The sequence below is a fragment of the Mycobacteroides chelonae genome (genome assembly GCF_016767715.1).
Classification (GTDB): Bacteria; Actinomycetota; Actinomycetes; order Mycobacteriales; family Mycobacteriaceae; genus Mycobacterium; species Mycobacterium gwanakae.
The window spans coordinates 4,791,260-4,848,930 of record NZ_CP050145.1 but is presented as its reverse complement, the minus strand read 5'-3'; the positions used below and the strand labels follow the sequence as shown (position 1 = coordinate 4,848,930).

Genomic DNA, 57,671 nt, shown 5'->3' with positions numbered 1-57,671 from the left:
TTTTGATTGCATTCGGATTGGCGGTCGCTGAGTTTGCAGGAAGCGGCAGTCTGTCCGTCGGTATCGACGTGGAGGCGCACGGACGCCACGAGGAATTGGCTGATTTGGGGGGAGCCGCCGGTCGCAGTGTCGATCTTTCGCGCACGGTCGGGTGGTTCACCGCGAAGTATCCGGCCTCGCTGGCATTGGGCGGGTTGCGCTGGGCCCAGGTGGTGGACGGTGACGCCGCGCTGGGGGCGGTGATCAAAGACGCGAAGGAGCAGCTACATAGCCATCCGTCCGGCGTGATCTACGGTCTGCTGCGCTACCTCAACACCGATGTCGACCTCGAAATGCCCGACCCCGTCGTAGCATTCAACTATCTGGGCCGCCTCGGCGGAGCCGCGGGTGACGCGTGGCGAATCTGTTCCGAGGGCCGGTCGGTGACACGCATTGCCGGGATGGTGCCAACTTCACTTGGGCATAGTGTTGAGCTCAATGCCGCTACCGTCGACACGGATACCGGCCCGCGCCTGCACGCCGACTGGACGTGGGCACTCTCGGTGCTTGATCACACACAAGTCGGCAGGCTCAGCCAACTGTGGTTCGACGCGCTGGCCGGCATCTGTACGCATGTGCGCCGGGGCGGAGGCGGACTAACCCCCTCGGATATCGCTCCTGCCGCGCTGAGTCAGCGGCAGATCGACGAGCTGAGCCAGCAGCACCGCATCGCCGACGTATTGCCGCTCACCGCTTTACAACAGGGGCTGCTCTTTCATGCCTGCGCGGCACAGGGGTCCGACGATGTCTACGCGATGCAGCTGAGCATCGTCATGAACGGGGCACTCGATGCGGAGCGTCTCCGCGACGCCGTTCGCACCGTGATCGGACGACATCCGCATCTGGCGGCCAGTTTCTGCCAACAGTTCGAGCACCCAGTGCAGGTGATTCCCCTCGACCCCGAAGTGCCTTGGCGATACCTCGAACTCGTCAACGAACACGGCGCCGACTTTGATGTCGACGGGCAGATTCGGCAGATCTGTGCCGCCGAACGCACCGCAGTCTGTGACCTCACGAACCAGTCGGCTGTCCGGGCCGCGCTCATCCGCATCGCCGATAACCGGCACCGTTTTGTCCTGACCGCCCACCACATCGTGCTCGACGGCTGGTCGATGCCGATCCTCATGCGGGAGATCTTCGCCAGCCTCGCTGGGCAACGGCTGCCCGCGTCCACGCCGTACCGCAGCTTTGTCACCTGGTTGACCGAGCGCAATCGCGTGAGTGCCCAGACGGCGTGGGGTGTGGTGCTGGCCGGTCTTGACACCCCCACACTGGTCTGCCCGAGCAGCCGAGACACATTGAGACGCAGAGGTGTTGAATCCTTCCGGCTGCCGGAAGACACCACGCGAGCGCTCGGTGATCTGGCGCGCTCGCATCACACCACCGCCAACACCGTGCTCCAGGGCGCGTGGGCGTTGCTCCTGAGTTCAATGACCGGCCAGCACGACGTGGCGTTCGGTACCACGGTCTCCGGACGACCGGCCGAGGTCGCGGGTGCGGAATCGATGGTGGGCCTGCTGATCAACACGGTGCCCGTGCGCGCGACCCTTACGCCGACTGCTACCACGTCAGACCTCTTGCACCAACTGCAGAATTCTCATAACGACACCCTTGAGCATCAGCACCTGGCACTGAGCGATATCCATCGCATCACCGGCCAGGACGTGCTGTTCGACACCCTGTTGGTGTTCGAGAACTATCCGATCGACGCCACCGGGTCGCTGAGCGTCGACGGTTTGTCTATTACTGAATTCGACTTCCGCGAATCCAACCATTACCCGCTTGCCGTGCAGGCACTGCCGGGCCGCGAGCTTGGCCTTCGTGTTGAATACGACACCGGCAGTTTCGACCTCGCCGCCGTGGAAGCGTTGGTCGAGCGGCTGAAATTGGTACTAGCGGTGATGATTGCCGAGCCAGGACGGGCGTTGTCATCGATCAGTCTTCTGGACGAGGCCGCGCACGCACGCCTCGACTGCTGGAGCAACCGGGCAGACCTGGTGAAACGTGGAGACCCAAAGCCCATTCCGACGTTGTTCACGGAGCAGGTCACCCGCACCCCCGATGCGGTAGCGGTGACCTTCGACGGCCGGTCGATGACGTATCGAGAACTGGACGAGGCCGCCAACCGGCTTGCGCACGCCCTGGCGGCCCAGGGGGCGCGCCCGGGCGAGATTGTGGCGCTGATGTTCTCCCGCTCTGCGGAGGCCATCGTGGCGATTTTGGCAGTGTTGAAAACTGGCGCGGCGTATGTTCCGATCGATCCGGCATTACCGGTGTCCCGCATTGAGTTCATGGTGGCCGATGCCACACCGATCCTGGGGGTTACCGCCGCGAGGCAGCGGCACCGGCTGGACAGGCTTGGACTTACCGTAGTCGAGATCGGTGATGTGGTGGACACCGATGACGGGCCCAGTGCCGAGCTGGCGGGCCCTGCCGCCGAAGACATCGCCTACCTCATCTACACCTCGGGAACCACCGGTGTCCCCAAAGGTGTTGCCATACCGCATCGCAACGTACCCGGACTGTTCGGATCGCTGGGTGTCAACGTCCGGTCAGAGCCGGGACAGGTATGGGCTCAGTGGCATTCCTACAGCTTCGATGTCTCGGTGTGGGAGATCTTCGGTGCACTGCTGCATGGATCGCGGCTGCTGGTGGTGCCCGAACCGGTCGCCGCATCGCCCGAAGACCTGCACGACTTGCTTGTCGCCGAAGAGGTCACGGTGTTGAGCCAGACCCCGTCGGCGGCGGGCATGATCTCTCCACAGGACCTGGACTCGACAGCGCTGGTGGTGGCGGGAGAGGCTTGTCCGCCGGAGCTGGTGGAACGCTGGGCTCCTGGGCGCGTGATGATCAACGCCTACGGCCCGACCGAGGCCACGGTGTACGCGTCGCTGAGCGAACCGCTCACCACGGGGCCTGCGGTGCCGATCGGCGCCCCGGCATCGGGTGCGGCGCTGTTCGTGCTGGATGGGTGGTTGCATCCGGTGGCGCCGGGGGCGGTCGGTGAGTTGTATGTCGCGGGCCGCGGTGTGGGCCTGGGCTACTGGCGCCGTTCAGGTTTGACGTCTTCTCGATTTGTTGCCTGCCCGTTCGGGGAGCCCGGTGCGCGCATGTATCGGACCGGAGATCTGGTGCGGTGGAATGCGGATGGGCAGCTGCACTACCTGGGGCGCGCTGACGAGCAGGTCAAGATTCGCGGATATCGCATCGAACTCGGTGAAGTCCAGGCGGCACTGGCGGTACTCGACGGAGTGTCTCAGGCCGCGGTCATCGCTCGGGAGGATGAACCCGGACAGAAGCGTCTGGTCGGGTACATCACCGGTACCGCCGACCCACGCCAGATACGGGCATTGCTGGCCGAGCGGCTGCCGAGCTACATGGTGCCGACCGCTGTAGTGGCGATAGATGCGGTGCCGCTGACAGTCAACGGCAAGCTTGATCGCCGTGCGCTGCCGGTACCGGAATACCTCGATAGCGATCACTATCGGGCACCCGCGAGCCCGGTCGAGGAGATCCTGACCGACGCCTTCGCTCGTGCCCTGGGACTCGAGCGCGTTGGCGTTGACGACTCATTCTTTGACCTCGGCGGCGATTCGCTGTCCGCGATGCGTCTGATTAGCGCGATCAACAAGTCGCTGAACGCCGGTATCGCCGTGCGCGACTTGTTCGATGCGCCGACGGCTGCGCAGTTGTCCGGTCGCATTGGTGGGGAAGAGGCGCGGCTGGAGCCGTTGGTGGCAGTCGAGCGGCCCGCTACGGTTCCGTTGTCCTTCGCCCAATCGCGGCTGTGGTTCCTGGATCAGTTGCAGGGACCGTCCCCGGTCTACAACATGACGGCTGCGTTCCGGCTGGACGGAGCACTCGATGTCGTCGCGTTGGGTGCGGCGCTGGCCGATGTGGTGGGGCGTCACGAGAGCTTGCGCACCGTGTTCGCCGCGCCCGGTGGGATCCCTCGCCAAGTGGTGAGGGATTCGGGCAGTGCTGATTTCGGCTGGCAGATCGTCGACGCGACAGACTGGACCGTCGCTCAGCTTCAGCAGGCCATGGACGCGGCGTCGCGCCATGCTTTTGATCTCGCCACCGAGATTCCCTTGCGGGCCACGCTTTTCCGCATTGCCGAGGAAAGGCATGTACTCGCTGCGGTGGTGCACCACATCGCTGCCGATGGCTGGTCGATCACCCCGCTAGTCGCCGACCTGGGGGCGGCCTATACCGCGCGGTGCCTGGGACGGGCTCCGGATTGGACTGATCTGTCGGTGCAGTATGCCGATTACACCCTGTGGCAGCGTAGGCAATTCGGGGATCTTGAGGACGGCGACAGCCGCATCGCGGGGCAGCTCGCCTACTGGCAAGGGGCGTTGACCGGGATGCCCGAACGCATCGCCCTGCCCACAGACCGGCCGTACCCACTGGTGGCCGAGCACCACGGGGCGACCATCGCAGTCGACTGGCCCGTGGAGTTGCAGCAGCAGGTTGCGCGGGTGGCCCGTGAACACAACGCGACCAGCTTCATGGTCGTGCAGGCGGCGCTGCTGGCGCTATTGTCCAACCTTAGCTCCAGTTCCGATGTGGCGGTGGGCTTCCCGATCGCCGGACGCCGCGATCCAGCGCTCGATGAACTGGTCGGGTTCTTCGTCAACACGTTGGTGCTGCGGGTTGACCTGACCGGCGACCCCACCGTTTCCGAGGTTCTGGCGCAGGTGCGCGCGCGCAGCCTAGCCGCCTACGAACACCAGGACGTACCGTTCGAGGTACTCGTCGAGCGACTGAACCCTACCCGGTCCCTGTCTCATCACCCGCTGATTCAGGTGGCGTTGGCCTGGCAGAACGTCGCCGGGCAAGACATCAATGATTCAGCGGCCGGCGCGGTGCTGGGCGATCTGCGTGTCACCTCAATACCGGTGGAAACACACACAGCCCGAATGGATGTGAACTTCTCACTCGCCGAACGCCGAACGAAGTCCGGCGAACCAGCGGGAATCGGTGGGACGGTCGAGTTCCGCACCGATGTGTTTGACGCCGAATCGATCACGGTGCTGGTAGCGCGGCTTCAGCGCGTGCTGACGGCTATGACGGCAGACCCGAAGATGCGGTTGTCGTCGGTGAACGTACTTGATGAGGCTGAGCACGATCGTCTTGCCGCATTGGGCAACCACGCGTCGCTGCTGAGGAACGCGGCGCGGCCGATGTCGATTCCCGAGCTTTTCCACGAGCACGTGACGCGCACTCCCGAAGCGATCGCGGTGACTCACGGCGTGAGTTCCTTGACCTACCGCGAACTCGATGATTCCGCGAATCGATTGGCCCACTTGCTGATCAAACAGGGCGTGGGCTCGGGGCAGTGCGTCGCGCTGCTGTTGAATCGGTCGGCGGAGGCCATTGTGGCGATCTTGGCCGTTCTCAAGACCGGAGCCGCGTATCTGCCGGTCGATCCCTCCGTGCCCGATGCACGGTTGGAGTTCGTGTTGGCCGACGCCGGGCCGGCGGTGGCGGTGACCACCGCCGATCTGGCTGATCGGCTGGATCGGAATGGACTGACGATCATCGATATCGACAGTCTCGATGCCGATTCCGTTGCGGCCGAGCTCTGCGGGGCGCTGCCCATGCCGGCCGCGGACGACATCGCGTATCTGATCTACACCTCGGGCACGACGGGCGTGCCCAAGGGGGTCGCGCTCAACCATCACAACGTGACGCAGCTGCTCGAGACGCTCGACGTCGGGCTGCGGCACTCCGGAGTGTGGTCTCAGGCGCATTCTCTGGCGTTCGACGTTTCGGTGTGGGAGATCTTCGGTGCGCTGCTGCGAGGCGGACAGGTTGTGGTGGTCCCGGAGGAGGTGACGAACTCACCGGAGGACTTCCATGAATTGCTGGTTCGTCAGAACGTCGGCGTGATCACTCAAACACCTTCGGCGGTAAGAGTGTTGCCACGCGAAGGTCTGGAATCAGCGGCGCTGGTGGTCGTTGGTGAAGCCTGCCCGCCGGAAGTGGTCGATCAGTGGGCACCCGGGAGGGTGATGATCAATGCCTACGGTCCCACCGAGACCACGATGTGTGTGGCGATCAGCGCACCGTTACAAGCCGGGCAGGGTGTGCCGATCGGTTCGCCCGTGCCCGGAGCCGCGCTCTTTGTGCTCGACGAATGGCTGCGTCCGGTCCCGGCCGGTGTGATCGGTGAACTGTATGTGGCCGGTGCGGGATTGGGCTACGGCTATGTGAGCCGGACCGGCTTGAGCGCGTCCCGCTTTGTGGCCTGTCCATTTGTCGGCGCGGGGACGCGGGCGCAGCGGATGTATCGCACCGGGGATTTGGTGTGCTGGGGATCGGACGGGCAGTTGCACTATCGCGGGCGGGCCGATGAGCAGGTCAAGATCCGTGGTCATCGCATCGAACTTGGCGAGGTACAGGCCGTTTTGGCGGCCCTCGGCGATGTCGGGCAGGCCGTGGTGATCGCACGCGAGGATCGGCCGGGGGACAAGCGTTTGGTGGGTTACATCACCGGCACTGCCGATCCTGGCGAGCTGCGTCAGGTGATGGCCGCCCGTCTGCCGGTCTACATGGTGCCCGCGGCGATCGTGGTCTTGGACACGATGCCGTTGACGGTCAACGGAAAGCTCGACTCGCGTGCTCTTCCGGCTCCCGATTACCTTGACCACGAACGGTATCGCGCCCCGGAGGACGCCGTCGAAGAGGTTCTCGCGGATATCTACGCTCAGGTGCTGGGCCTGGAGCGGGTCGGTGTCGACGATTCGTTCTTCGATCTGGGCGGCGACAGCATTCTGTCTATGCAGGTGGTCTCACGGGCCCGGATGGCAGGCTTGGTGTGCCGGCCGCGTGATGTCTTCGTTGAGCAGAGTGTTGCCCGGTTGGCGCGTGTTGTCGACGTGGCTACAGACACCTGCGGACCGATCGATGAAGGAGTTGGGCCGGTTCCAGCCACCCCAATCTTGCGGTGGCTGAATGATATTGACGGCCCAATCGGCGAGTTCAATCAGGCGGTACTGCTGCAGGCTCCCGCCGATGTCACCGAGACCGACGTCGTGACGGTGCTGCAGGCCTTGCTGGATCGTCATGCGGCACTGCGTATCCGCGTCGAAGACGACGGCATGTGCGGATGGTCTTTGACGGTGACCGAGCCAGGCGCGGTTCTGGCGCGAGAGTGCCTGCATGTGGCGGATGCGTTATCCGATGAGGCGTTGGTTGCGGCGCGGTCGCGGCTGAACCCGGCGGCAGGGGTCATGGTGAACGCGCTGTGGGTGGCCTCGAAGACACAATTGGTTCTGATCGTGCATCACGTCGCCGTCGATGGGGTGTCGTGGCGAATTCTTTTGGAAGATATCAATATTGCGTGGGCGCAGCACCGCGGTGGGCAGCCCGTGGCGCTGCCCCGCACGGGGACGTCGTTCCGGCGGTGGGCCGAGCTGTTGAATGTGCATGCGCGCAGTCCCGAGGTCGAGCAGCAAGCGCAGACATGGCGACGGGTGGCGCAGACGCCTGCGGTGTTACCGGTGGCACGCCCCCGGATCGACACCTACGAGAATGCCGGACAACTGTCGGTGTCGCTGGATAGCACAAGCACCAGAGCGCTTCTTGGCGAGGTTTCTTCCGCGTTTCATGCGGGGCCACAAGACATCCTGCTGATCGCACTTGGTCTGGCGGTGGCGGAATTCTCGGGTACCGGGGCCGCGCCGGTCGGCATCGACGTCGAGGGACATGGACGCCATGAGGATCTTGCCGCCGGCGTTGATCTGTCGCGCACGGTGGGGTGGTTCACAGCCAAGTATCCAGTGGCGTTGGCGTTGGGTGATCTGTCCTGGTCGCAGGTGGTGTCCGGTGATGTGTCGTTGGGTGCGGTGATCAAGGACGCCAAGGAGCAGATTCGGTCACTGCCGGATGCACTGAGCTACGGCCTGCTGCGTTACCTGAACCCAGACATCGACCTGGAGACCGCCGACCCGGCGATCGCGTTCAACTATTTGGGCCGGCTCGGCGGTACGGGCACCGAATCATCCGATGGTATGTGGCGGATCGCCGCCCAGAGCATGTCGTCGACCGGCGCCGCCGCGGCGATTCCGATGCCGTTGACCCATACCGTGGCACTCGATGCCGGCGTCCTTGACACCGGTACCGGGCCACGGCTGCAAGCCAACTGGACGTGGGCATCGTCAGTGCTCGACCATGCTCAGGCCACCCGTTTGAGCCAACTGTGGTTCGACGCTCTGGTCGGCATCTGCGCGCACGTGCGACGCGGTGGGGGTGGACTGACCCCGTCGGATATCGCGCCGGCTCTACTGAGCCAGCGGCAGCTTGATGTGCTAGAGCAGCAGTACCGCATAGCAGATGTGCTGCCATTGAGTGCATTACAGCAGGGCCTGATCTTTCACAGCGGTACGGGTGGTGGGCCCGAGGATCTGTACGTGGTGCAGTTGGACATCGCGATCAATGGCCAACTCGACCGGCATCGTCTACATGATGCGGTGCAGACAGTGGTGGCCCGCCACCCACACCTGGCAGCCAGGTTCTGCGGGCAGTTCGACCAGCCGGTGCAGATCATCCCCGTGGATCCCACCGCGGGCTGGCGATATGTCGATCTTGGTATCGACACCGAGATCGAATTCCTCGGTGCCGAAACCGAAGGGCAAGTCCAGCGGGTGTGTTCCGCTGAACGCGCCGCCGTGTGTGATTTGGCCGATCCGCCGGCCTTCCGGGTGGCCTTGATCCGCACCGCACAGGATCGGCACCGATTTGTACTCACTAATCACCACATCGTCCTCGATGGCTGGTCGTTGCCGATCTTGTTGCAGGAGATCTTCGCCAGTTATCGCGGGCACCGGTTGCCCACCGCCGCGCCGTACCGGAGCTTCATCAGCTGGCTGGCCGATCGGGATCAGGCCGCTGCGCACGCCGCGTGGGGTGAGGTGCTGTCGGGTTTCCACACACCAACCCTTGTCGCCCCGTCGCAGAAGTCCGTTCCGGGGCACCGGGGGATGCGTATGTATCGAGTGCCCGCGTATACGACCCGGGCAGTTGGAGAGTTGGCGCGATCGCAGCACACCACCGTCAACACTGTGTTGCAGGGCGCCTGGGCGCTACTGCTCACCGCGTTGACCGGCCAGCATGACGTTGCCTTCGGCACCGTGGTGTCCGGACGGCCGATCGAAGTAGCGGGCGCAGAGTCGATGGTGGGCCTGCTGATCAACACGGTACCGGTGCGTGCGGACATCGCCGCGCGGACGACCACGGTTGATCTGCTCGATCAGTTGACCCGTTCCCACGCCAAGACGCTTGAGCATCAACATCTCTCACTCAGTGAGATTCACCGAGTCGTTGGCCATGATCGACTCTTTGACACCCTGTTCGTGTTTGAGAATTACCCGGTCGACGGCGGCGCACTGTCAGGTGCTGACGGGATCAGCATCGCCGAGATCACCACCCACGAATCGACCGATTATCCGCTGACGATGCAAGCGATACCCGGTGAGGAACTGCGTCTGCGTATCGAATACGACACCGCAGTTTTCGAACCGGCTGAGATCGAAGCCCTCGCCCGCCGGATGGAGGCGGTGCTGGTAGCGATGACGGCCGAGCCAGGTCGGTCGTTGTCCGCGTTGCAGATGTTGGACAGAACCGAGCACACCCGTCTGCAGCGGTGGGGCAACCGGACCGTGCTGACCGATCTCCCCGAGTCGGGGACAGTGCCGGAGCTGTTTGCCGCTCAGGCGGGGCGTGTTCCGGAGGCGGTGGCGCTGGTATGCGGCGACCGGACCTTGACGTATAGGGAGCTGGAGGAGTCGGCGAACCGGTTGGCGCACCTGCTTATTGGTGGAGGGGTCGGCCCTGGCCAGCGGGTGGCATTGATGTTCTCGCGTTCCGCCGAGGCGGTCGTGGCGATCTTGGCAGTACTCAAGACCGGCGCGGCCTATCTGCCGATCGATCCGGCACTGCCACAGGCTCGTGTGGAGTTCATGCTGTCTGACGCTGGGCCCATCGTCGCCGTCACCGCGACGGCGTTCCTCGATCGCTTCAGTGGGCACGGCCTTGCAGTCTTCGATGTCGATGACCCGGCGGTCGCCGCCCAGCCGAGTACCCCTCTGCCGGGTCCGGCCCCGGATGACATGGCTCACATCATTTACACCTCGGGCACTACCGGACTGCCCAAAGGCGTTGCGGTTAGCCAGCGGAACGTGACTCAGCTATTCCACTCGCTGCGGATCGGGGTGCCGCTCGGGCCGGAACAGGTGTGGACGCAGTTCCACTCTTACGCGTTCGACTTCTCGGTGTGGGAGATCTGGGGAGCCCTGCTGCACGGGGGACGGCTGGTGGTGGTGCCCGAAACGGTCGCCCGCTCGCCGCAGGAGTTCCATGAGCTGCTGGTGCGCGAACAGGTGACGGTGCTGACGCAAACTCCGTCGGCGGTGTCGATGCTGCCCGTGGATGGTCTGGAGGCGGCGTCATTGGTGATCGGCGCAGAGCCTTGCCCACCTGCATTGGTGGATCGCTGGGCGCCGGGGCGGGTCATGGTCAACGTCTATGGCCCCACGGAGACCACGATGTGGTTGTGCGCCAGCGCACCCCTCTCCGCAGGAGAGGCGGCACCGCCGATCGGTTCGCCGACGGCGTGGGCGGCGTTCTTCGTGTTGGACGAATGGCTGCGACCGGTGTCTGCGGGTGTGGTCGGTGAGTTGTACCTGGCCGGTGCGGGGGTCGGCATAGGGTATTGGCGACGCTCGAGCCTCACCGCGTCGAGGTTCATGGCCTGCCCGTTCGGTGAGCCCGGAACACGCATGTACCGCACCGGCGACCTGGTGCGTTGGCGCGCCGACGGGCAGCTGGACTACCTGGGCCGCGCCGATGAGCAGGTCAAGATTCGCGGGTACCGTATCGAACTCGGTGAAATCCAGTCGGCACTGGCCGCGCTGGCGGGCGTGGAGCAGGCGGCGGTAATCGCCCGCGAGGACCGCCCCGGAGACAAGCGCCTGGTCGGTTACATCACCGGGAGCGCCGATGCGGTCACCGCACGCAACGCGTTGGCCGATCGGCTGCCGGGTTACATGGTGCCCGCCGCGGTGGTGTCCCTGGCGACATTGCCGATGACGGTCAACGGCAAGCTTGATACGCGGGCATTACCGGCACCGGATTACCAGGATGCCGAGCAATATCGGGCTCCAGCAGGGGCGGTCGAAGAGATTCTCGCCGGAATCTTCGCCCGCGTCCTCGATGTGGAACGTGTGGGAGTCGACGACTCCTTTTTTGACCTCGGCGGCGATTCGGTCTCCACCATGCGTCTGGTTGCGGCGATCAATGCCAACCTGGATACCGATCTTTCCGCGCGCGCGGTCTTCGAAGCGCCCACCGTTGCCCAGTTGGCCCCACGTATCGGTGCGGGCACGGGTCGGCTGGAGCCGTTGGTGAGGCAAGATCGTCCTTCGGTCATTCCACTCTCGTTCGCCCAAAATCGATTGTGGTTTGTCGATCAACTACAAGGCCCCTCACCGGTTTACAACATGCCGGTGGGTCTGCGGCTACATGGGTGCCTGGATACCAGTGCACTGGGTGCGGCGCTGGCAGACCTGATCGGCCGACATGAAAGCCTCCGCACACGCTTCGAGGCGCCCGATGGAGTTCCTCGGCAGGTGGTGATGCCCGCGGACGAGGCAGAGTTCGGCTGGGATGTCGTTGATGCCACGACGTGGTCGCCGAGCCGACTGGACGAGGCCGTGGCATCCGCGGCTTGTCACAGTTTTGACCTCGCCGTCGAAATTCCTTTGCGGGCTACGCTTTTCCGCGTTACCGCGGACGAGCACGTGTTGGTGGCCGTGGTACATCACATTGCTGCTGACGGATGGTCCCTCACCCCGCTGGTGCGTGATCTGAGCGTGGCGTACGCGAGCCGATGCGGCGGCGCAGTTCCCGATTGGGAGCCGATGGCGGTGCAGTATGCGGATTACACGCTGTGGCAGCGTGCGCAGCTGGGCGATTTCGACGACAGCGACAGTGCCATCGCCGCGCAGTTGTCCTATTGGGAAGACGCCCTGGCGGGTCTCCCTGATCGAGTGGCGCTGCCCACCGATCGGCCCTATCCGCCGGTAGCCGATCAGCGCGGCGCCACCGTGCTGGTCCAGTGGCCGGCCGAATTACAGCAGCAAGTGCGCGCGGCGGCGAGTGAGCACGGAGCGACCAGCTTCATGGTGATGCAGGCCGCGCTGGCCGTGCTGCTTTCCCGGATCAGCGGAACTTCCGATGTGGCCGTGGGCTTCCCGATTGCCGGACGCCGCGACCCGGCACTGGACGAGCTGGTGGGATTCTTTGTCAACAACCTGGTGCTGCGCGTCGATGTGGCCGGTGACCCCACCGTGGCAGAGTTGTTGGCGCAGGTGCGGCAGAGCAGCCTGGCAGCGTATGAGCATCAGGACGTTCCCTTCGAGGTTCTGGTGGAGCGGCTCAATCCCGTCCGGAACCTGACCCACCACCCGCTCGTGCAGGTCGCGTTGGCCTGGCAGAACCTACCGTGGCAAGACACCGGCCCTGCTGGCGGACTGCGTCTTGGTGATCTACAGGTCTCCCCGCTGACCGTGGACACCCAGACCGCCCGGATGGACCTGACGTTCTCGTTGGGAGAGCGCTGGACCCAGGCCGGTGAACCCGCAGGTATCGGCGGTGCGGTCGAATTCCGCACCGACGTGTTCGACACGTCCAGCATCGAAACACTGGTCGAACGGTGGCGGCGAGTCGTCGCGGCGATGACAGCCGATCCCGCCCAGCGACTTTCGGCCATTGATCTGCTGGACGAGCCAGAACACGCCCGTATCGACGACTGGGGCAACCGGGCGGTTTTGGCGGCCCCGGCACCGCTCCCGATGTCAATTCCGGCGTTGTTCACCGAACAGGCCATGCGCACGCCGGAGTCTGTCGCGATCAGTTTCGACGGACGCGGCATGACCTACGGGGAACTCGACGATGCCGCAAATCGGTTGGCGCACCGCCTCACCACACATGGTGTGCGACCGGGCGGATGTGTAGCGCTGCTGGCGGAGCGCTCCCCGGAAGCGATCGTTGCCATGCTGGCTGTGCTCAAGACCGGGGCCGCGTACCTGCCGATCGACGCGGCGCTGCCCGACGCGCGGATCGAGTTCATGCTCGTCGATGCTGCACCGGTCGCCGCACTGACAACAGCGGGGCTGGCCGATCGGATGGCCGGTTATGACCTAGTGGTTATGGACATCTGCGATAGCGCTGATTGCGTCGCCCCTGCCGCGGAGTCGATACGACAGGCACCCAGCCCGGACGATATCGCCTACATCATCTACACCTCGGGCACCACCGGCGTGCCGAAAGGCGTTGCGATCACGCACCACAACGTGACCCAGTTGTTAGGGACACAAGAAACCTTCCTGGCGGGCGGGGTCTGGACGCAGTGGCACTCATATGCCTTCGACGCATCGGTCGAAGAGATCTGGGGAGCGCTGCTGCACGGAGGCCGGCTGGTGGTCGTGCCGGAGCCGGTGACGCGATCACCAGAAGACCTCACCTCTTTATTGGTGGACGAACAGGTCAGCGCGTTGAGCCAGACCCCCTCGGCCGTCGCGATGCTGGCGCCCGAGTCCTTGGGATCGGTGTCTTTGTTGGTGGCCGGTGAGCCCTGCCCGGGTGAGGTGGTGGACTGCTGGGCACCTGGACGGCTGATGGTCAACGCCTATGGGCCGACCGAGACCACAATTTGTGCCTCCAGGACAGCGTCTTTGGCGGTCGGCACGGGGGCGCCCCCGATCGGTGTGCCGGTCCAGGGCGCGGCGATGTTCGTGCTGGACGGCGCGTTACGTCCGGTACCACCCGGTGTGGTCGGCGAGTTGTACATCGCTGGTCGGGGTGTGGGCGTCGGGTATGTGGGCCGGACCGGTTTGACGGCCTCACGCTTTGTGGCGTGCCCTTTTGTCGGCGCGGGAACGGCGCCGCAGCGGATGTATCGCACCGGTGATCTGGCGCGTTGGGACGGCGACGGGCAACTGCGGTACGTGGGCCGTGCCGATGAGCAGGTCAAGATTCGCGGATACCGCATCGAACTCGGCGAAATCCAGACGGTATTGGCGGGGTTGGACGGCGTCGAGCGCGCAGCGGTGATCGCACGAGAGGACCGCCCCGGAGACAAGCGTCTGGTCGGCTACGTAACCGGAACAACGAACCCTGCCAAGTTGCGCACCCAGTTGGCCGAGCAGCTACCGGCCTACATGGTTCCGGCTGCGGTAGTCGTACTCGAGACGTTGCCGATGACCACCAACGGCAAGCTCAACACCCGCGCCTTGCCCGCACCGGAGTATCACGACATCGATCGCTACCGTGCGCCCGGCACTCCTACCGAGGAGATCCTGACCGGAATTTACGCACGGGTGCTGGACGTCGAACGTGTCGGAGTCGACGACTCCTTCTTTGATCTGGGTGGGGACTCGCTGTCCGCGATGCGTCTGATCGCCGCGATCAACGCCGACTTAGATACCGCCATCTCGGTGCGTACCGTGTTCGAGGCGCCCACCGTGGCCCAATTGGCACCGCGCATCGCCGGAAAGTCGCACACCGTCTCCCCGTTGGTCGCGGTCGAGCGTCCCGCGGAGGTTCCACTGTCGTTTGCCCAGTCTCGGTTGTGGTTCCTGGACCAATTGCAAGGGCCCTCACCGGTTTACAACATGGCGACGGCTCTTCGGATCAGCGGGAATCTGGATGTCGACGCGCTGAGCGCGGCGCTGGCCGATGTGGTGGCCCGCCACGAGAGCCTGCGTACCCTGTTTCAGGCGGCAGCGGGAGTGCCGCAGCAGCGGATCCTGCCATCCGAGCACGCGCAGTTCGGCTGGCACGTCGTCGATGCCACCGGTTGGTCGGCGGGTCAACTGCAAGAGGCCATCGGTGAGGCGGCGCGCCACACATTTGACCTGGCCGCCGAAATACCATTGCGAGCACAGCTTTTCCGCATCATCGGTGACGAATATGTGCTGGCCGCAGTCGTACACCACATTGCAGCGGACGCCTGGTCGATCACGCCGCTGGTGGCCGATCTGGGAGTGGCCTACGCCAGCCGGTCCGCGGGACAGGCCCCCGGATGGGCACCCTTGGCGGTCCAGTACGTCGACTACACGCTGTGGCAGCGCACCGAACTGGGTGATCTTGATGACGGTGGCAGCCGCATAGCGACGCAGTTGGCGCACTGGCAGGAGGCGCTGTCGGGCATGCCCGAGCGCATCGAGCTGCCGACCGACAGGCCCTACCCGCCGGCTGCGGACCAGCGGGGTGACACCGTTTCCCTGGACTGGCCTGTCACGCTACAGCAGCAGATCGCCAGGGTGGCAAGGGAACACAACGCGACTAGCTTCATGGTGCTGCAGGCCGCCCTCGGGGTACTGCTGGGCAAGCTCAGTGGAAGCACTGATGTCGCCGTCGGATTCCCGATTGCGGGGCGCAGCGACCCCGCTCTCGATGAGCTGATCGGATTCTTCGTCAACACCCTGGTATTACGGGTGGACTTGACTGGTGATCCGACGGTGGCAGAGCTGCTTGCCCAGGTGCGAGGACGGAGCCTGGCTGCCTACGAAAACCAGGACGTGCCTTTCGAAGTGCTCGTCGATCGGCTCAATCCCACTCGGTCATTGACCCACCACCCGCTGGTCCAGGTGGCGCTGGGGTGGCAGAACGTCCCCGGACAAGGTGGCGGCGAGACCGGACCAGGACTGGCACTCGGTGATCTAACGGTGACCCAGATGGCGGCGGACACCCAGACCGCCCGCATGGATCTGAGCTTCTCCATGGCCGAACGCCGCACGCACACCGGTGATCCTGCCGGGATCGGCGGGACGGTGGAGTTCCGCACCGATGTGTTTGACCGGGCCAGCATCGAAACACTGATCAATCGGTTCGAACGGGTGCTGGTGGCGATGACCGCCGATGTGGATCAGCATCTGTCATCGATCGATGTGGTTGATAGTGAGGAACACGCTCGCCTTGACGTGATGGGTAACCGAGCGATGTTGTGCCGAAAGGGAAGTGCCCCGGTGTCGGTCCCCGAGTTGTTCGGCGAGCAGGTGACGCGCGCACCCGAGTCGGTCGCGATCACCGACGGCGTACGTTCGATGACATATCGGCAACTCGACAGCGCTGCAAATCTCTTGGCACACATGCTAATCACGCAGGGTGCAGGGCCTGGAGGTTGCGTTGCACTGCTGATGGAGCGATCCGCCGAAGCGATCGTCTCCATGCTGGCAGTACTGAAGTCCGGTGCGGCATATCTCGCGATCGACCCGGCGGCGCCTGCGGCCCGGATGGAGTTCATGTTGGCCGACGCGGCGCCCGTCGTCGCGATGACCACCGGCGGTCTGGCCGAGCGGTTGGACGGTCGCGGGTTGGTGGTCATCGATGTCGGCGATATGTCCGATCTCGATGACACCCTGGCGGACGACGAACTTGGTAATGCGCTGCGGGCCGCGGCTCCCGAGGACATCGCCTACCTCATCTACACCTCGGGAACCACCGGGGTACCCAAGGGTGTGGCCGTCACGCATCACAATCTGACCCACCTGGCGCGCTCGACGCCCGCCTGCCTGCCGCCCGACCAGGTGTGGACTCAGTGTCATTCCTACGCATTTGATTTCTCGGTGTGGGAGATCTGGGCCGCGTTGCTCGATGGCGCACGTCTGGTGATCGTGCCCGAGTCCGTCGTTAGTGCACCCGAGGAATTCCACGCACTGTTGGTCAGCGAGCGGGTCAACGTGCTCACCCAGACTCCCTCTGCGGCTGGGTCATTGCCGGCGGATGGGCTGGAGTCGATTGCGCTGCTTCTCGGCGGTGAGGCCTGCCCGGGTGAGGTGGTGGATCGCTGGGCACCTGGGCGGACGGTGATCAACGCCTATGGCCCCACCGAAATCACGGTGTACGCGTCGATGAGTGCACCGTTGAAAGCCGGGTCGGGTGCCGCGCCGATCGGTGCGCCCGTTGCGACCTCGGCGCTGTTCGTGCTCGACGAGTGGTTACGTCCGGTGCCGATCGGCGTGGTCGGCGAGTTGTATGTGGCCGGTGATGGTGTGGCCTGCGGCTACCTGGGCCGGCCGGGGCTGACGTCATCACGCTTTGTGGCCTGCCCATTCGGCGAGCGCGGTGCGCGTATGTACCGCACCGGCGATCTGGTGACCTGGCGTTCCGATGGACAGCTGCAGTATTTCGGGCGCGCCGATGATCAGGTGAAGATCCGCGGGTACCGCATCGAGCTCGGCGAGGTGCAGGCCGCTTTGTCCGCCCTGGCGGAGGTATCTCAGGCGGTGGCGGTCGCCCGTGAGGACCAACCAGGTATCAGGCGGCTTGTCGGCTATGTCACCGAATCGGAGAAGGGTGCGGTGGACTCGGCTGCACTCCGAAGTAGATTGGCAGACGACCTTCCCGGATACACGATCCCCAGCGCGATCGTCGTCCTGGACGCGTTGCCCTTGACGGTGAACGGCAAGCTGGACACTCGCGCGTTGCCGGTGCCGGAGTATCAGGACATCGATCGGTACCGTGCCCCGGCCGATGCGATCGAGGACACGCTGGCAGGCATCTACGCCCAAGTGCTCGGGCTCGATCGAGTTGGAGTCGATGACTCGTTCTTCGACCTGGGTGGAGACAGCATTTTGTCCATGCAGGTTGTTGCCCGGGCACGCGCGTGCGGTGTGACATGCCGCCCGCGCGACATCTTCGTGGAACAGACTGTGGCGCGGCTGGCCCAGGTCGTCGGATTGTCCAGCCACGACGTGGTCCCGGCGGACGAGGGTATCGGGCCGGTGCCCGCGACTCCGATCATGCGGTGGCTCCGTGAGGTCGAAAGGACCGGCGGCCCGATCGACCAGTTCAACCAGACGGTAGTGATCCAAGCACCACGGGGAGTCACTGAGTCCGATGTGGCGATGGTTTTGGGTGCCCTGCTTGACCGGCACGCCATGTTGCGACTACGCGTGCAGGTTGACGATGAGCAGGATTGGGCTCTTCATGTTCCCGAAAAGCCTTCATTATCAGCGCATCTGAGTTCCGTGGAGGCGTTGTCGGACGAGGCGTTGACGGCAGCTCGGTCGCGGTTGGATCCGTCTGCCGGGGAGATGGTCAGCGCGCTATGGGTGACATCCACGAACCAGCTGGTCTTGACTATTCATCATCTCTCCGTCGACGCGGTGTCCTGGCGGATTCTGCTTGAAGATCTCAACATCGCTTGGGCCCAGCATCGTCATGGGCAATCCGTCACGCTGCCGACAACGGGAACCTCCTTCGGCCGCTGGGCCGCACTGGTCGACGATCATGCGCATGCCAAGACCGTTGTGGACCAGGCCGATCGCTGGCGCCGAGTGCTGGCAACGCCGTCGGCACTGCCCTCGGTGCGGGCCGGCCTGGACACGTACGCTGCCGCTGGGCATCTCACGGAGTCACTGGATGTTGAGACGACCCGCGCGCTCCTCGGTGAGGTTCCGGCAGCGTTCCACGCCGGGGTTCAAGACATACTGCTCATCGCGTATGCGTTGGCATTGACGGAGTTCCTGGGTATCACCTTGCCGGTAGCCATCGATGTCGAGGGACATGGCCGCGTCGAGGAACTGGGGGACACCGGGCCCAACGTCGATCTGTCGCGCACTGTGGGCTGGTTCACCACCAAGTACCCGGTGGCATTGAGTGTTGCGGGGCAGGTCGGACGATCCGTGGATGGGTTGCGCTGGGAACAGATCGTGGCCGGAGATCAGGCGCTCGGGCAGGTGGTGAAGGACGCCAAGGAACAACTGCGTGCGCTGCCCGAAGGCATGACGTACGGACTGCTGCGCTACCTCAATCCGGACGTTGACCTATCCGGGTCGGATCCGACCATCGGATTCAACTACCTCGGCAGATTTGGTGCGGCCGACACCGCGCAGTCCGTGTCCACTTCAGAGCTCTGGCAGGTCTGTCCCGACGGCGCGGCGGTGTCCGCCGCGGCTGCCGCAATACCCATGCCGCTGGCTCACACGCTGGAACTCAACGCGAGCACCGTCGAAACAGATTTCGGTCCAAGTCTTTATGCCAACTGGACATGGGCTCCCTCGGCGTTGGACGACTCCCAGGTCGGCCGACTTAACCGGCTATGGTTCGACGCCTTGGCCGGGATCTGCGCACATGTGCGTGGTGGCGGCGGCGGTCTTACACCGTCCGACATCACCCCCGCCCGGCTTACCCAGCTGGAGATCGATGAGCTCGCTCGAGATCATCCGATCGCCGATGTGCTGCCGCTGACACCCCTGCAGCGGGGACTGTTGTTCCAGGCCAACGCGACTCGCGGAAACCAGGACGACGTCTATGCCATGCAACTCGATGTCACCGTGACGGGCCCGCTCGATTCTGACCGGTTACGCGAGGCGGTATGCACGGTGATCAACCGGCATCCCAACCTGGCGGCCCGCTTCGACAAACGGTTCGACGAACCGGTGCAGATCATCCCGGCAGAACCCAGTGTGCCCTGGCAGTACGTTGATATGCGCACGGAAAGAACGGATATCGACACGAGACTGCGGGAGCTGTGCGCCGCCGAACGTGTATCGGTCTGCGACCTGATCCAGCAATCCGCCTTCCGGGCGGCCTTGATTCGCCTATCCGATAACGCGCATCGATTCGTCCTGACCTACCACCACATCGTGCTCGACGGCTGGTCGCTGCCCATCCTGCTGCAGGAGATCTTCGCGAGCTACTACGGGCAGCGTCTCCCTGCTGCCGGGTCGTACCGCAGGTTCGTCACGTGGCTGGCTGATCGAGACATCGAGGGCGCGCGGCAAGCCTGGCGTGATGTGCTTGCCGGTTTTGACACCCCCGCGCTGGTCGCGCCCCGGGGCAGGACCACGCCGGGACCGCGTGCCACCGAGACGTACCGGCTGCCTGCCGAGACGACAAGGGCCGTTACCGAATTGGCGCGCTCGGAACACACCACTGTCAACACGGTGCTGCAGGCTGCGTGGGCGCAGGTGCTGATGTGGCTGACGGGCCGGCACGATGTCGCATTCGGGGTTGCGGTCTCGGGGCGATCGGCGGAGGTGGCAGGCGCAGATTCCATGGTCGGGCTATTGATCAACACCGTGCCGGTGCGGGCAACGATCACGCCCAATACCACTATTGCCGACCTGTTGGGCGATCTGCAGCGGCGGCACAGCGCCACCCTTGACCACCAGCACCTGGCTCTCAGCGAGATACACCATGCCAGCGGTCACGAGCAGTTGTTCGACACGCTGTTCGTCTACCAGAACTATCCGGTGGAGGCGGTGGCGGCATCCATGGCCGACGGGTTGGCGATCGCCGAAGTCAGTGGCCGCGAGTACAACCACTACCCGCTGACCCTGCAGGCCATGCCCGGAAGTGAACTGCTCCTGCGGGTCGAATTCGATACCGGACTGTTCGGTGTGGGCCGGGTACAGAAGATCGTCGAGAGGTTCCAGCGGGTGCTGGAGGCGATGACGGGGGAGGTACAGCAATAGTGAAGGCCGATGCCACCAGGCGCTTGTTGTCCATGGATCTGGGCGATACATATGAGCGCACAGAGTTGGATGCGTGGGGTAATCGTGCGGCGCTGGATCGCCCCGTGACCTCGGCGTCGATTCCGGAGTTGTTCGCCGAGCAGGTGGCGCGCCACCCCAGTGCGGTGGCGGCGAGTTGCGATGGCAGCCACGTGTCGTATCGCGGGCTCGACGAGGCTTCGAATCGGTTGGCATACTGGCTTGTTGCACATGGCGTGCGGCCGGGCCAGCGCGTGGCTCTGCTGTTCTCACGATCGGTCGAGGCGGTCGTGGCCATCATGGGGGTGCTGAAGGCCGGTGCGTCTTACGTGCCGATTGATCCCGCGGTGCCCGATGCGCGGCTGGAGTTCGTACTGACCGATGCATCGCCGGTGCTCGCGGTGACCACCGGCGATCTGGCGCACCGTCTGGACGGTCGCGGGTTAGTGGTCCTCGATGTGGGTGACGTGCCGGCGAACGCCGAGACCGGCGCGGTTGGCGAAGGGCCAACATCGGTGGTGCTCAGCGGCGAGGATATCGCCTACGTGATCTACACCTCGGGAACCACTGGCGTTCCGAAAGGTGTTGCCATTGCGCATCACAACGTGACCCGACTGATCCGAGCCACTGACGCCAATCTTCAGTTGTTACCGGGACAGGTTTGGTCACAGTGCCATTCGCTGGCTTTCGACTTCTCGGTATGGGAGATCTTCGGCGCTCTGCTGCATGGCGGGCGGCTCGTAGTGGTTTCGGATTCTGTGGTGCGCTCACCCGAGCAGTTCCACGACTTGCTGGTTGATGAGCAGGTCAGTGTGTTGAGTCAGACTCCGTCAGCGTTCTATGCGTTACAGACCGTGGACACGAGCAGGCCGCGGGCAAGTCAACTCGCTCCGGCGGTGGTCGTCTTCGGTGGGGAGGCTCTGGAGCCGAACCGGCTGAAGGCGTGGTTCGAGGACCATCCACGATCGCCCCGATTGATCAACATGTACGGGATCACCGAGACGACGGTGCATGCCTCGTTCCGTGAGATCACCGCCGAGGACGCCGATGGGTCGGACAGCCCGATCGGTGTACCTCTGGAGCATCTCGCATTCGCGGTTCTGGATGACTGGATGCAGCCGGTGGCGGTTGATGTGGTCGGCGAGTTGTACGTGGCCGGTGCGGCCTTGGGGTGCGGCTATCTGGGAAGGGCTCCCCTGACCGCCACCCGTTTTGTGGCCTGTCCGTTCGGAGAATCAGGCGCCAGGATGTACCGCACCGGAGACCTGGTGTGTTGGGGAGCCGATGGACAACTGCGATATCTGGGCCGTGCCGACCAGCAGGTAAAGATCCGTGGCCATCGGATCGAACTCGGTGAAATACAGTCGGTATTAACGGTTCTCGATGGCGTCGAGCAGGCCGTGGTGATCGCCCGAGAGGACCGTCCGGGCGATAGACGGTTGGTCGCCTACATCATCGGTACTGCCGACCCCGTGGAGTTGCGCGCCGCACTGGCCGACAGGTTGCCGACCTACATGGTGCCCGCCGCGGTGGTCGCGCTGCCGAGTTTCCCCTTGACCGTCAACGGAAAACTCGACAAGAACGGGCTACCGGCGCCGGAATATCACAGCGTCGATCAGTACCGAGCCCCGGTCAGTCCCACCGAGGAGATCCTGGCCGGGATCTATGCTCAGATACTGGGCCTGGACCGCGTAGGCGTCGACGATTCGTTCTTCGACCTGGGTGGTGATTCACTGCTGGCGATGCGCTTGGTCGCCGCGCTCAACCGATCCATGGATGCGGGCCTGGACGAGCGCGCGGTGTTCGACGCCCCCACGGTCGCGCAGTTGATGCTCCTGATCGGTGGGGAAGATCGTCGACTGCAGCCCTTGGTCGCTGCCGTGCGACCGGCGTCGCTGCCGCTGTCATTTGCGCAGAGCAGGCTATGGTTCATCGACCAACTGCACGGCCCTTCACCGGTGTACAACCTGGCTGTGGGGCTGCGCCTACGGGGCCCGCTGGATGCAGAGGCGCTCGGCGCAGCGTTCGTGGACGTGGTGGACCGTCACGAGAGTCTGCGCACGATGTTCCCGGCGGTGGACGGAAAACCGCAGCAGCTGGTCGTGGCGTCCGAAGAGATTGAATTCAGCTGGGATGTCGTGGACGCCGCCGAATGGCCGGCGGACCGGCTGGAGGAGTCGGTCGCGGAATCGGCGTGGCACAGTTTCGACCTTGCGACCGAGATCCCAATTAAGGCAGGGCTTTTTCGCATCGCTGACGACGAGCACGTGCTCGTGGCGGTGGTGCACCATATCGCCGCAGACGGTTGGTCGATGACGCCGTTGGTGACTGACCTGGGCGTGGCCTACGCCCGCCGATGCGTGGGGCAGGCTCCCGATTGGAAGCCGTTGGCGGTCCAATACGCCGATTACACGCTATGGCAGCGTGAACAATTGGGCGTACTCGATGACGGCGACAGCCGGATCTCCCGGCAGCTGGAGTTCTGGGAGAAAACACTGGCCGGTATGCCGGAACGTCTGATGCTGCCGACCGATCGCCCCTACCCTTTGGTCGCCGACCAACGCGGTGCCCGACTCGATGTGAACTGGCCGGCAGATCTGCAACAGCGCGTCAATCGTCTGGCGCGCGAACACAGCGCCACCAGTTTTATGGTCGTGCAGGCGGCACTTGCAGTGCTGTTCTCTAAGCTCAGCGCGAGTTCTGATGTAGCGGTGGGATTTCCGATCGCCGGACGCCGTGATCCGGCGCTGGATGAGCTGGTCGGGTTCTTCGTGAACACGCTGGTGCTGCGGGTGGAGCTCGCGGGAGATCCCAGTGTCGCTGAGGTACTGGAACAGGTACGTGCGCGCAGTTTGGGTGCTTTCGAGAACCAGGACGTGCCCTTCGAGGTACTCGTCGAGCGATTGAACCCGGCCAGATCCCTGACCCATCATCCGTTGGTGCAAGTGATGCTGGCATGGCAGAACGTGCCCGGACAGATCAGCGAGTCTCGCGGTGGACTGACGTTGGGAGATTTGCAGCTCAGCCAGGTACCGCTGGATACCCACTCGGCCCGGATGGATTTGTCGTTCTCATTGTCGGAATGCTGGAACGAATCAGGCCAGGCCGCAGGGATTTCGGGGACCGTCGAGTTTCGTACCGATGTATACGACGCCGGCAGCATCGGGACCATGATCGACCGGCTACGACGGTTGCTCGAGGCGATGACCTCCGATGCGACACGGCCACTGTCGACGATCGACGTGCTGGACGCGGCGGAGCTCGAACAGTTGGACGGCTGGGGTAACCGGGCAGAGTTGGTCAGGCCCGAGATCTCGGTATCCATCCCAGCCTTGTTCGCGCAGCAGGTCTCTCGTGTGCCAGGCGCGGTGGCGGTCTGTTTCGACGGCAGTCATATGTCATACCGCGAACTGGATGAGGCGTCGAATAGGTTGGCGCACCTGCTGGTCCAGTATGGCGTGGGCCCGGGAGAGCGGGTGGCGTTACTGTTCTCGCGGTCGGTCGAGGCAATCGTGGCGATCTTGGGAGTGCTCAAAACCGGTGCGGCCTATGTGCCGATCGATCCGGCGGTGCCTGATACACGGATGGAATTCGTGGTCGCTGATGCAGGCCCAGTTGCTGTCGTGACAACCACTGAGCTCGCGGATCGGTTGGATGGGTACGGAGTTGTGGTCATCGACATCGACGATCCGGTCCTCGGTGTCCAGCCGGTCGGTGCGCCGTCGGTGGGACCGGCGGCAGAGGACATCGCCTACGTGATTTACACATCGGGTACGACGGGCGTGCCCAAGGGCGTGGCCATTCCGCATCGGAATGTGACCAGCCTGCTGCGAGCGCTGGACGCCGATCTCGAGTTGTCGGCCGGTCAGGTGTGGGCGCAGAGCCACTCGTTGGCCTTCGACTTCTCGGTATGGGAGATCTTCGGCGCCCTGCTTCATGGCGGGCGGTTGGTGATCGTGTCCGAAACTGTGGTGCGGTCGCCGGAGGAGTTCCACGCCTTGTTGGTCGACGAGCAGGTCAGTGTGTTGAGTCAGACGCCGTCGGCGTTCTACGCGTTGCAAACCGTGGACGCGATGGGCGCCGAGCCCGCGGGTCAGCTCGGTATCGAGATAGTGGTCTTCGGCGGAGAGGCACTGGAACCGCAGCGATTGAAGCCATGGCTGGACCGGCATCCGGTCTTGCCGAGGCTGATCAACATGTATGGGATCACCGAGACGACGGTGCATGCCTCGTTCCGGGAGATCACGGCCGCTGATCTCGAGGACGCGGTCAGCCCGATAGGCGGGCCGCTGGGGCATCTGGCGTTCTCCGTTCTGGACAAGTGGCTGCGCCCCGTTCCGGTTGGCGTGGTCGGCGAGCTGTACGTGGCGGGCGCGGGGTTGGGCTATGGATATGTGGGCAGGACGGGCCTGACTGCCGCGCGGTTTGTGGCGTGCCCCTTGGGGACGGCAGGCTCGCGGATGTACCGCACCGGAGACTTGGTGAGCTGGGGACATGACGGCCAGCTGCAGTACGCAGGGCGCGCCGATGAGCAGGTGAAGGTCCGCGGTCATCGCATCGAACTGGGTGAAATCCAGACGGCCCTCATGGGTTTGGCGGGGGTTGAGCAGGCTGTCGTGATCGCCCGTGAGGACCGCCCTGGAGACAAGCGCCTGGTTGGTTACATCACCGGTTCCGCAGACACAGGCAAGATTCGCGCTCAGCTGGGAGAGTGTCTGCCCAATTACATGGTGCCGGCCGCGGTGGTCACCTTGTCGATCTTGCCCTTGACGGTCAACAGGAAGCTAGACAAAAAGGCTTTACCCGCACCGGAATACACCGATATCGATCATTACCGCGCCCCGGCGACTCTTGTCGAAGAGATCCTGGCCGGGATCTATGCCCAAGTTCTGGGCTTGGACCGGGTCGGCGTTGACGATTCGTTTTTCGATCTCGGGGGCGACAGTATTTCGGCCATTCAGGTGGTGTGGCGGGCGCACGGCGCGGGCCTGGTCGGTCGCCCGCGCGACATCTTCGTCCAGCAGACGGTAGCCCGGCTGGCGCGGGTGGTCAGGATGGCCGACGGTACCGGTGGCATAGCAGACCAGGGACTCGGTGCGGTCGTCGCGACACCGATAATGCAGTGGCTAAAGGGAATTGACGGTCCGATTGACGAATTCAACCAGACCGTAGTACTGCAATCACCGACAGGTGTCACAGAGGCAGCCGTTGTCATCATGTTGCAGGCTCTCCTGGATAGACATGGCATGCTGCGGCTGCGCGCAGCGAACGATGGGGATGGAGGCTGGTCGTTGACGGTGCCCGATCCGGGCTCGGTCAATGCTCACGAGTGTCTGCAATCGGTGGATGTCTTGACCGACGAGGTAGTGGTGGCAGCACGTTCGCGGTTGAACCCGGCCGCGGGAGTGATGCTGAGCGCGCTGTGGGTGACCAGCACCAGCCAGCTGGTGCTGGTCGTTCACCATTTGGCTGTCGATGGGGTGTCATGGCGAATTCTGTTGGAGGATTTGACCATTGCGTCAACCCAGCTGCGCGGCGGCCAGGAGGTGCTGTTGCCACCGGCGGGGACGTCTTTCCAGCGATGGGCGGAGCTACTGGCTGAACACGCACGCCGCCCCGAGGTGGTCGGGGAGGCGGGCGCCTGGCGTCAGGTGGGGGAGATTCCGTCGAGTTTGCCGGCGCCGCAACCGGTCGAGGATACGTTCGCCACGGCCGGGTACCTGACCGAGTTTCTGGATGCCGAGACCACACACATGCTGCTCGGTGAGGTGCCGGCAGCATTTCATGCCGGCGTGCACGAGATCCTGTTGATTGCCTTTGCTTTGGCGTGGGCTCAGCACTTGGGTACCGGTGGTGCTCCCATCGCCATCGACGTGGAGGGTCATGGACGCCAAGAGGAGTTGGCAGATACGAGCGGAACCACCGGAAGTATCGACTTGTCGCGCACAGTGGGCTGGTTCACTACCAAGTACCCCGTGTCGTTGGCGGTCGGTGGATTGCGCTGGACTCAGGTTGTCGCCGGGGACGCCGCGCTCGGCGCGGTGATCAAAGATGCCAAGGAGCAGCTTCGAGATCTGCCTGACGGTTTGACCTATGGTCTGCTGCGCTATCTACATCCTGAGGTGGATCTGCCGGGATCGGACCCCGCAATCGGATTCAACTATCTCGGGCGGCTGGGGGCTCCGGCAGCCTACGCATCGGGAGATGTGTGGCGCTTCAGTCAAGACGGCTTGTCATTGACCGGAGCTGCCGGGGCAATGCCCATTGCGCTTCCACACACCGTGGAGCTCAACGCGGTCACCATCGACACTGACACCGGACCGCACCTGAACGCCACCTGGACGTGGGCGCCCACGGCTCTGGATCGGATGGCGGTCATGCGTATCAACCGGCTGTGGTTCGACGCCCTGGCAGGTATATGCGCGCATGTGCGAAGGGGTGGAGGGGGATTGACTCCCTCGGATATCGTTCCGGCTCGGCTCAGCCAGCGCCAGATCGATGCTCTGCAGAGTCAGTTCCGGATCGCCGACGTATTGCCGCTTACTCCCTTACAACAGGGATTGCTTTTCCACGCTGGCATCGCGAACTGCTCCGGTGATGATGTGTATGCGGTGCAGTTCGATATCGAGATGAGCGGATCGCTGGAGGCGGACCGACTGCGTGATGCGGTGCAGGCAGTGGTAGCAAGACATCCGCACCTGGCAGCGCGATTCTGCGAACAGTTCGAGCATCCGTTGCAGATCATTCCCGCCGATCCTGTGGTGCCGTGGCGGTATGTCGAGTTATCAGCTGATCAAACAGATCTCGATGTTGGCGAGCAGATTGAGCAGATCTGCACCGCGGAACGCGCCGCTGTTTGTGATCTTGCCGACCAGCCCGCGTTTAGGGCCGCGCTCATCCGCATCGGGGACGATCGGCACCGGTTTGTGCTCACGAATCACCACATTGTGCTCGATGGCTGGTCGATGCCGATCCTCATGCAGGAGATCTTCGCGGGCTATCACGGGATGCGGTTGCCCCCAGCCGCGTCGTATCGAAGCTTCGTGACCTGGCTGTCAGAGCGAGATCACGAGGCCGCGCATGCGGCGTGGCGTGAGGCACTGGACGGCTTCGAGACTCCCGTTCTCGTTGGCCCGTCACAGAAGTTGCAATTCGGGCGACGAAGCGTCGACTCGTTCAGCGTGCCCGCGAAGACCACGCGTGCGCTCACGAAGCTCGCACGTTCGCACCACACCACCATCAACATCGTGCTGCAGGGCGCCTGGGCGTTGCTCCTGAGTTCGGTGACCGGTCACCGCGATGTCGCGTTCGGCTCGACCGTCTCGGGACGCCCGGCCGAAGTCCTCGGGGCGGAATCGATGGTGGGTCTGTTGATCAACACGGTGCCGGTGCGGGCCACCATCACTCCCACCACGACGACCTCAGATCTATTGCACCAATTGCAAAGTGCCCATAACGACACTCTGGAGCATCAGCACCTTTCATTGAGTGACATCCACCGCATCACCGGCCAGGAAAGGCTGTTCGACACCGTCTTCGTGTATGAGAACTATCCGACCGACACCGGGACGGCATCGGAAATCGACGGCTTGGCTATCACTGGTTTCAGTAGTCGCGATTACTACCATTATCCGATCGCTGTGCAGGCCGCGTCCGGCCGTGAATTGGAACTTAGGGTCCAGTACGACACCGATGTGTTCAGCGCGGAGAGTATTGAAGAGCTGATCGAGAGGTTCAAGCAGGTGTTGGTGGCGATGTGTGCCCATCCCGGGCGCACGTTGTCCTCCCTGGAACTGCTGGACCAGCTTGGCCGAGCGCGGTGGAGCGGGTGGAGCGATGATCTTGTGCCGATGCCGGAGATGTCGGCCGGTGAAGTCCGTAGCACAACGGGATCATATTGTCCCCCTGCAACTTTGAATGAGCAGATCCTGTCAGGGATCTTCGCCCACGTACTGGGCGTGGACCGCGTCGGGGTCGACGAGTCATTCTTTGACCTGGGCGGCAACTCGCTGGGGGCGATGCGTGTGGTTGCCGCGATCAACACCGCCCTGGATGCCAACCTCACGATGCTTGCGCTGTTTGACGCGCCGTCAGTCAGAAGCTTGACCCAGCAGCTGGCAAGCAGTCCCACGCGATGATCGGACGTCTGTGAAAGCCATTGCACGAGTGCTGACATTGGGGCTCGTTGAACTTGCCGTGTTCGGCTTGGTGCTGTTCTTGCTCGCGGGAACGTTCGACTACTGGCAGGTATGGGTCTTTCTCGTGGTGTTTGCCTTATCGACCTGGATACCCACCCTGTATCTGCAGCAGGTCAACCCGGCTGCGCATGAGAGGCGTAAGCACGCGGGACCGGTGGCGGAGTCCCGAACGGTACAAAAGATCCTTATCGGCGGTTGGTATGTGTCGCTGGTGGCGATGGTCGTGTTCAGCGCATTGGACCACCGCTTTGGCTGGTCTTCGGTGCCCGCGGCGATATGCGTACTGGGTGACGTCCTCGTGGCCGTGGGACTGGGTATCACAAGCCTCGTGGTCATTCAGAACAGTTTCGCCGCTTCCACCGTGCAGGTCGAAGCGGATCAGACCGTCGTCTCCACCGGCCTGTACGGGCTGGTGCGCCACCCTATGTACACCGGCAACGTGATCACCATCGTCGGTTTTCCTCTGGCGCTGGGCTCGTACTGGGGGCTGGTCTTTGTTCTACCTGGCGTGTGTGCACTGATCGTACGCATCCACGACGAGGAGAAGTTGCTTGTCACGCAGTTGGACGGGTACCGCGAGTATGCCCAGAAGGCGCGCTATCGCTTACTGCCGTACGTGTGGTGACTGTCACGAGAACCATTGCGCACGTGCAAATCCGGCGAGCAGAACCGCGAAACCACCTATCTCGCCGGCGATGAGTGAGACCATGGCCAGGTGCATTGCCGCACTGGGTTTTTCGAATTGATTGGTGGTGTCACGCAGCGCGCCATGAATCATGTAGCTCACGATCGCGGCGAGAAAGAAGAAGACCAGCACCATTGCGGCAGTGAGGTTTACCCAGCTGGGCCACCCGCTCAACTCGACGAATACCGCGGTGAGCAAGGTGGCGAATGCGTAGAGCAGGGCGGCGCGATGCGCGGTATCCACATACGGGTGCGCGAGATGGTTTGGGCTGGTCACCATCTGACGGTATTTCCACACGCCCAATCCGAGGGCGAGAAGGAAGATGAGCCCGGCCGCAAGAAGTGTTATGGCGGTGTCGGTGCTGAGCACGTATCCGGTGCTGGTCATTGTCGTCATCCTTTCCCCAAGAGGTTAGGGCCCCGCGCGCTCGTTTCGGTTGAGGTCAACCACGAGCGCCCGGTTACTTGTCGTGAAGATGTTCCAGGCCGGTGACGAGCAGTCCCAGGCCGAACTCGAAATCATCCTCAATCGAAACGGCCAGGGAGTTCCCGATGGCGAGTGTCATCGGGAAGTTGGCCAGGTCGAGGTCCTGCACGAGACGCATCAGGAGTGCGGGATCGGTGCCGCGGCTCCTATGTTCCACTCCTAGCTGAGTCGCGAAGCCCAGGACGTATCGGCCCACAGTCGTATAGATGCGGGCCGCATCCCCCGGGGAGAACCCTGCATTCACAAACAGTGCGAGCGTGCGTTCGCGGAGCATGAAGACCTTCGGCCCGACGGGCAACTGCTCGGTGAGCAACGCGGCGACATTCGGATGCCGCCGCATGGCCTCGAACAACGCACGCGAGGTGACGATGCACGCGCGCTGCCAGGGGAGTTCCGCGAGTTTCTGGTCGTCGAACTCGACCTCTCCAAAGACTCGATCGACGACATGTGCGACGAGCTCGGTGCGGTTCTCGAAATGCCGATAGATCGTCGCGGTCCCGGAATCGAGCCGACGTGCCAGCGCGCGCATCGACAGCGCCTCGCCGCCCTCTTCATCCACGATCCGCAGCGCCGCGTCGACGATCGAATCCATGGGTACAGGTGGGCGGCCGCGTGTTCGTCGCTCGTCCGTCACACCGGCCAGTATGTCCCTCTTGACACCGCCCGGCAATTTCGGCAACACTGTCTCCGTAATTCAGTCAGATGGCATGACCAGGGAACCGCGACCGAGTCCACACCGCGCTGATGACGTGGACTGGCTCATGAGGGGTGTCGCGGACTTCCTCGGTCGCCTCTGCCTAGGACTCGCGGCGACCCTCAGCCCAATAGTCGGTCGATGGCTGCGACAGTGTAGGCAGCGCCGTCCTCGGCCCCGACGACATTCGCCGCCCGGCGGACCCGATCTTTGAGCTCTTGATCAGTAGTGGCCGCACGGATGGCCTCCGAGAGTCGTTCAGTGGTCAAGGCGCGTTGTGGGATGGTGTCGGTGCTGAGCCCCAGATTCCGGAGCCGTGCAGCCCAGAAGGGTTGATCTCCGAGGCCGGGTACGGCCACCGTGGGCACTCCGGCACGCAGACCGGCAGCGGTTGTCCCGGCGCCGCAATGGTGTACCACGGCGGCCATGCGTGGAAAGAGCCAACTGTGCGGCAGCTCGTCCACTGACAGGATGTCATCATCGTCGGCATTGATCCCGGCCCAACCTGTTTGCACGATTCCCCGCACACCCGCCTGATGTACCGCGCCGCGCACGAGCTCCGTTAGGCGTGCAGCGTCGGCAGCCGACGTCATCGTGCTGCCGAAGCCGAAGTACACCGGTGGATCACCTGCTGCGAGGAAATCGGTCAGCTCTGGGGCGGGTCGCCACTGTGGAGCGGTTTCCGGCCACCAGTACCCGGCGACCTCCAGGCCCGGCCGCCAATCCAGCGGGCGCGGTACAACATATGTCGAGAATCCGTGCAGAACAGTCCATTTCGACTCTGTACGGTTCTTGCGCGACTTACTTGCCGATACTTTCGGCAGATCAAGCTCTCGCCGGAAGCCGGCTACCACCCCGCCATAGAGGCGATCGACAAGCCAGGCCCCGGCGCGGGATGCCAGACGATTGCCTGCCCCGCCCGCGGACCAAGCTCCGAGGGTCGCTGGCGGGAACTGGGAGGTGGCAGAACAGGGCTGTAGCCGAATCCCTATGGAGGGAATGCCTTTCGCTTCGGCTAGGGGATGCCCTGCTAATTCAGAGAAGGGCGACAGCAGCAAGATGTCTGTCGTCACGTCCTGAACGGCGCTGATTATTGCGGCGCCGAGGGACCGCATGCCGCGCGGGGCGAGAAACTCGGCGAGCCCCTTGGTGACGTTGACGTCGGCGTCCTGGGCCGGTGTGTCCGGCTCGGCAACGCCACGAAAATGCAGGCCTGAAGCGGTTATCAAGGAGCTGAAGCGATCAAACGCGGCAATTGTCACCTGGTGTCCGGCCTGGCGTAGGCGGACACCGATACCGGTCAGCGGGGCGACATCACCGTAGCTGCCGATGGCGGCGATGAGGATACGGGCCACTACACCCTCCGCACTACTCGCCGGAACATCTTCACGAGATCCTCGGTATATCCGTGTGTATCGAATCCGGGGTCTTGCAGGATCTTCTCCACGACGATATTGACCGCACCTCGCAGGGCGATCGCAGTGGAATCGACTGGAAAGGAGGAGAATTCGCCGGACTTCTGACCGGCTCGGAGAATGACTGATGGGTCGAGCTGGGTCAATTGCGCGGTCAGCTCGGGTGTCAATCCCATATCGCGCAGATGTCTGCCGCCGCTGGGTTTGTAGCCCGCTGCGAGCTGTGTCAGCGCCGCCAACTGAATCCGGTGGCTGTCGAAATAGCTGATACTGGAACGGATATAGGCCGCAAGCTTGTCAGTCTGCGTCCGCGCTCGATCAACCTCGGGGATCACCGCATCGAGTCCGGACCGGTACATGGAGGCGATCACCGCCTCGACGAGTCCATCCTTGGAACCGAAGTGGTACAGCACCACGCTCATCGCGATTCCGGCACGCTCGGCGATCTTCCGAATCGAGGTCTGCGGATAACCCACCTGGGCGATGACTTCGATGGCGCACGCGACGATCTGATCGCGGCGGGCGACCTCGGTGAACGTCGGCTCCCGACCGGTTTTAGATCGCATGATCGAATTATAGATCAGTTGATCTAGACAGTTCGGACTGTTTCGCCTGGTTAACGGCAAGTTAACGGCTATATACCACCCTTCGCTGACCCCAACCCCCATGGGGTATTCTGAGTTTTAGCTGAGAATCAGCCGAGGATCTCATAAATTGGGAACCAGGTGGACCTTAATACCGTTGAACAGGGTGAATGCATCAACGTTGATGTCTTTGGCAAGTGATGTTCACTTCCTAGGCCATTAGCAAGATGACCGAGCGGAAAGGAAACACCACATGAAAAAGTCACTCGCTGCAATCGTCGGCGGCGCTGGCATCGCTGTAGCCGTCGCTGTCATGGGCGCCCCTGTCGCCTTGGCGGGGCCGACGCCTCCTCCGGTCTGCTACGCCAGCGAGACCAGTGTCAACGCTACTGATCTGCGTCCTTGCGTGGCTCCGGGCGATGTCATTTATGAGCAGGGCGTCCACCAGCCGACGTATGAAGGCGCCAACCCGTTGGTCCCGCTGGGCACCAACCCGCACGTCCCCTTTGGCACCAACAAAAACAACGCTTCGTAACCAGATGTAAGTCCGCTTCATCTTCGTCGACGCAGAAGGAGCAACAACCATGAAGAAGATCACGACCGCGGCGGCGCTACTCGCTGCCGCGGGACTGTCCCTGGCCACAGCCGGCGCAGCCTTGGCCGGTCCCGCTGCGGACCCGGACTCCGTCATCAATGACCTCAAGTCCAACGGGTACCGAGTCATCGTCACCAAGGTGGGGTCGGATCATCCGTCGCAGTGCACCGTGCAGGGGGTGTCACAGCAGTCTGGCGTGCAGAACGTGCAGCCGGGACGCAACATGCGCAACCAGCCGACGACGGTTCCTACCACCGGACAAAAGGTCGCGTACGTCACGCTGGCTTGCTAACCACCCCTTCGGTGGTGGCGGCACTTGGTAGTGAGCGGATCTGCCAAGCATCCTCCTGCCGTGGCGCCACTACCCCGATGAGCACTGAGACTGCGGGCCGATTCTCGAAAGAGAACTCGGCCCGCACGTACGAGAGCACCGCTGTCTCCCCGGCTGGCGCGCCCGAGGCATGACTCCCCACGGACGACACGTATCGTGCTGTGGGATGAATGATATTCATCGGCAACTATTGCGGCACAGTCGAATACGGTCCGGTACGCATCCATGATATTGGAGTTGCCTGGCGCACGGATGCTTTCGCGAGTGCGAACACGGGGTCGGGAGCGGATTCAGAAGTGCAAGAGGCGGTTCGGCGTCAGGCGGCAGCTCCTTGTTCTCGTATTCGTGGATGACGGTGGCCACCACCGGAAGAAAATGCATGCCGCGTCTATTTCATGGGCGGGACGTGCGGCTATTTCGCCGAATGAGATAGCGCGCAAGCCATCCCAGAGAGTGGGACGAAGGGTGCCCAAAAGGTGGGATGGGTAACAGAAAATTTCCCGCGTTAATACAAGAGATGCATGGATGTGTGAGAAAAGTGACCAATGTGATTAGCGCACAGCAAATTGCGGCGCAGGGTCATCGAACATTCAACAAACCAGTCATGTACTGGGCGTTTGTTGGATTGGACGAACGTTCATCCATGCTCTACCGTAATCAGTAAGGCGTTGGCGGAGAGTAATTCTCGCCATAATTTTCAGCAAATATGACGCAAGCCACATATTTTGGTAGGTCGTCAAGCTCGTTGTTAGCGTCGCGTCCCATGTCTGATCTCGCTGCTTTGCTGGCGTTTATCCATCAGGTCTCGGGTACGCCGTACATCTCGGGCGGAGACTCCGCCCGTGGCACCGACTGCTCCGGTCTGGCCTCCTGGGTGTCCAATGTCGCCACCGATCGTCCCGCCTTCGGTTCTCGCTTCAATACGGGGAACCAAGAGCGTGCCCTCCTCGCACGTGGTTTCAAGTACGGCACCGCACCAGGTGCATTGGTGATTGGCTGGAACGGCGGTCACACCGCTGTCACGCTGCCCGACGGCACTGCGGTGTCCAGTGGCGAGGGCGGTGGCGTCAAGATCGGTGGCGGCGGCGCCTACCAGGCGCAGTTCAAGCGGCACATGTACCTGCCGATGGACAATGAGGGTGAGGCCGCTCCGCTGGATGTGCCCGCTCATGGGGAAGGTCCCGAGGTGATCCCCGCGTCGGTCCTCGCGCCTGATGCCGAGCCGACTCCCGCCGACGAGGCCCCCGCTGAAGCAGACGCCGTCGCGATCTAAGGAACCTCCAATCCATAGGCGCCACCCCGTAATTGGTGTTGTCGCTCACTGTTCCCGATAGGCGGGACAAGTTCCGCGCGACTTCGTAGCGTTGTGATTGCCTGGAAACATGAATGGCAATTCTGCTCTGCTACAAGGAAAGAACGTCATCGTCACGGGTGGCGCTCGCGGGCTCGGTGCGGCCTTTGCGCGCCGGATAGTGTCGGAGGGCGGCCAAGTCGTTGTGGCCGATGTGCTCGAGGACGATGGACGGCGGCTCGCGGCCGAGCTCGGTGGCTCCGCGCGATTTGCCCGGCTGGACGTAACAGACGCCGACCAGTGGCGCGCGCTGGTCGAAACCACGCTGGCGGAGTTCGGCGCGGTCACCGGATTGGTGAACAACGCCGGTATCTCCAGTGCCTCGTTGGTAGCCGACGAGCGCCTTGAACACTTTCGCAAGGTGATCGAGGTGAACTTGGTCGGTGTTTTCATCGGCATGCAGGCCGTTATCCCGCCGATGCGCGTACGGGGCGGCGGTTCGATCGTGAACATCTCCTCCGCCGCCGGTCTGGTCGGTCTGGCCCTCACCTCTGGCTATGGCGCATCGAAATGGGGTGTGCGTGGACTTTCCAAGGTTGCGGCGGTTGAGTTAGGCCCCGAGCGGATTCGGGTGAACTCAGTGCATCCCGGTGTCGTGTACACCCCCATGACGGCCCAAGCCGGTTTTCGGGAGGGGGAAGGCAATATGCCCATAACCGCCATGGGGCGAGTGGGAACTCCCGACGAGGTGGCCGGTGCGGTGACCTATCTGCTTTCGGACGCGGCGAGCTATGTCACGGGGGCCGAACTTGCCGTGGACGGCGGCTGGACGGCCGGCCCTACCCTGAAGACCATGACGGGTCAGTAGTTACGAGAGCAGATGCGTGATCTCCGCTGCGACTTGTGCGGGTAACTCCAGCTGCGGGAAGTGGGTCGTGCCGCGCAGGCGAACGTAGCTGAACCACGGATTGCGGGATTGGAACTCTTGGTGAAGATCATCGTAGGCAGTGTGCTCGGGGTTGCAGAAGATGTGATGAACGCGTCGCGGTTCGGCCAGCTTTTCCATTCGCGACATGGGTGAGCCCCACGTGGTGTAGGCATCTTCGATGACTCGTCCGGCTCGCGCCCACACGTCGAACCCGAAACCGCCCATCTCGGAACGGATGTGCCGGTTGACGGCTTCATTGTCGCTGCCGGATAGCCACGCTCGGAGGAAGTCGAGGCGACTGGATTGCCAGCGTTGCGGATCACGAAAGTCTCTTATGCCGTTGAGGAATTCAGCAGGAGCCGCTGACATGATCAGATCAATGATCACGAGGCTTGGCACCCGCCCGGTCCCGAGACGGTCGGCTATCTCAAGCGCGGTCCACCCGGCATGGGCATGAGCGACGGGGACGATCGACTGCACGCTCAGGGCATCAAGCAGCCCGATGACATCTGAAACCTGTTCCGTAAGACCAAAGTCGGCTGCGGGTGTGCGGTCGATACCGTGGCCGCGCCAATCCATGCGGATCACGCGGTGGTGGGGAACGAGGTAGGGCAGTAGCTCGTCATACGCACGGTGGTCGTGCCCCCAGCCAGTGAGCAGCAGGATGGCGGGTCCGTTGTCCAGGCCTTGATCGTCGAAGGTGAGCTGCGCTCCATTGACGGTGATGGTGTACATCGTGACTCCTCCCGAGTGTCAGAGAGCGGCGTGGACACGGACGGGATGTATGCGCACGAGCGCCTCGCCGGGCGCGCTGTGGTGCTCGTCCACGTACGCGTCGGCACGGTCGGCTCCCAGGTACCGGGTGGTGATGTCGATCAGGGTGTCTCGAACTTTCGAGGTGTCGGGTTCCACGTGGGCTTCCCCTTGAACCTGGACATACAGGTAGGGCTCTGCTGGCGTGGCCACGGTGATTACCGCGCGCGGATCACGTTGCAAAGAACGGATTTTCAGGGTGCTCACGTGCGTGACGAACTGCAGGTGGTCCTCGTTGAGCCGGTACCAGATAGGCAGCACAAGCGGCCGTCCGTCGTTTCCGAGATATCCCAGCTGCCCTACCAGAGCGGGAGTCGAATCGAGGAACTGCCGGACGGCCGGATCGTGGATCGAGGTCATGGATCCACAACCTAGGAGCTCAAGCGCGCTTGAGGTCAAATCCGTACTTCCGTCAGGGGTGATGTGTCTGAATAATGGACCGGATGACCCGCGTGTTCGCGATCGGAATTGCGGCGCTGATGCTCATCTTGGGCGGGCCGCCTGCGGGGTTCGCTCACGCCGACCCACAGGCATGTGTTCCGGGTGATGCTGCCCGGCCTCAGGCAGAGCTCTTCGCCACCAACAACACCGCGGTCATCACCGATCCTGCCGATGGGCGTCTGCTGGATCCCCTCGATGACTTTTCGCTCCAGGTGAGCGCGATATCCGCTCAGAATCTGGTGCTGCCGGTGCGGTCGACACCGGTTGACGGCGTGTACTGGTCTCAGGACAACAACCACATGACCTACGAGCGGTCGCGCGCGTTCGAACTCGCGTGCGTGGATCGCGATGACTTGCAACGCATCGGTGAGCAGGTGCGGCGGCAGTACGGTCAGGAATCGGTGCTCACCTTCGAATACCTACCGGCCGGAGATGCGGAGATAAACGCTGTGGCTGTGGAGGTTCCGGGCGTCGACCGCGTGCGGTTCCACGACGCGCTCGCGGCGGACGCATCCGCGCGGGAGGCGTTGGTCGGTGGGTCGATCACCGAAGACGGGTGGCTGATCCTGATTGCCGACGTCAAGGATGTGAGCACCGCGCATCGCCTCGTGGATGCGGCCGGTGCCCGTTGGCAGAACGCCACTATTCAGTATGGAAAACGCGATTTCATAGCGACAGGGGAATAGCTACCAGGTGTCGACGACGGATTTGCGCGGCGGCAGCGGCTCTCGCATGGCCGCGGCGAATGTCGAGGCGATGAGCGATCGCGTCTCTGCAGGATCGATCACATCGTCGATCTCGAATATCTGAGCAGCGTTGAGCGCCTTGGCATTCTCTTGTGCCGCCGCGGTGGCCTGACGTACCGCTTCCTCCCGGGCAGCCTCGTCGGGTATGGCCTCCAACTCCTTGCGCAGCCCCAGACGCACCGCGCCTTCCAAGCCCATGGGTCCCAGATGTGCGCCGGGCCAAGCCACCGTCAGCAGTGGTTCGTGCAGGCTGCCGCCGGTCATAGCTTGCGCGCCAAGGCCATACCCTCGGCGCAGGATGACTGAGACGAGCGGTACGCGAAGTGCCGCTCCGGCGACGAGCATGCGCGAGGCGCGCCGCACCAACGCATCGGCCTCCGCCGCGGGACCCACCATGTATCCCGGGCAGTCGACCAACGAAAGAACCGGCAACCCGAATGCGTCGCACAGCTGCAGGAAACGAGCGGCCTTATCCGATGCGGCCGCGGTGATCGCTCCCGCCATCACCATCGAATTATTGGCCAGGATCCCGATGGCACGGCCCTCGATACGTGCGAGTGCCGTCATCATCTCGGGTGCGAACTTCTCTCGCAGAAATGTCACCGAATCCTCGTCGGCGAGCGTCTCGATGATGGGCCCCACGGGATAGGCTCGCCGAGCACGTTCGGGAATCATTGTGCGCAAGACGGTTTGGTCCGCTGCGTGTCCTGGCTCCACTGCCCCTTGGAAGTACCCGATGAGCCGTTTGGCCACAGCGACGGCCTGTTCTTCGTCGTCGACGACAACGTCGACCACCCCGTTGGGCGACTGCACCGACAGCGGCCCGACCTCGTCGGGGTGTACCTCGCCGAGACCGCCGCCAGCGATCATGGCCGGACCGCCCATGCCGATGGACGTGTCTCTGGTTGCCACGATCAGATCCGAGCAACCCGCGATCACGGCATTGCCCGCAAAGCACCGGCCCTTGACCACGGAGATCCGCGGCACCACGCCCGAGAGCGCGGCCCACAACTTGAACGCACGTACATCGAGCATCGAGACAACGGGATAGTCGGTATCGCCCGGACGCCCGCCGCCGCCCTCGGCGAAGAACACCGTCGGCAGCTTCATGCGCTCGATGAGATCGAACAGCCGGTCCTTCTTGTGGTGTCCAAGCGCCCCCTGCGTACCGGCGAGCACGGTGTAGTCGTAGGACAGCACGGCGCACGGATGACCCGCGATCCGTGCGGTCCCTGCCACCAGACCATCGGCGGGTGTGCGGGCGATCAAGTCGGCGATGTCCCGTCGCTGGCGCTGCGCAGCGATAGCGAATCGGCCATATTCGACGAACGACTCCGCATCGACCAGGTCGGCGATGTTCTCGCGCGCGGTGCGGCCGCCGCCCGCGTGGCGGCGGGCAACTGCATCGGGGCGAGCCGCGTCTTCGGTAAGCGCACGTCGCCTCAATAGCTCAGCGTGATCAGCGCGCATTGGTTCATCAGCCATGGCCCGGACTCTTCCATAACAGCCCGAAACTCTGCGGGAACTTTTCCTCACGATGATTCGACCACTCCACCGGTGCCCTGTGTGGGCTAGGCAGTCAAAGGAGATGCGCAGTGGAATTGGTCACCATGCTCGGGATGCCGGGGGAAGCCCTCCGGGTTGCGCGGGACGACTGGCGAGAGTCGCTCACCGACGTGGTACGTCAGGCCTTCGCGCTGCACTTCGAACGTAACGGCTTCTACCGCGCCCAGTGCGACGCCGCCGGACTCGCCCCGAGTGACATCCGCGCCTGGGCTGACCTGCAGCGCATCCCTCTGCTTCCCGTCAGCATGTTCAAACAGGCTGGCGCGCACGTCCTCATGACCTGCGGCCTTGAGGATGTAGAGATCGAGATCCGCTCCACCGGCACAAGCGGTGTGCCATCGGTGGCGCGGCGCGATTCGACGACCGTCACCCGGGCATCGGTCGGAATCTTCGGTGGATACCGGGACTTCTTCGGTATCTCCCAGGGCGCGGGCCTGTTCCTGTGCCCATCCACCGCCGAAGTGCCCGAGATGGGCATGGTCAAGATCTTCAACCTTCTCACCGGCATGCTCGATGACCATCGCTACATCGTGCGTGAGTACTCCTTCGACCCCGAGGAGGCGTTGGCCCAGCTGCGGAGCTGGGATGGCCGGATGACCCGGCACCTGATCGGTCCGCCGTTCATCATCGCCAGATTCCTCAAGTACCTGGAGCTGGAGGACATTCCGCTCACCCTCGACCCCGACTCATTGATCATCATGCTGGGCGGCTGGAAGCAGTACACCGGAAACTCGATCAGCCGGGACGACTTCAACGAAAAGGCACAGCGCATGCTGGGCATTGACCGCACCCGCATCCGCGACATGTACGGCATGATTGAGTCCAACATGCTCGCCATCGAGTGCGAGCATCAACGCAAACATGTGCCGCCGTGGTGCTACATCTCGATCCGCGACGTCACCGACGCGTCCGTCGAGCTTGAACCCGGTAAGACCGGCGGAATAGCGATCCTTGACGCGCTAAACACCGCGTATCCCGGCTTCCTGCTCTCCGACGACGTGGGCGAGGTAGACGAGGGTGACTGTCCGTGCGGCCGTACCGGCCAGACCGTGAAGTTCCGGCGGCGACGCCAGGGCGCCGAATTGGGCTGCTGCGCAGTAAGTATCGAAAAGTACATCGACTCTCGGGAAGTCGTTTCCGAGTGCGAGTTGGCGGACGCCTAGTGCCCCGGTTCAGTCCGACGGTGGTCGATCACTTCACCAACCCGCGCAACTCGGGCCGCCTTGCGCAATCCGATGTTTCGGCCTTCATTGGCAACCCGGTGTGCGGGGACCAGATCCTGCTGACCGCGCAGGTGCAGGGCGAGACCGTGAGTCAGATCGGCTTCGAGGCCTACGGATGCTCGGCTTCCCTGGCGGTCGCGTCCATCCTCACCGAGCGGCTCACCGGCATGCCGGTGGAAACGATCGCCGCGATCGAAGCGGTGCAGGTCGCGGAATGGTCGGGGGGCCTCTCGCCGGAACAGCAGCACGTCGCCGCCCTGGGCGCCGATGTCGCACAACGCCTAGCCAACAACTACCGCAACGGAATTCACGAAGATGTCAGCGCCCTCCCCGGTACTTAGTCCACCCGCGCAGATAGCGCCGGCAGAGATCTACTTGGATTACGCCGCCACCGCACCCCTGCATCCACGTGCCGCACAGGCGATATTGAGCGGGCACCGGCTAGTCGGAAATCCGTCGAGCCGACACAGCGCGGGGCGGGACGCCGCGGACGCCCTCAGCGATGCCCGCCAGACCGTTGCCAGGCTCTTCGGCGCCGATACCGAGGAGGTGGTGCTGACTTCCGGCGGAAGCGAGGCCAACACTTTGGCACTATGGGGAACCTTTGCGGCTGTGGGGTTTCAGGGTCACCTGGTGACCTCATCGATCGAGCATCCGGCAGTCCTGGCGAATGCTCACGCGCTGCAGGACCTGGGTGTGGAAGTGACCTTCGTCGATCCCGCGCCGACCGGGCATGTGGATGCGGCGCAGGTGGCTCGTGCGTTGCGCCGCGAGACGCGGCTGATCTCGGTGATGCACGCGAACAACGAGACTGGTGCCATCCAGCCGGTTGGGGATATAGCCGAGATCGCCGCACGGTCGGGTTCAGCATTCCACGTGGACGCCGTGCACACAGCCGGCAAGCTTGATCTGACAAGCATTGGTGCCACAATGATCTCGGTCTCCGCGCACAAGTTTGGCGGACCACGGGGAATGGGTGCGCTACTGGTACGCGGTGGACATCAGCTGTTGCCGGTCATGCGCGGGGGACCGCAGGAGAACCGGTTGCGCGCGGGTACCGAAAACGTGCCCGGTGCGCTAGGCATGGCCGCCGCGGCCGACGCGTGTCTGAGCTCTGTCTCGATGGGCTACCGGCTGGGCATGCGCGACCGCCGCGAGCAGCTGCTCGATGGGCTCCGCGCCGTTGGCGGTGTGCATCTCAACGTGACAGAGCCGGTGCTGGAGGAAACAATCAGCGTCCGCTTTGACGGAATTCGCGCCGACACCCTCGCCGACGATCTCGATATGCACGGCATCTATGTATCCACCGGATCGGCCTGTCACGCTGGAGAAGACTCGGTTTCTCATGTGCTGCAAGCGATGCAGTTGACCCAGGACCAGGCGCGGGCCACGGTGCGGATCTCGATGGGGCCTGACGTGTCACCGGATGATGTCGACAGGGTCGTCGCGGTTACTACTCGGGCCGTACACAGGTTGCGCGACATGGCCGGTGGGATGGTCCGATGATCGTCGCCGTCAAGAACCTTGTCGCAGAGCGCGCCCGATTTGTCCTTTCGGTGATCGGGGTCGCCGTCGCGGTGATCCTGGTGTTGGTGATGTCCGGCATCTTCGTGGGAACCACGAATCAGGTCACCACTTACATCGACCACTCCAAGGGGGCGGTGTGGGTTGCCCAGCCCGGAGTTTCCCAGATGTTCCGCGCGGTGTCGTGGTTGCCCGCTGACGGCAAGGACCGGCTGTTGAAGGTCCCTGGTGTGCAGTCCGCCGAACCGATTCTGGGGCTCCCATCGGATTTCGTGCATGACGGCGGGCACACCGCGTACTTCGTCGTCGGATACGACACGGCCACCGGTGTGGGCGGCCCGTGGTCATTGTCGGAGGGGCGCAACGTAGCGGGACCTGGCGAGGTCGTGCTCGATCGTGTCCTCGCCAAGAAGAACAAGATCCATGTTGGCGACACGGTGCAGCTCGTGGACGGTGATTTCACGGTTGTGGGGTTGTCGAACCAAACGGCCGCCGTGGGCAACTTCTATGCGTTCATCTCGCTGCCCGATGCAACGCGTCTACTGCGTGCGGGAAATCGCGTGTCCTACTTCCTGGTTCAACCGGCCGAGGGATTCAGCACGGACCAGGTCGCGGATTCGGTCCGCAAGTCGGCCCCCGGAATGGACGCACTCACCTCCGACACGTTCGCCGAGAACAGCCGGGCGATTGTGATCTCGATGATCGGACGACCATTGAAGACGATGATCGGGATCGCCGCGCTGGTCGGGGTGGCGCTGGTGGGCCTGACCGTGCTCGCGGTAACCACAGAGCAGATGGGTGATTTCGGAGTGCTGCGCGCGCTGGGTGTGCGTCCGGCGCAGCTGTGCCGCACTGTGATTACCCAGGCCGCCTTGATCGCCGGACTCGGATATGTGCTGGGCGCGGGCGTCACCTATGGGGTGCAGTTTCTGCTGAAGGACCGAATGGGCGACGTCATGGTGGAGGTCACGCCCGCCATGCTCGCCGCGATGGCGGCCGCCACGGGCGTCATGGCGATCATCGGATCATTGATCCCGGTCCGGCGGGTCACACGGATCGACCCTGCTCAGGCCTTCCGGAGGTGAATTCGATGAATCCTGTTTTGCAACTTGAGAATGTCGAACACCAGTACGGCGCCGGTGATGCCGCGGTGCGTGCTCTGCGGGGTCTGGATCTGACGGTCAAACCCCATGAGGTGGTTCTGGTCGTCGGCCCCTCCGGTGGAGGAAAGACCACCGCACTTCTTGTCATGGGTCTTCTGCTAACCCCGGATTCGGGGCACATCCGGATCGATGGACAGAACGTTGGCGAGCTCGGCGAACGGGAGCGATCACGAATCCGCTTGGAGCGCTTGGGCTTCCTATTTCAGGAATACAACCTGCTCAACGCGTTGACGAGCGCTGAGAACGTGGCTCTGCCGCTTCGCTATGCCGGGGTCAAGAAGGATGCCGCGATGACACGGGCTAGGGAAGTGCTGACCGAGCTGGGATTGGGGCACCGGACCGGCCATCGCCCACCGGCGCTCTCGGGCGGAGAGAAGCAGCGCGTCGCTGCCGCACGCGCCCTGGTGGCGCGGCCAGGGCTGGTCCTGGCCGATGAGCCCACCGCGAACCTGGATTCGGCTACGGGGAAGAAGGTGGCCGAACAACTCGCGGATGCCGCCCGGACTCAAGGTGCGGCGGTGGTGATCGTGACACACGATCTGCGCCTCACCGGGATCGCTGATCGGGTGCTGCACCTCGAAGATGGCGTGTTGCTGGAGAAAGAGGAAAAATGACCGAAACCGTTGCGCTCCCAGACGATACGGAAATCATCGGTGCGCTTCGAGATGCCTTGACCCGGCTGCTTCCCGCGGAGGATCTGGTGCAGGTCGATCTTGAGGCGGTCGACGTCGATTCGCCGCTACTCGCCTTACCCGTCGACTCCGTGGTGCTGATGGCGTTGATGAACGAGCTGGAGGATAGGTTCTCGGTCTTCATTCCCGAAGAGGAAGCCTTCGCGTTCACGGTGGTGGGCGATATCGGAGTGCTCATCCGTCAGCGTCTTAGCGATAAGGCGAAACGCCGCGAACAGGCATGAGTGACATAGCAATCAGTCGGCATGCGAAGGCTAATGCTCCGGCTCTGGCCTCCGGCGCGATCGATTACGCCGCGCTGCTGCGCTCGGAGTTGGAGCAGATCGACTTCTACGACTCGCGCCGCCATCTGTATACCCTCACGGCGGTAGACCTGGTTCATGCCATAAGGATTCGTGCTGCGGCGCTGGCTGCGCGGGGTCTTCGCCGTGGCGACCGGGTGGCAATGATTGCGGTGAGCGACGAGGAGTACCTGACCACGCTGCTGGCAGTGCTCTTGCTGGGCGCGGTACCGTGCGCGATCGCACCGCCTCCGACGCCGTCGCGACCGGAATCTGCAGGAGTGGCGCATCTGGTTGCGGCGCTGGGGGTGCTGAACCCGGCCATGGTAATCACACAGCCACGGATAGAGGTGGCGATCACGCACCCGTTGGTCGTGATGTATGACGAGCTGACTGATGCTGAACCGATTGACTGGAAGCGGTGCTCGCGTGCCGATCCCAGCGACGTCCACCACATCCAGCTCACTTCCGGATCCACGTCGGCCCCTAAAGCCGTACTGCTGACGCACGGCAATGTGGTGCACAACGCCACGGCAATCGCATACGGCACAAAGGCATTACGCGGGCGGGACCGAGTGTTCAGCTGGCTGCCGTTCTACCACGACATGGGATTTATCCAGGTGCTGGCCGCGCTGCTCTACGGCCTTCGGATCGGTGTGATGACCCCGATGGGGTTTTTGCGGGATCCGGTGTCCTGGCTTCGGCACATGTCCCAGCACGGGTCCACACACACCGCAGGGCCACCGTTCGCGTATCGAGCAGTGGCGGAGGCGATCTCGCGTGGCGGCTCGATAGCAGACGTGGACTTGTCGTCACTGCGTCACGCCTACGTCGGCGCCGAGCCCATCGCGTTCTCGGTGCTGCGCGAGGTTACCGAACGGTTTGCACCGCTGGGGATGCGGACCGATGTGTTGGTGCCGTGCTACGGCATGGCCGAAACAGTGCTCGCGACAACCGTTGCGCTGCAAGCCTGTATGCCTGACGCGCTGTCCTTCGGCAGGGTGCGAATTGGGCGCGGGCCAGATGACGGCGAGCCCGTGGTCTCCTGCGGGAAGGTGGTCGATGGCCTGGAACTTCGGATCGTCGCCCCAGACGGTGCGCGCTCATCAGACGGTACGGTCGGCGATATTCAGGTGAGGGGGCCATCGGTGATGGCGGGCTACCTCACCGCAGACGGGGGAGTGGCCACGCCTGTGGGTGGATGGCATGACACCGGCGACCGCGGCTTTCTCACCGATGGCGAACTGTTCGTGGTGGGCCGGCACAAGGAGATGCTGATCGTGCGTGGTCGCAATTTCCCGCCCTACGACATCGAGCGGGAGATCGACAATATGTCCGGTGCCGGTGGAGTATCTGTCGTCTTCTCCTTGCGTGACGAACAGCGGGCCCGTGAGTCGGTGATCGCCGTCGTCGGGACCCGCGCGCCAGTCGACGAGTATGCGGAACTTCGGACACGTATCGCCGGGGGTGTGCGTGCCGCCTTCGGGTTCTCCCTCGATGAGGTGGTTGTGGTACCGGCGCGAACCATTCCCCGGACCACGAGCGGAAAACGTCAGCGGCTCATGGTCCGGGAGGCCTATCGGGCGGGCTCGCTCGTCTAGCCGTCGACACGGAATAGTGTGGCGCCGTTGCGGTAGAGGACATCGCGCATCCAGTTATCGTCGACACCGGGCAACACCTGCAGCGCGGTGACCGCTTCGGCATATCCGTAGGGGATGTTCGGAAAGTCGCTGCCGAAGAAGATCTTGTGACCGAGATCTATCAGTCGCGGGTAGGCGGATTCCGGAAACGGCGCCTTCTCATTCGAGAACGTGGTGAAGGCCATGGTGGTGTCGAGACGTACCTCCTCGTACTGCGCGGAGATATCGAGAAAGTCGGAGTACTCGGGCATACCCATATGCGCGATGATCAGGCGCAGGCGGGGGAACTGCTTGAGCAGCACCCGGATTGGCTCGGGCCCGGTGAACTCGCCCGGCGCCGGTCCGGAGCCGCAGTGGATCACCACCGGAACAGCGGCGTCCTCGAGAAGCCCCCACACGGGGACGAGCAGCGGATCGATGGGGGAGAACGCCCCCACCTGGATGTGGACCTTGAAGACGCCCGCGCCAGCCTCGATAGCCTCGCGCACGTAGTTGATGGCGCCGGCTTCGGGAAAGAAGGTGGCGGTGTGCACGCAGTCCGGGGTCTGTGCCGCGAACTGGGTGGCCCACTGATTCAGCCAGGCAGCCATCTGCGGCTTGTGGGCATAGATCAACGAGGTGAACCGGAGCACGCCGAACTCTCGCAGCGTCTGTACCCGCTGGGACTCTTCGGTGCGGTAGGTGATCGGCCAGGGGCGCCCGATGAGAGGCCCCGCCGAGTCGAAGTACGCCCACACCTTGTCCATGACGGGCTTGGGCATGAAGTGGGTGTGCACGTCCACGATCCCCGGGACACCGAGCTCTTGCCAGATCTGTCTGACCGGCTCCGGGGCGAACGCTGATTCGGGCATACGCCCATCTATATCAATCGGTCTGCCCGGGTTGGTCATTGTGCTTCGGTTGACGCACCGACGAGTTCACCCGCCCGGACACGTCGCTGGCTTTATATACCCCATAGGGGTACAGTCGCCACCTGAATGGATACCCGGAGGGGGTATCTGGCGAAGGGATGGCAATGTACTCGAGCGAGTATCAGGTCACGGGGATGACATGCGGGCATTGCGAGACATCGATCCGCGAAGAGGTCGGCGAGGTCGACGGCGTGGAGAGTGTCGACGTCAGCGCGAAGACCGGCAGGCTCGTCGTGAGAGGGGCCGAGCACGTCGACGGTGCAGACGTCGTGGCGGCGGTATCCGTCGCCGGCTATTCGGCGGTCCGAGTCGCGTGAACGCGGCGGGACGACTCGCTGTTTTCACCGCGGTACTGGGAGTGGGTTTCGGCTGTGCGTTTGCCGTCGCCGCGGCGGTAGTCCCCGAGAACGCGGTCCAGAGCTGGAGCACGACAAGACACATGGCAGAAGGGAACACGATGAATGGGCACGGCGCGTCGGCGGAACATGGTTCGGCCGACGGTTTGCAAGGGCTGTCGTTGAGCCGCGATGGATACGTACTCGCGGCGGTGGAGGCTCCGGCCACCGCGGGCAAGCCCGGTGATCTGCGGCTAAAGATCTTGGGGGCAGATGGGGCCCCGGTCGTCGATTTTGCCGATACTCACCAAAAGCAGCTGCATTTGATCGTGGTTCGCTCCGACGGCGAGAACTTCCGGCACGTGCATCCCAGCCTGGACACTGCTACCGGGATCTGGACGGTGCCGTGGACATGGGACGCGGCTGGTAGTTACCGAGTGTTTGTCGACTTCCGGCCCGGCGACAGATCGGGAACGGGCCAGATGACGCTTGGCCGCACGGTGGAGGTCGCTGGGGACTTCGCTCCTGTGCGATCCAGCAGTGCGCGAACCGTCGATCATGTCGCGGGCTTCACCGTTGAACTCCGCGGTGAACTGGTTGCGGGCGCCACCGAGGAACTGACGATGACTGTCACTCGGGACGGACATCCGGTGACCACCTTGCAGCCGTACCTCGGCGCCTTCGGGCATCTCATCGCCTTACGTGACGGGGATCTGGCCTTTCTCCACGTGCATCCCGAAGGTGCGGAGCCGGCCGCGAACCAGCACGGCGGTCCCTCAATCTCATTTGCGGCGAACGCCCCGACGGCCGGCAGGTATCTGCTGTACCTGGACTTCCAGGTTGAGGGGAAAGTCCACACCGCCCGATTCATTGTTGACGCCTCGAAGCGCGACGGGACGGCGCAGCCAAGCGAAACGCACGGTCACGCGCACGCCGGTGGTCATTGATCGAAATCGTCGGCAGCACAGGAACTATGAGGAGAAGTCATGACGGCGTCGCTACATCCGGCTAAGGCCCATGATGTCGAGCTGAATATCGGTGGGATGACATGCGCGTCCTGTGCGAACAGGATCGAGCGCAAGTTGAACAGGCTCGACGGCGTAAGTGCCACGGTCAATTACGCGACCGAGAAGGCGACAGTGTCGGCGCCGGAGGGATACGACCCGGCGTTACTGCTCGCCGAGATAGAAAGGACCGGTTACACCGCGTCGCTGGTGGTACCGGCTGTGCATCGCCCAGAATCGGGTGGCGAGCCCAGCGGCGCCATCGCGGAGCTGGTGTCCTTGCGTACCCGGCTGCTTGGCGCCCTCATGTTGGCCGTCCCGGTCATTGCCATGGCGATGGTGCCTGCCCTCCAGTTCACCTACTGGCAATGGGCTTCGGTCATCCTGGCGTCGCCTGTCGTCGTGTGGGCGGGTTGGCCGTTCCATAAAGCGGCATGGACCAACCTGTGTCATGGCGCCGCGACGATGGATACGTTGATCTCGGTCGGCACGATCAGCGCATATCTGTGGTCGCTGTACGCGTTGTTTTTGGGCACTGCTGGCACACCCGGCATGACACACCGGTTTGAGCTGACTATAGGACCGTCCGACGGCGCAGCAAACATATACCTTGAGGCGGCGGTGGGGGTCACCGCCTTCGTTCTGGCAGGTCGATACTTCGAAAAGCGTTCCAAGAGGGAAGCCGGCGCGGCATTGAGAGCGCTGCTTGAGCTCGGCGCAAAAGAGGTTTCGATCTTGCGCCACGGAGTGGAGACCAAGATCCCCGTTGAGGAGCTCTCTGTGGGTGATCTATTCGTCGTTCGCCCAGGTGAAAAGATCGCCACCGACGGTGAAGTGGTGTCCGGCGTCTCTGCCGTGGATGCGTCGATGTTGACGGGGGAGTCGGTCCCCGTCGAAGTCACCGAGGGTGACGCTGTCGCAGGCGGAACGCTGAACACCAGCGGGCAGGTTGTCGTGCGGGCCACCCGAGCGGGCACGCATACACAACTGGCTCAAATGGCCAGAATGGTCGAGTTCGCACAGACCGGCAAAGCGGATGTGCAACGCCTCGCGGACCGGATCTCGGGTGTGTTCGTGCCGATCGTGATCATGATCGCCGCTATGACCCTCGGCGCGTGGCTCGGGGCCGGGTTCCCGGTATCCGCAGCCTTTACGGCTGCCGTAGCGGTGCTCGTGATCGCCTGCCCCTGCGCCCTCGGCCTCGCCACGCCCACGGCGCTACTCGTCGGCACCGGACGCGGTGCCCAGATGGGTGTGTTGATCAAGGGACCCGAGGTGTTGGAGTCCACGCGCAAAGCCGACACCGTGGTGCTCGACAAGACGGGGACCGTGACGACCGGGAAGATGACCCTCATCGAGGTGCTGGCGTCGCCGGGTACCGACCGAGCCGAGGTGCTCAGACTGGCGGGCGCACTCGAGAACGCCTCGGAGCATCCGATCGGGCAGGCGATTGCGCGGGCCGCCGCGGACGAGATCCCAGACCTACCCACACCCGTCGAGTTCACGAACGTAGAGGGAAGGGGCGTGCGGGGAACAGTCGACGGGCGCGCTGTCCTGGTGGGGCGCGAGTCGTTTCTGGCAGATTCGCTGCCTGCCCTGACCGAGGAACTGGCGAAGGCCAAGGCCCGCGCGGAGCATCAAGGCAAAACGGTTGTCGTCGTTGGGTGGGACGGGCAGGTCCGTGGGCTCCTGGTGGTCGCCGACACCGTGAAGCCAACCAGTTTTGAAGCCGTAGCCGGGTTACGCCGCCTGGGCTTGACCCCCGTTCTGTTGACGGGGGACAACGCGGCGGTCGCACAGCAGATTGCTGCCGAACTCGGTATCGAGGAAGTCATCGCCGAGGTACTCCCCATGGACAAGTTGGACGTGGTCACTCGGTTGCAGGCTGAGGGCAAGGTTGTGGCGGTCGTGGGTGACGGCGTCAACGATGCCCCGGCGCTTGCGCAGGCCGATCTCGGACTGGCGATGGGTACGGGTGCGGATGTCGCGATTGAAGCTGCTGATATCACGTTGATACGTGGAGACCTACGCAGTGCTGTTGACGCCATTCGACTGTCTCGTAGGACATTGAGCACCATTAAGTCCAATCTGTTCTGGGCCTTCTCATACAATGTCGCCGCAATTCCAATTGCTGCGCTGGGGATGTTGAATCCCATGCTGGCGGGTGCTGCGATGGCGTTCTCGAGTGTGTTCGTAGTGGGAAACAGCCTTCGTCTGCGCCGTTTCAAAAGCATTTCCGTCTGAAGACGCTATCAGCGGTCCAAAATAGGAGAAGGAGAGGTATTAATAAGATGTCCGAAAATAGTGAGCAGGGAATTTCTGACACTGAAACCGTGTCCGGCTCGTCGTGCTGTTGCGGCGGTTCCGAGGACGCCAAGGCAGACGAATCGACCAGTGATGGCAGTGTCGAGGTCGGGGACGGCAACAGATAGAGAAATAAGAACGAGTAGTTCTAGCTAGCTCAACGCTCAGGGTCAGGAGCTCGACAAGAGTTCCTGACCCTTTTACCACTGTGCCTGCGGCCGATTACCTTCGCGCCTCAGCAATGCCAAATTCGCCGAATCCTATGCCGTGGTGCCGCGAATGAACGGTAGGTCAGAAGATCGGTTCGGGGCGTTTGAGGCGGATAATCCGCGGTGCGCGGCATGCACTCGATGGATGTCACGGTCCTTGTCACCTCGAGCACATACACCCCTTTTGCATACCCGATAGGGGTATGCAAAAGGGGTGTATGACTTCCACCTCGAGGCTCGGGCCTCACCTCTTGGGGCTGCCTATCGACCCGATGGCATCCGTTTGGTGTCGCTCGCCAGGGCTATTTACGCTGGATATCAGGGTATTCCGGGTGCCGGCGACACGAGCGCGAGGTATGTGTCGGGCCTTCGACGCGATGCGTGGACGTGAGATATGAGCCTGATGCACGAACTAGCCACTCCGGCAGAAGGGATGCTTGCCATATACCCCCTACCGGTATATGGTTCCGTGGGTGGGTCGGCCTCACTCTTCCGGAAACCAGGAAGAAGGAGTGCCGGCCAATCGTGTACGTCGGCCTCCCGAGTGCGGCGGTGGGGTCGGTTAAGAGAGTTAATCGGTGATTCCAAGCTAACTGTGAGAGGCAATCAAGATGTTGTTTTCGTTCCTCAAACGGGCGTGGCTGGGATTGGTTGTCCTATGCGTGGTAATAGTCGCCGGGATATCGGTGTGGCAGGTACGTGGGAGGTTCGGCGTGGGTCGTGATCCGTCGACGGCGGTCGCCGGTATCGGCTCGGAAATTGTTCAGTTCAACCCGAAAAACATTACATACGAAGTATTCGGAGACTTGAAGGAATCGGGAACCTTGAACTATCTAGACGTAAAGACACTTCCGATTCAGGTCGATATCGTCACCTTGCCGTGGTCTCACCTGGAAACAACGGTTGAGACCTCGGCGGTCGCAAGCATCATGGTGCAGACCGACGGCAACTTCGTGGGATGCCGTATCAGAGTCAACGGTTTAGTGCGGTCTGAACGTACGGTGTCCGCCGACCATGCGGCCGTTTCTTGCACGGTGCTGTCCGCATGAACAACAGTCATGTTAAGCGACCGCTGTTCGCTAAAATCGTCCGAAAGTTGTCCCTGCCGATCATTGTGCTGTGGGTCTTGATTGTGCTCGCGGTAAACGGTGCGGTGCCTCAGTTAGAGGAAGTCGTCGCAGAACGTGCGGTGCCGCTCGTTCCCGACGACGCGCCATCCTCCCTCGCCATGGTGCGAATCGGAGAGGCGTTCCAAGAATCGGATTCAAACAGCGTCGCGATGATCGTGCTGGAGAGCGAAAATCCGCTGGACGACACCGCGCATCGTTACTACAGCGACTTGATGGAACGTCTTTCGGCGGACAAAGAGCACGTGCAGTACGTCATGGACCTCTGGGGAAATCCGACAACCGCTGCGGCGAACCAGAGCGCTGACGGCAAGGCTGCGTACGTTCTCATTCGCCTGGCAGGCAGCTCCGGTGCCGCGCTTGGCAACCAATCGATTGACTCTGTTCGAAAAATAGTCGATAGCTCGACCCATCCTCAAGGGTTGAAAACGTATGTCACGGGGGCGGCGCCGCTCGCCACGGACTCGCTTCGTAGTGCCGATTTGAGTTTGAACCGGATGATGCTGGCGACGATCGTGATGATTTCGGTCATTTTGATCTTCGTGTACCGATCCGCGGCTACGGCACTGATGGTGCTAGCGACGGTCATTATTGAGCTAATGGCGAGTCGCGGCATCGCGTCCCTTCTCGGACATGTTGGTGTAACTCAGGTCTCGGCGTTCACTACTTCGATGCTGGTGTCGCTGGTCATCGGCGCAGGCACCGACTATGGGATCTTCTTGATCGGCCGGTATCAGGAAGCCCGTGCTCGCGGCGAGGATAGAGAATCGGCCTACTACACGGCGTTTAGCGGGGTAGCGCATGTGATTTTGGGATCAGGTCTGGCGATTTCCGGTGCGACCTTCTGTCTGAGCTTCACCAGACTCAACTACTTCCGCACGATGGGCATACCGTGCGCCGCGGGCCTGATGGTTGCTGTGGTTGCGGCACTCACCCTCGGGCCTGCACTTTTGACCGTGGGAAGTCGCTTTGGGTGGTTTGACGCGAAGCGGCCAATAAAGACTCGGCGTTGGCGTCGAGTGGGCGCCAGTGTCGTCAGATGGCCTGTGCCGATCCTGATCGCGAGCGCCGCGGCTGTGCTCGTTGGAGTTCTTACTTTGCCGACGCTGAGAATCAGCTACAACGAAAGGGAGCATCAGCCCACCAACACTCCTTCCAACTTTGGTTATCAGGCTGCGGACAGGCATTTTCCGCAGAGCAAATTGTCACCTGAGATGCTTCTCATAGAGTCGGATCACGATTTACGAAATTCGACCGACATGCTCGCCCTCGATCGGGTAGCCAAGAATGTATTTCGCGTGCCGGGAGTTGCCATGGTTCAAAGTGTTACCCGGCCGCTGGGAATCCCGATGGAACATAGCTCCCTACCCTTCTCACTCGGGTACATGGGCAGTAAGATCGGCGAGAATATTCGTTTCATAGACGACCGAATGGCCGACATGACAGAAATGTCAGACACGCTGACGAATATGATCGCTCTCACTCGTCGTATGCAGGCGTTAACCAACGAGCAGGCCGCAGCCGCGGCATTAGGTCACGACTCATCGAAGTCAATGCGCGCCATCGCCGGAGAGATGCGTGACCAACTTGCGAATGTAGATGACTTCTTCCGGCCGTTGCGCAACTATTTCTATTGGGAGCAACACTGCGCCGAAATCCCCATCTGTTGGGCCTTGCGGTCCACCTTTGATCTCTTGGACGGCCTAGACAAGATGGTGGACGAGATCGACAAATCGGTAACAAGCTCCGGAGTCATGGCGTCTGTGTTGCCGCAGATAGCCGATCAATTCGGGAGAATGATCGATAATACGTCTCGTATGCAGACGTTACTGCTTACAATGCAGAGCACCTTCCAAGGATTGATGCCCCAGATTTCTGAACTCGGTGGAAACATGCGAGACCTGGGGCGCAGCTTCGACGCAGCCAAGAACGATGACTTCTTCTACTTGCCGCCGGAAGCATTCGACAATCCAGATTTTCAAATTGACCTGAAGTTCTATGTCTCTCCGGATGGAAAATCTGCGCGCTTCATTGTTACGCATCAAGGTGAAGCTATGTCTCAGGAGGGGATAACGCGCACTAAGGCTATCTACGCGGCTGCTCGCGAATCTGTAAAAGGCACCACGTTGGCAGGTTCGGATGTATACATTGGTGGATCGGCAACAAATTTCTGGGATATTCAGCAGGGTGCCTGGTACGATCTGGCCGTTGCCGCGATCGCAACTCTTGCGCTCATATTCGTGATTATGTTGGTGATTATTCGAAGTTTTGCCGCCGCGATTGTTATTCTCGGAACAGTGGTATTTTCTTTCGCGGGAGCATTCGGACTTTCGGTCCTGGTTTGGCAACATATCCTGGGTAAGGATGTGAATTGGCTAGTTCTTCCAATCTCCTTCATCATCATGGTGGCGGTCGGATCTGACTACAACTTGCTTCTGATTTCCAGGCTGAAGGAGGAGGTTGGTGCCGGAATCAAAACAGGCCTGGTGCGAGCTATGGGTGGTACTGGAGGAGTTGTAACCACTGCAGGCCTGGTGTTCGCTTTCACGATGTTGGCCATGGTTGTCAGCGACCTACGGACTGTTGGGCAAGTGGGATCCACTATCTGTATAGGTCTTCTGCTGGACACGCTGGTTGTGCGCTCCTTCATGGTTCCGGCGATCGCCGCGATCATGGGTCGCTGGTTTTGGTGGCCGCAGCGAATTCACCGAGTGGAGTCGGATACGACAGCCCAACTTGCCGCTGTTTAGAGATGACTGCTGTTGAGTGCAGCTGCGTGAGGGAGATCCAGCTTCCGAGGTGGAATGTCTGAGTGAAACGGACCGCACCCGGGAATGAACTCGGGTGCGGTCCGACTTCGGTTGGGCCTCCGTGTCGGCGCTGAGGCCTATTGCCGCCACACCATCATGGTGTGGGTATCTGTGAACTCGGATCGTCGGTAGAGGGGCATCGACTGTTCGGTCGGGGAGAGAACGAGTTTGGCGTAGTGTCGACGCTCGGCTTCCGCAAGTGCGGTCTGAATGAGTCCTTCGCCGACGCCGCGACCTCGCGCGGATGGGAAGACGTACAAGTGTCCTAGATATCCCCAGCTTGCTGCCGATCGAGGGCTAGGACTGGGCATCCTTTCATGCGTAGTCACGCACACCATTCCAACGGCGTGCCCCTGGTAGTGCGCCTTCCAGACGGTGCGCGAAATCATCCAGGACGCGACTTGAGACACGAACTCAGGCGGCGGTGTCTCGGCGATGTGGTGGCCTTGAAGGTCTTCTTGTGCCCAATGCCAACGTAATGCGGCGACATCGACCGGATCGCCCAGGGTGATCACGTGTCCGACCATGGCGCCATTGTCGTTGGTAGGCCAAAGAGCCGACGAATCAACAGCACACGAAGTCCCCATCGATGTGGACGCGTGACGGCCCCGGTGATGGAGCGTTCGATGTTGTCAAGAAGTTGTTCGACAACCGCGTCGTGCGCTGGGACGACGAGAGTCTTGAGCTCGATCCAATCGCTGGCACTGCATTCGAGATCGAGGGTGTGCCGCACCAGTGTTCCGGCGCGCCGGGGCACCGCCTCTAAGACGTGACGGCCATCGACGGCCCTCCCATTGACATCGTCAAAGGTGAATTCGACGAGTCGATTGGGGAGATGGGCGGTGCAGGTGTAACGGATTCCTCCGTGTCCGCCGTGCGCTCCCTTGGAGGCAGCCCGATCCAGAACCATTGGGCTCCAGTCGGTTCCGGGCCAGAACCGATCCGCCGGTGTGCCGAGGGTTGCGAACAAGGGTGAGACATCGTCAAGCGTTGTTCCGGGGAAGAGCCGTTCGTGAACATTTCTGACTCGCCAGGTGGGGATGACGCTGCGCCCGGTCCAGCGGACCCGCGGGCGATGCAACCGGATCATGGTCTTCAGTCAATCAGGCTGTTCGGGAATGAACTCGGGTGCGGTGCGACTTCAATGAATACGTGAACATCGACCTGACCGGTAAGACCGCGCTAGTAACAGGTTCCACACAGGGCATCGGACTGGAAATTGTGCGGCAGCTTGCCGCCAGTGGTGCGCGGGCCGTGGTGAATGGGAGGTCGCAGGACCGCGTGGACGAAGCGATCGCCGAGATTGGGCTTCAGAACGGCAGTGTCATCGGAGTCGCCGCGGACGTTTCGACTGCCGAGGGAGTGGAGCTGCTGCGCGAGCAGCTCCCCGAGGTGGACATCCTGGTCAACAACTTGGGCATCTTCGGTGCTGTACCGGCACGTGAGATCACCGATGAACAGTGGCGGAACTACTTCGAGGTGAATGTGCTGTCTGCCGTGCGCCTTATCCGGGTGTACTTGCCGGGGATGATCGAGGCTGGATGGGGTCGCATCATTCAAATCGCCAGTGACTCTGCGATTGTCATCCCGCAGGAGATGATCCATTACGGCGTCTCCAAGACTGCGTTGTTGGGGGTCACCCGAGGATTCGCGAAGGATGCGGCTGGGTCAGGGGTCACGGTCAACTCCGTCATCGCCGGACCTACGCACACCGCGGGCGTGGAGGACTTCGTCTATCAGCTTGTCGACAAGTCGCTGCCCTGGGACGAGGCGCAGCGTGAATTCATGAAGAAGCATCGGCCTCAGTCGCTACTGCAGCGTTTGATCGAACCGGCAGAGATTGCCAACCTGGTCGTCTACCTCAGCTCCCAGTTCGCATCCGCCACGACGGGCGCTGCGGTTCGTGCCGACGGCGGGTACGTGGATTCGATCCTGCCCTAGCGACCGCTGGCCGTTGTTGAGAGCGTCTCATCGATGTCCAGAACCGTGATGAGGGTGCGTACCCACCACCGCCGTTGTTGGCGGCCTCGGCTCGCGTCTGGTTCGGGAATGCCGGCACTACGGCGAAACGCCGCGCCGTAAGCAGCTTCGGTCGCCAGCGCCTGATGCAGGGCGGCGACGGCAAGACGCGTGTCATCGCGCGGCGGTCGGCGACCGTACGATGATTTCCGGGCGGCATGCAGGGTGTCGACGACGGGATTGAGTAGCCCGGCACCGTCATCGCGCCACCCCGCAGCGTGAAGGGCGATGGCCAACTCCCCGTAGCCGTCTTCGTAGACATCTGCGACGCAGTCCACCAACTCGGACACCTGTGCTCCGCGACTGACCCAATCGTGAGTGGCGTTCGCGACCGCATCGCGGATCCGGGTACCGCCGTGATGCAGCAGTGCCACGAGCAGACCGTCGCGGTTCTTGAAGTGGTGAGCGACACCCGCATCGGTCATGCCGACTCGGCTGGCGACGGCACGTACCTCGACGGCGTGCGGACCGGCCTCGACAAGAAGCGCCTCAGCGGCTTTGAGTATCAACGACTTCGCCTCATCGGGGCGTCGGCGAGTTCGAGGCTGGCCCATCGACACATTCTACCTTGACGGCTCAAAGTATTGGGTTTACCTTGATGCGGCAAGGTAAATTCACCGAATGGAGGTCAGTGATGCTGACGTTCGAGGAGAAACTGCCGGGTGTTGACGAGGGCGTCTCTTTGGTGCCGCTTTTCCGCGGTGTCTGGCACGTGGCTCAGTACGTAGTACTGCCCGCCACGCCGGCCGGCACCCGAGTGGTTATCGAAATCCCGGAGGGCAAGCTGGAGGGCCGAGGGATTTCCGCGCAGACTCTCGGCGGCGCGAATGCCGACTGGTTCGTTATCGGGCCGGAAGGGACAGGTACCGCAGATTATCGAGGAACAATGCGGACCGCTGATGGTGCGGTGATCTACATACACGGCCACGGCCGGTGCGATATGTCGGCAGGTTTTTCGGCCGGGGCGATCCTGCGGGGACATGCACATTTCGAGACCGGCAGTGACCAGTACCGCTGGTTGAACAAGGTGCACGCAGTATTTCGCGGTGTTGTCGTGGGTGATGGTGCGGCGGGAACAGGTGTCTACCACGATGAGTACTTCGAAGTCCG

Annotated in this window: 33 protein-coding genes (2 of these 33 running past the window's edge); 22 read left to right on the top strand and 11 right to left on the bottom strand. The window is 62.8% G+C overall.

All coding sequences use genetic code 11. The features are described from left to right. The 3 genes in view from HBA99_RS23725 to HBA99_RS23715 are tightly spaced (at most 10 nt apart) and all read left to right on the top strand, a layout consistent with a single transcriptional unit that may run on beyond the window. Nucleotides 1-20,528: the 3' portion of a non-ribosomal peptide synthetase gene (locus tag HBA99_RS23725; RefSeq protein ID WP_070951839.1), read on the top strand. It extends 3,868 nt beyond the left edge of the window; 20,528 of the gene's 24,396 nt are visible here — the last part of the coding sequence; its start codon lies beyond the left edge, outside the window; the stop codon is at nt 20,526-20,528. Then, on the top strand, nt 20,528-28,684 hold the full coding sequence (locus HBA99_RS23720; RefSeq protein ID WP_070951840.1) for a non-ribosomal peptide synthetase: 8,157 nt from the start codon (nt 20,528-20,530) through the stop codon (nt 28,682-28,684). Before HBA99_RS23725 ends, HBA99_RS23720 begins: the two co-directional genes overlap by 1 nt. 10 nt (nt 28,685-28,694) lie before the next feature. Next, a complete protein-coding gene (locus HBA99_RS23715) occupies nt 28,695-29,369 on the top strand; it encodes a methyltransferase family protein (protein ID WP_070951841.1) in 675 nt (224 codons plus the stop codon). Nucleotides 29,370-29,372: 3 nt separating this feature from the next. Here HBA99_RS23715 and HBA99_RS23710 read toward each other — a convergent pair whose 3' ends face one another. The 4 genes from HBA99_RS23710 to HBA99_RS23695 form a co-directional block, all read right to left on the bottom strand. Next, complete coding sequence (locus tag HBA99_RS23710) at nt 29,373-29,825, bottom strand: hypothetical protein (protein WP_070951842.1); 453 nt, start codon at nt 29,823-29,825, stop codon at nt 29,373-29,375. 64 nt (nt 29,826-29,889) lie between these two features. Further along, nucleotides 29,890-30,507 (bottom strand): TetR/AcrR family transcriptional regulator, encoded by a 618-nt coding sequence (locus tag HBA99_RS23705; RefSeq protein ID WP_057967576.1) that lies wholly within the window; start codon nt 30,505-30,507, stop codon nt 29,890-29,892. A gap of 224 nt (nt 30,508-30,731) precedes the next feature. Beyond that, nucleotides 30,732-31,964, bottom strand: a complete 1,233-nt coding sequence (locus tag HBA99_RS23700) for a glycosyltransferase (RefSeq protein WP_070951843.1) — start codon at nt 31,962-31,964, stop codon at nt 30,732-30,734. Next, on the bottom strand, nt 31,964-32,608 hold the full coding sequence (locus tag HBA99_RS23695) for a TetR/AcrR family transcriptional regulator (RefSeq protein ID WP_070922394.1): 645 nt from the start codon (nt 32,606-32,608) through the stop codon (nt 31,964-31,966). Before HBA99_RS23695 ends, HBA99_RS23700 begins: the two co-directional genes overlap by 1 nt. 253 nt (nt 32,609-32,861) lie before the next feature. Between HBA99_RS23695 and HBA99_RS23690 the strand changes: the two genes are divergently transcribed. The 4 genes from HBA99_RS23690 (at nt 32,862) to HBA99_RS23675 (ending at nt 35,693) form a co-directional block, all read left to right on the top strand. Continuing rightward, the gene (locus tag HBA99_RS23690; RefSeq protein WP_030097516.1) at nt 32,862-33,143 is read left to right on the top strand and encodes a hypothetical protein; all 282 of its coding nucleotides are present in this window, start codon (nt 32,862-32,864) and stop codon (nt 33,141-33,143) included. A 49-nt stretch (nt 33,144-33,192) separates the two neighbouring features. Next, a complete protein-coding gene (locus HBA99_RS23685; protein ID WP_057967580.1) occupies nt 33,193-33,495 on the top strand; it encodes a hypothetical protein in 303 nt (100 codons plus the stop codon). Between the two features lie 802 nt (nt 33,496-34,297). Next, complete coding sequence (locus tag HBA99_RS23680; protein ID WP_070922392.1) at nt 34,298-34,807, top strand: C40 family peptidase; 510 nt, start codon at nt 34,298-34,300, stop codon at nt 34,805-34,807. Nucleotides 34,808-34,916: 109 nt separating this feature from the next. After that, a complete protein-coding gene (locus HBA99_RS23675; protein ID WP_070922391.1) occupies nt 34,917-35,693 on the top strand; it encodes a glucose 1-dehydrogenase in 777 nt (258 codons plus the stop codon). Here HBA99_RS23675 and HBA99_RS23670 read toward each other — a convergent pair whose 3' ends face one another. Both HBA99_RS23670 and HBA99_RS23665 read right to left on the bottom strand, forming a co-directional pair. Continuing rightward, a complete protein-coding gene (locus HBA99_RS23670) occupies nt 35,694-36,488 on the bottom strand; it encodes an alpha/beta fold hydrolase (protein WP_070922390.1) in 795 nt (264 codons plus the stop codon). Nucleotides 36,489-36,506: 18 nt separating this feature from the next. After that, on the bottom strand, nt 36,507-36,926 hold the full coding sequence (locus HBA99_RS23665) for a TIGR03618 family F420-dependent PPOX class oxidoreductase (RefSeq protein ID WP_057967582.1): 420 nt from the start codon (nt 36,924-36,926) through the stop codon (nt 36,507-36,509). Between the two features lie 83 nt (nt 36,927-37,009). Here HBA99_RS23665 and HBA99_RS23660 point away from each other — a divergent pair, with 83 nt between their 5' ends. Next, nucleotides 37,010-37,693, top strand: a complete 684-nt coding sequence (locus tag HBA99_RS23660; protein WP_070952396.1) for a hypothetical protein — start codon at nt 37,010-37,012, stop codon at nt 37,691-37,693. Here HBA99_RS23660 and HBA99_RS23655 read toward each other — a convergent pair whose 3' ends face one another. After that, entirely contained in the window at nt 37,694-39,238 is a 1,545-nt protein-coding gene (locus tag HBA99_RS23655; RefSeq protein WP_070932077.1) for an acyl-CoA carboxylase subunit beta, read from the bottom strand. It abuts the gene before it with no gap. 110 nt (nt 39,239-39,348) lie between these two features. On the opposite strand from HBA99_RS23655, the gene HBA99_RS23650 reads away from it, so the two are divergent. Genes HBA99_RS23650 through HBA99_RS23620 form a run of 7 tightly spaced genes read left to right on the top strand, consistent with a single transcriptional unit; the run spans nt 39,349 to nt 45,803 of the window. Continuing rightward, complete coding sequence (locus HBA99_RS23650) at nt 39,349-40,482, top strand: LuxE/PaaK family acyltransferase (RefSeq protein ID WP_070922388.1); 1,134 nt, start codon at nt 39,349-39,351, stop codon at nt 40,480-40,482. Further along, nucleotides 40,482-40,883 (top strand): iron-sulfur cluster assembly scaffold protein, encoded by a 402-nt coding sequence (locus HBA99_RS23645; protein WP_057967558.1) that lies wholly within the window; start codon nt 40,482-40,484, stop codon nt 40,881-40,883. Before HBA99_RS23650 ends, HBA99_RS23645 begins: the two co-directional genes overlap by 1 nt. Then, on the top strand, nt 40,858-42,048 hold the full coding sequence (locus HBA99_RS23640; RefSeq protein WP_070951844.1) for a cysteine desulfurase family protein: 1,191 nt from the start codon (nt 40,858-40,860) through the stop codon (nt 42,046-42,048). Before HBA99_RS23645 ends, HBA99_RS23640 begins: the two co-directional genes overlap by 26 nt. Beyond that, nucleotides 42,045-43,151, top strand: coding sequence for an ABC transporter permease (locus HBA99_RS23635; protein ID WP_070951845.1), 1,107 nt, complete (start codon nt 42,045-42,047; stop codon nt 43,149-43,151). The genes HBA99_RS23640 and HBA99_RS23635 overlap by 4 nt, the downstream gene beginning before the upstream one ends. A gap of 5 nt (nt 43,152-43,156) precedes the next feature. Next, the gene (locus HBA99_RS23630; RefSeq protein ID WP_070932470.1) at nt 43,157-43,843 is read left to right on the top strand and encodes an ABC transporter ATP-binding protein; all 687 of its coding nucleotides are present in this window, start codon (nt 43,157-43,159) and stop codon (nt 43,841-43,843) included. Continuing rightward, entirely contained in the window at nt 43,840-44,145 is a 306-nt protein-coding gene (locus HBA99_RS23625; RefSeq protein WP_070932082.1) for an acyl carrier protein, read from the top strand. The genes HBA99_RS23630 and HBA99_RS23625 overlap by 4 nt, the downstream gene beginning before the upstream one ends. Then, a complete protein-coding gene (locus HBA99_RS23620) occupies nt 44,142-45,803 on the top strand; it encodes an AMP-binding protein (RefSeq protein WP_070951846.1) in 1,662 nt (553 codons plus the stop codon). Before HBA99_RS23625 ends, HBA99_RS23620 begins: the two co-directional genes overlap by 4 nt. Here HBA99_RS23620 and HBA99_RS23615 read toward each other — a convergent pair. Then, nucleotides 45,800-46,693, bottom strand: coding sequence for an amidohydrolase family protein (locus HBA99_RS23615; RefSeq protein ID WP_070951847.1), 894 nt, complete (start codon nt 46,691-46,693; stop codon nt 45,800-45,802). The two genes, HBA99_RS23620 and HBA99_RS23615, sit on opposite strands and share 4 nt — an antisense overlap. Before the next feature lie 164 nt (nt 46,694-46,857). Here HBA99_RS23615 and HBA99_RS23610 point away from each other — a divergent pair, with 164 nt between their 5' ends. The 5 genes from HBA99_RS23610 (at nt 46,858) to HBA99_RS23590 (ending at nt 54,482) form a co-directional block, all read left to right on the top strand. Then, on the top strand, nt 46,858-47,070 hold the full coding sequence (locus tag HBA99_RS23610; RefSeq protein ID WP_070952397.1) for a heavy-metal-associated domain-containing protein: 213 nt from the start codon (nt 46,858-46,860) through the stop codon (nt 47,068-47,070). Continuing rightward, the gene (locus HBA99_RS23605) at nt 47,067-48,035 is read left to right on the top strand and encodes a heavy metal-binding domain-containing protein (protein ID WP_070951848.1); all 969 of its coding nucleotides are present in this window, start codon (nt 47,067-47,069) and stop codon (nt 48,033-48,035) included. Before HBA99_RS23610 ends, HBA99_RS23605 begins: the two co-directional genes overlap by 4 nt. 39 nt (nt 48,036-48,074) lie before the next feature. Then, nucleotides 48,075-50,336 (top strand): heavy metal translocating P-type ATPase, encoded by a 2,262-nt coding sequence (locus HBA99_RS23600; protein WP_070951849.1) that lies wholly within the window; start codon nt 48,075-48,077, stop codon nt 50,334-50,336. A gap of 880 nt (nt 50,337-51,216) precedes the next feature. After that, on the top strand, nt 51,217-51,654 hold the full coding sequence (locus HBA99_RS23595) for an MmpS family transport accessory protein (protein WP_070951850.1): 438 nt from the start codon (nt 51,217-51,219) through the stop codon (nt 51,652-51,654). Then, a complete protein-coding gene (locus HBA99_RS23590; RefSeq protein ID WP_070951851.1) occupies nt 51,651-54,482 on the top strand; it encodes an MMPL/RND family transporter in 2,832 nt (943 codons plus the stop codon). Before HBA99_RS23595 ends, HBA99_RS23590 begins: the two co-directional genes overlap by 4 nt. Before the next feature lie 137 nt (nt 54,483-54,619). Here HBA99_RS23590 and HBA99_RS23585 read toward each other — a convergent pair whose 3' ends face one another. Further along, nucleotides 54,620-55,069 (bottom strand): GNAT family N-acetyltransferase, encoded by a 450-nt coding sequence (locus HBA99_RS23585; protein ID WP_070951852.1) that lies wholly within the window; start codon nt 55,067-55,069, stop codon nt 54,620-54,622. Continuing rightward, a complete protein-coding gene (locus tag HBA99_RS23580) occupies nt 55,054-55,632 on the bottom strand; it encodes a hypothetical protein (RefSeq protein WP_081347665.1) in 579 nt (192 codons plus the stop codon). The genes HBA99_RS23585 and HBA99_RS23580 overlap by 16 nt, the downstream gene beginning before the upstream one ends. A gap of 62 nt (nt 55,633-55,694) precedes the next feature. Here HBA99_RS23580 and HBA99_RS23575 point away from each other — a divergent pair, with 62 nt between their 5' ends. Beyond that, complete coding sequence (locus HBA99_RS23575) at nt 55,695-56,483, top strand: SDR family NAD(P)-dependent oxidoreductase (RefSeq protein ID WP_070932472.1); 789 nt, start codon at nt 55,695-55,697, stop codon at nt 56,481-56,483. On the opposite strand, the gene HBA99_RS23570 is transcribed toward HBA99_RS23575, so the two are convergent. Next, nucleotides 56,480-57,115: a TetR/AcrR family transcriptional regulator gene (locus HBA99_RS23570; protein ID WP_070932089.1), complete on the bottom strand. Its 636-nt coding sequence runs from the start codon at nt 57,113-57,115 to the stop codon at nt 56,480-56,482. The two genes, HBA99_RS23575 and HBA99_RS23570, sit on opposite strands and share 4 nt — an antisense overlap. An 80-nt stretch (nt 57,116-57,195) precedes the next feature. Between HBA99_RS23570 and HBA99_RS23565 the strand changes: the two genes are divergently transcribed. Beyond that, a protein-coding gene (locus HBA99_RS23565) for a DUF3237 domain-containing protein (RefSeq protein ID WP_070932091.1) crosses the window boundary here: on the top strand, nt 57,196-57,671 show its 5' portion. 4 nt of this gene lie beyond the right edge of the window; 476 of the gene's 480 nt are visible here — the first part of the coding sequence; its start codon is at nt 57,196-57,198; its stop codon lies off the right edge, out of view.

Excerpts from the sequence above, each read along its gene's own strand:
- HBA99_RS23710 (WP_070951842.1), bottom strand. The coding sequence starts at position 29,825 with ATGACGACAATGACCAGCACCGGATACGTGCTCAGCACCGACACCGCC.
- HBA99_RS23705 (WP_057967576.1), bottom strand. The coding sequence starts at position 30,507 with ATGGATTCGATCGTCGACGCGGCGCTGCGGATCGTGGATGAAGAGGGC.
- HBA99_RS23690 (WP_030097516.1), top strand. The coding sequence starts at position 32,862 with ATGAAAAAGTCACTCGCTGCAATCGTCGGCGGCGCTGGCATCGCTGTA.
- HBA99_RS23685 (WP_057967580.1), top strand. The coding sequence starts at position 33,193 with ATGAAGAAGATCACGACCGCGGCGGCGCTACTCGCTGCCGCGGGACTG.
- HBA99_RS23680 (WP_070922392.1), top strand. The coding sequence starts at position 34,298 with ATGTCTGATCTCGCTGCTTTGCTGGCGTTTATCCATCAGGTCTCGGGT.
- HBA99_RS23675 (WP_070922391.1), top strand. The coding sequence starts at position 34,917 with ATGAATGGCAATTCTGCTCTGCTACAAGGAAAGAACGTCATCGTCACG.
- HBA99_RS23670 (WP_070922390.1), bottom strand. The coding sequence starts at position 36,488 with ATGTACACCATCACCGTCAATGGAGCGCAGCTCACCTTCGACGATCAA.
- HBA99_RS23665 (WP_057967582.1), bottom strand. The coding sequence starts at position 36,926 with ATGACCTCGATCCACGATCCGGCCGTCCGGCAGTTCCTCGATTCGACT.
- HBA99_RS23660 (WP_070952396.1), top strand. The coding sequence starts at position 37,010 with ATGACCCGCGTGTTCGCGATCGGAATTGCGGCGCTGATGCTCATCTTG.
- HBA99_RS23655 (WP_070932077.1), bottom strand. The coding sequence starts at position 39,238 with ATGGCTGATGAACCAATGCGCGCTGATCACGCTGAGCTATTGAGGCGA.
- HBA99_RS23640 (WP_070951844.1), top strand. The coding sequence starts at position 40,858 with ATGTCAGCGCCCTCCCCGGTACTTAGTCCACCCGCGCAGATAGCGCCG.
- HBA99_RS23635 (WP_070951845.1), top strand. The coding sequence starts at position 42,045 with ATGATCGTCGCCGTCAAGAACCTTGTCGCAGAGCGCGCCCGATTTGTC.
- HBA99_RS23630 (WP_070932470.1), top strand. The coding sequence starts at position 43,157 with ATGAATCCTGTTTTGCAACTTGAGAATGTCGAACACCAGTACGGCGCC.
- HBA99_RS23625 (WP_070932082.1), top strand. The coding sequence starts at position 43,840 with ATGACCGAAACCGTTGCGCTCCCAGACGATACGGAAATCATCGGTGCG.
- HBA99_RS23620 (WP_070951846.1), top strand. The coding sequence starts at position 44,142 with ATGAGTGACATAGCAATCAGTCGGCATGCGAAGGCTAATGCTCCGGCT.
- HBA99_RS23615 (WP_070951847.1), bottom strand. The coding sequence starts at position 46,693 with ATGCCCGAATCAGCGTTCGCCCCGGAGCCGGTCAGACAGATCTGGCAA.
- HBA99_RS23610 (WP_070952397.1), top strand. The coding sequence starts at position 46,858 with ATGTACTCGAGCGAGTATCAGGTCACGGGGATGACATGCGGGCATTGC.
- HBA99_RS23600 (WP_070951849.1), top strand. The coding sequence starts at position 48,075 with ATGACGGCGTCGCTACATCCGGCTAAGGCCCATGATGTCGAGCTGAAT.
- HBA99_RS23595 (WP_070951850.1), top strand. The coding sequence starts at position 51,217 with ATGTTGTTTTCGTTCCTCAAACGGGCGTGGCTGGGATTGGTTGTCCTA.
- HBA99_RS23590 (WP_070951851.1), top strand. The coding sequence starts at position 51,651 with ATGAACAACAGTCATGTTAAGCGACCGCTGTTCGCTAAAATCGTCCGA.
- HBA99_RS23585 (WP_070951852.1), bottom strand. The coding sequence starts at position 55,069 with ATGGTCGGACACGTGATCACCCTGGGCGATCCGGTCGATGTCGCCGCA.
- HBA99_RS23580 (WP_081347665.1), bottom strand. The coding sequence starts at position 55,632 with ATGATCCGGTTGCATCGCCCGCGGGTCCGCTGGACCGGGCGCAGCGTC.
- HBA99_RS23570 (WP_070932089.1), bottom strand. The coding sequence starts at position 57,115 with ATGGGCCAGCCTCGAACTCGCCGACGCCCCGATGAGGCGAAGTCGTTG.